At 68.2% G+C, this 53,906-nt stretch carries 56 protein-coding genes and 1 tRNA gene (2 of these 57 cut by a window edge); 31 read left to right on the top strand and 26 right to left on the bottom strand.

All coding sequences use genetic code 11. The features are described 5' to 3' along the window. Both AC0IW9_RS01660 and AC0IW9_RS01655 read left to right on the top strand, forming a co-directional pair. Positions 1 to 37, top strand: partial view of a DUF1656 domain-containing protein gene (locus AC0IW9_RS01660; RefSeq protein ID WP_471646457.1) — the 3' end only. It extends 173 nt beyond the left edge of the window; 37 of the gene's 210 nt are visible here — the last part of the coding sequence; its start codon lies off the left edge, out of view; the stop codon is at positions 35 to 37. After that, on the top strand, positions 34 to 924 hold the full coding sequence (locus AC0IW9_RS01655; protein WP_471646456.1) for an efflux RND transporter periplasmic adaptor subunit: 891 nt from the start codon (positions 34 to 36) through the stop codon (positions 922 to 924). The genes AC0IW9_RS01660 and AC0IW9_RS01655 overlap by 4 nt, the downstream gene beginning before the upstream one ends. A 6-nt stretch (positions 925 to 930) precedes the next feature. Here the strand turns inward: AC0IW9_RS01655 and AC0IW9_RS01650 are convergent. After that, positions 931 to 1,006, bottom strand: a tRNA-Ile gene (locus AC0IW9_RS01650). Between the two features lie 125 nt (positions 1,007 to 1,131). Next, positions 1,132 to 2,733, bottom strand: a complete 1,602-nt coding sequence (locus AC0IW9_RS01645; protein ID WP_471646455.1) for a glycoside hydrolase family 17 protein — start codon at positions 2,731 to 2,733, stop codon at positions 1,132 to 1,134. Positions 2,734 to 2,803: 70 nt separating this feature from the next. Here AC0IW9_RS01645 and AC0IW9_RS01640 point away from each other — a divergent pair, with 70 nt between their 5' ends. The 3 genes from AC0IW9_RS01640 (at position 2,804) to AC0IW9_RS01630 (ending at position 5,093) form a co-directional block, all read left to right on the top strand. Continuing rightward, on the top strand, positions 2,804 to 3,223 hold the full coding sequence (locus tag AC0IW9_RS01640) for a CoA-binding protein (RefSeq protein WP_471646454.1): 420 nt from the start codon (positions 2,804 to 2,806) through the stop codon (positions 3,221 to 3,223). 133 nt (positions 3,224 to 3,356) lie between these two features. Next, positions 3,357 to 4,175 carry a DUF2076 domain-containing protein gene (locus AC0IW9_RS01635; protein WP_471646453.1) on the top strand — a complete coding sequence of 273 codons (819 nt, stop codon included), beginning with the start codon at positions 3,357 to 3,359 and terminating at the stop codon, positions 4,173 to 4,175. 48 nt (positions 4,176 to 4,223) lie between these two features. Beyond that, complete coding sequence (locus AC0IW9_RS01630) at positions 4,224 to 5,093, top strand: LysR family transcriptional regulator (RefSeq protein WP_471646452.1); 870 nt, start codon at positions 4,224 to 4,226, stop codon at positions 5,091 to 5,093. Here the strand turns inward: AC0IW9_RS01630 and AC0IW9_RS01625 are convergent, their stop codons facing one another. After that, positions 5,094 to 5,834: a hypothetical protein gene (locus tag AC0IW9_RS01625; protein WP_471646451.1), complete on the bottom strand. Its 741-nt coding sequence runs from the start codon at positions 5,832 to 5,834 to the stop codon at positions 5,094 to 5,096. It abuts the gene before it with no gap. A gap of 164 nt (positions 5,835 to 5,998) precedes the next feature. Here AC0IW9_RS01625 and AC0IW9_RS01620 point away from each other — a divergent pair, with 164 nt between their 5' ends. From AC0IW9_RS01620 to rplI, 5 genes are all read left to right on the top strand, one after another. Then, positions 5,999 to 7,606: an ABC transporter substrate-binding protein gene (locus AC0IW9_RS01620; protein ID WP_471646450.1), complete on the top strand. Its 1,608-nt coding sequence runs from the start codon at positions 5,999 to 6,001 to the stop codon at positions 7,604 to 7,606. Positions 7,607 to 7,782: 176 nt separating this feature from the next. Beyond that, positions 7,783 to 8,253, top strand: a complete 471-nt coding sequence (gene rpsF / locus AC0IW9_RS01615) for a 30S ribosomal protein S6 (protein ID WP_471646449.1) — start codon at positions 7,783 to 7,785, stop codon at positions 8,251 to 8,253. 3 nt (positions 8,254 to 8,256) lie between these two features. Then, the gene (rpsR, locus tag AC0IW9_RS01610) at positions 8,257 to 8,544 is read left to right on the top strand and encodes a 30S ribosomal protein S18 (protein WP_290320310.1); all 288 of its coding nucleotides are present in this window, start codon (positions 8,257 to 8,259) and stop codon (positions 8,542 to 8,544) included. 115 nt (positions 8,545 to 8,659) lie between these two features. Next, positions 8,660 to 9,484, top strand: coding sequence for a hypothetical protein (locus tag AC0IW9_RS01605; RefSeq protein ID WP_471646448.1), 825 nt, complete (start codon positions 8,660 to 8,662; stop codon positions 9,482 to 9,484). Positions 9,485 to 9,499: 15 nt separating this feature from the next. Continuing rightward, entirely contained in the window at positions 9,500 to 10,051 is a 552-nt protein-coding gene (rplI, locus tag AC0IW9_RS01600) for a 50S ribosomal protein L9 (protein WP_471646447.1), read from the top strand. Between the two features lie 54 nt (positions 10,052 to 10,105). On the opposite strand, the gene AC0IW9_RS01595 is transcribed toward rplI, so the two are convergent. Then, positions 10,106 to 10,591: an amidohydrolase family protein gene (locus AC0IW9_RS01595; RefSeq protein WP_471646471.1), complete on the bottom strand. Its 486-nt coding sequence runs from the start codon at positions 10,589 to 10,591 to the stop codon at positions 10,106 to 10,108. An 86-nt stretch (positions 10,592 to 10,677) separates the two neighbouring features. Here AC0IW9_RS01595 and AC0IW9_RS01590 point away from each other — a divergent pair. After that, positions 10,678 to 11,855 (top strand): IS3 family transposase gene (locus AC0IW9_RS01590; RefSeq protein ID WP_471646446.1). Its coding sequence is split into 2 segments (ribosomal slippage): positions 10,678 to 10,966 and positions 10,966 to 11,855, totalling 1,179 coding nucleotides; the frame shifts between segments, so codons are not numbered across the junction. Here AC0IW9_RS01590 and AC0IW9_RS01585 read toward each other — a convergent pair. Beyond that, positions 11,758 to 12,315 (bottom strand): amidohydrolase family protein, encoded by a 558-nt coding sequence (locus AC0IW9_RS01585; protein WP_471646445.1) that lies wholly within the window; start codon positions 12,313 to 12,315, stop codon positions 11,758 to 11,760. The genes AC0IW9_RS01590 and AC0IW9_RS01585 overlap by 98 nt on opposite strands. 120 nt (positions 12,316 to 12,435) lie before the next feature. Next, on the bottom strand, positions 12,436 to 15,132 hold the full coding sequence (acnA, locus tag AC0IW9_RS01580; RefSeq protein ID WP_471646444.1) for an aconitate hydratase AcnA: 2,697 nt from the start codon (positions 15,130 to 15,132) through the stop codon (positions 12,436 to 12,438). Positions 15,133 to 15,268: 136 nt separating this feature from the next. Between acnA and ccmA the strand changes: the two genes are divergently transcribed. The 3 genes from ccmA (at position 15,269) to AC0IW9_RS01565 (ending at position 17,355) form a co-directional block, all read left to right on the top strand. Then, positions 15,269 to 15,859: a heme ABC exporter ATP-binding protein CcmA gene (gene ccmA / locus AC0IW9_RS01575; protein ID WP_471646443.1), complete on the top strand. Its 591-nt coding sequence runs from the start codon at positions 15,269 to 15,271 to the stop codon at positions 15,857 to 15,859. Continuing rightward, on the top strand, positions 15,856 to 16,515 hold the full coding sequence (gene ccmB / locus AC0IW9_RS01570) for a heme exporter protein CcmB (RefSeq protein WP_471646442.1): 660 nt from the start codon (positions 15,856 to 15,858) through the stop codon (positions 16,513 to 16,515). The genes ccmA and ccmB overlap by 4 nt, the downstream gene beginning before the upstream one ends. A 207-nt stretch (positions 16,516 to 16,722) precedes the next feature. After that, positions 16,723 to 17,355 carry an SOUL family heme-binding protein gene (locus tag AC0IW9_RS01565; protein WP_471646441.1) on the top strand — a complete coding sequence of 211 codons (633 nt, stop codon included), beginning with the start codon at positions 16,723 to 16,725 and terminating at the stop codon, positions 17,353 to 17,355. Positions 17,356 to 17,538: 183 nt separating this feature from the next. Here the strand turns inward: AC0IW9_RS01565 and AC0IW9_RS01560 are convergent, their stop codons facing one another. Both AC0IW9_RS01560 and AC0IW9_RS01555 read right to left on the bottom strand, forming a co-directional pair. Continuing rightward, complete coding sequence (locus AC0IW9_RS01560) at positions 17,539 to 17,898, bottom strand: response regulator (protein ID WP_471646440.1); 360 nt, start codon at positions 17,896 to 17,898, stop codon at positions 17,539 to 17,541. Positions 17,899 to 18,152: 254 nt separating this feature from the next. Continuing rightward, entirely contained in the window at positions 18,153 to 20,522 is a 2,370-nt protein-coding gene (locus AC0IW9_RS01555; RefSeq protein WP_471646439.1) for a xanthine dehydrogenase family protein molybdopterin-binding subunit, read from the bottom strand. Between the two features lie 138 nt (positions 20,523 to 20,660). Here AC0IW9_RS01555 and AC0IW9_RS01550 point away from each other — a divergent pair, with 138 nt between their 5' ends. Together AC0IW9_RS01550 and AC0IW9_RS01545 are read left to right on the top strand one after the other, a co-directional pair. Then, on the top strand, positions 20,661 to 21,629 hold the full coding sequence (locus AC0IW9_RS01550; protein ID WP_471646438.1) for a Bug family tripartite tricarboxylate transporter substrate binding protein: 969 nt from the start codon (positions 20,661 to 20,663) through the stop codon (positions 21,627 to 21,629). A 10-nt stretch (positions 21,630 to 21,639) separates the two neighbouring features. Continuing rightward, entirely contained in the window at positions 21,640 to 21,966 is a 327-nt protein-coding gene (locus tag AC0IW9_RS01545; RefSeq protein WP_471646437.1) for a multidrug DMT transporter permease, read from the top strand. Between the two features lie 36 nt (positions 21,967 to 22,002). On the opposite strand, the gene AC0IW9_RS01540 is transcribed toward AC0IW9_RS01545, so the two are convergent. From AC0IW9_RS01540 to AC0IW9_RS01530, 3 genes are all read right to left on the bottom strand, one after another. Continuing rightward, positions 22,003 to 22,797: an N-acyl homoserine lactonase family protein gene (locus tag AC0IW9_RS01540; RefSeq protein WP_471646436.1), complete on the bottom strand. Its 795-nt coding sequence runs from the start codon at positions 22,795 to 22,797 to the stop codon at positions 22,003 to 22,005. An 83-nt stretch (positions 22,798 to 22,880) separates the two neighbouring features. Next, on the bottom strand, positions 22,881 to 23,783 hold the full coding sequence (locus tag AC0IW9_RS01535) for an NAD(P)-dependent oxidoreductase (RefSeq protein WP_471646435.1): 903 nt from the start codon (positions 23,781 to 23,783) through the stop codon (positions 22,881 to 22,883). Beyond that, positions 23,783 to 24,181: a carboxymuconolactone decarboxylase family protein gene (locus AC0IW9_RS01530; RefSeq protein WP_290318840.1), complete on the bottom strand. Its 399-nt coding sequence runs from the start codon at positions 24,179 to 24,181 to the stop codon at positions 23,783 to 23,785. Before AC0IW9_RS01530 ends, AC0IW9_RS01535 begins: the two co-directional genes overlap by 1 nt. A 115-nt stretch (positions 24,182 to 24,296) precedes the next feature. Between AC0IW9_RS01530 and AC0IW9_RS01525 the strand changes: the two genes are divergently transcribed. After that, positions 24,297 to 25,181: an alpha/beta fold hydrolase gene (locus AC0IW9_RS01525; RefSeq protein WP_471646434.1), complete on the top strand. Its 885-nt coding sequence runs from the start codon at positions 24,297 to 24,299 to the stop codon at positions 25,179 to 25,181. 21 nt (positions 25,182 to 25,202) lie between these two features. On the opposite strand, the gene AC0IW9_RS01520 is transcribed toward AC0IW9_RS01525, so the two are convergent. Next, complete coding sequence (locus AC0IW9_RS01520) at positions 25,203 to 25,595, bottom strand: CHAP domain-containing protein (protein WP_471646433.1); 393 nt, start codon at positions 25,593 to 25,595, stop codon at positions 25,203 to 25,205. A 352-nt stretch (positions 25,596 to 25,947) separates the two neighbouring features. Here AC0IW9_RS01520 and AC0IW9_RS01515 point away from each other — a divergent pair, with 352 nt between their 5' ends. Next, on the top strand, positions 25,948 to 26,499 hold the full coding sequence (locus tag AC0IW9_RS01515; protein WP_471646432.1) for a hypothetical protein: 552 nt from the start codon (positions 25,948 to 25,950) through the stop codon (positions 26,497 to 26,499). Then, complete coding sequence (locus AC0IW9_RS01510) at positions 26,496 to 27,020, top strand: hypothetical protein (protein WP_471646431.1); 525 nt, start codon at positions 26,496 to 26,498, stop codon at positions 27,018 to 27,020. The genes AC0IW9_RS01515 and AC0IW9_RS01510 overlap by 4 nt, the downstream gene beginning before the upstream one ends. A 104-nt stretch (positions 27,021 to 27,124) precedes the next feature. Here the strand turns inward: AC0IW9_RS01510 and AC0IW9_RS01505 are convergent, their stop codons facing one another. Both AC0IW9_RS01505 and AC0IW9_RS01500 read right to left on the bottom strand, forming a co-directional pair. Beyond that, on the bottom strand, positions 27,125 to 28,021 hold the full coding sequence (locus AC0IW9_RS01505; protein WP_471646430.1) for a hydroxymethylglutaryl-CoA lyase: 897 nt from the start codon (positions 28,019 to 28,021) through the stop codon (positions 27,125 to 27,127). Continuing rightward, positions 28,018 to 29,205 (bottom strand): CaiB/BaiF CoA transferase family protein, encoded by a 1,188-nt coding sequence (locus AC0IW9_RS01500; protein WP_471646429.1) that lies wholly within the window; start codon positions 29,203 to 29,205, stop codon positions 28,018 to 28,020. The genes AC0IW9_RS01505 and AC0IW9_RS01500 overlap by 4 nt, the downstream gene beginning before the upstream one ends. A gap of 285 nt (positions 29,206 to 29,490) precedes the next feature. On the opposite strand from AC0IW9_RS01500, the gene AC0IW9_RS01495 reads away from it, so the two are divergent. The 3 genes from AC0IW9_RS01495 (at position 29,491) to AC0IW9_RS01485 (ending at position 33,015) form a co-directional block, all read left to right on the top strand. Then, complete coding sequence (locus AC0IW9_RS01495; RefSeq protein ID WP_471646428.1) at positions 29,491 to 29,667, top strand: hypothetical protein; 177 nt, start codon at positions 29,491 to 29,493, stop codon at positions 29,665 to 29,667. After that, on the top strand, positions 29,664 to 31,061 hold the full coding sequence (locus AC0IW9_RS01490; protein ID WP_471646427.1) for an amidase: 1,398 nt from the start codon (positions 29,664 to 29,666) through the stop codon (positions 31,059 to 31,061). Before AC0IW9_RS01495 ends, AC0IW9_RS01490 begins: the two co-directional genes overlap by 4 nt. A 115-nt stretch (positions 31,062 to 31,176) precedes the next feature. Beyond that, a complete protein-coding gene (locus AC0IW9_RS01485) occupies positions 31,177 to 33,015 on the top strand; it encodes a monovalent cation:proton antiporter-2 (CPA2) family protein (RefSeq protein WP_471646426.1) in 1,839 nt (612 codons plus the stop codon). Here AC0IW9_RS01485 and AC0IW9_RS01480 read toward each other — a convergent pair. After that, positions 32,999 to 33,796, bottom strand: coding sequence for an SDR family NAD(P)-dependent oxidoreductase (locus tag AC0IW9_RS01480; protein WP_471646425.1), 798 nt, complete (start codon positions 33,794 to 33,796; stop codon positions 32,999 to 33,001). The genes AC0IW9_RS01485 and AC0IW9_RS01480 overlap by 17 nt on opposite strands. A gap of 100 nt (positions 33,797 to 33,896) precedes the next feature. Between AC0IW9_RS01480 and AC0IW9_RS01475 the strand changes: the two genes are divergently transcribed. The 5 genes from AC0IW9_RS01475 (at position 33,897) to AC0IW9_RS01455 (ending at position 38,684) form a co-directional block, all read left to right on the top strand. Then, positions 33,897 to 34,289, top strand: coding sequence for a hypothetical protein (locus AC0IW9_RS01475; RefSeq protein ID WP_471646424.1), 393 nt, complete (start codon positions 33,897 to 33,899; stop codon positions 34,287 to 34,289). Then, entirely contained in the window at positions 34,286 to 35,107 is an 822-nt protein-coding gene (locus tag AC0IW9_RS01470) for an ABC transporter permease (RefSeq protein WP_471646423.1), read from the top strand. The genes AC0IW9_RS01475 and AC0IW9_RS01470 overlap by 4 nt, the downstream gene beginning before the upstream one ends. Then, entirely contained in the window at positions 35,104 to 35,751 is a 648-nt protein-coding gene (locus AC0IW9_RS01465; protein WP_471646422.1) for an ABC transporter ATP-binding protein, read from the top strand. The genes AC0IW9_RS01470 and AC0IW9_RS01465 overlap by 4 nt, the downstream gene beginning before the upstream one ends. Positions 35,752 to 35,821: 70 nt before the next feature. Next, complete coding sequence (locus tag AC0IW9_RS01460) at positions 35,822 to 36,910, top strand: KpsE/RkpR family capsule polysaccharide export protein (RefSeq protein ID WP_471646421.1); 1,089 nt, start codon at positions 35,822 to 35,824, stop codon at positions 36,908 to 36,910. Further along, positions 36,900 to 38,684: a polysaccharide biosynthesis/export family protein gene (locus AC0IW9_RS01455; protein WP_471646420.1), complete on the top strand. Its 1,785-nt coding sequence runs from the start codon at positions 36,900 to 36,902 to the stop codon at positions 38,682 to 38,684. Before AC0IW9_RS01460 ends, AC0IW9_RS01455 begins: the two co-directional genes overlap by 11 nt. A 188-nt stretch (positions 38,685 to 38,872) precedes the next feature. Here the strand turns inward: AC0IW9_RS01455 and AC0IW9_RS01450 are convergent, their stop codons facing one another. Together AC0IW9_RS01450 and AC0IW9_RS01445 are read right to left on the bottom strand one after the other, a co-directional pair. After that, positions 38,873 to 41,077 carry a glycosyltransferase family 4 protein gene (locus tag AC0IW9_RS01450; protein ID WP_471646419.1) on the bottom strand — a complete coding sequence of 735 codons (2,205 nt, stop codon included), beginning with the start codon at positions 41,075 to 41,077 and terminating at the stop codon, positions 38,873 to 38,875. 108 nt (positions 41,078 to 41,185) lie between these two features. After that, positions 41,186 to 41,308: a hypothetical protein gene (locus tag AC0IW9_RS01445; RefSeq protein WP_471646418.1), complete on the bottom strand. Its 123-nt coding sequence runs from the start codon at positions 41,306 to 41,308 to the stop codon at positions 41,186 to 41,188. A gap of 210 nt (positions 41,309 to 41,518) precedes the next feature. Between AC0IW9_RS01445 and AC0IW9_RS01440 the strand changes: the two genes are divergently transcribed. Beyond that, a complete protein-coding gene (locus AC0IW9_RS01440; RefSeq protein WP_471646417.1) occupies positions 41,519 to 42,877 on the top strand; it encodes a glycosyltransferase family 4 protein in 1,359 nt (452 codons plus the stop codon). Positions 42,878 to 43,110: 233 nt separating this feature from the next. Further along, the gene (locus tag AC0IW9_RS01435; protein WP_471646416.1) at positions 43,111 to 43,533 is read left to right on the top strand and encodes a response regulator; all 423 of its coding nucleotides are present in this window, start codon (positions 43,111 to 43,113) and stop codon (positions 43,531 to 43,533) included. Positions 43,534 to 43,547: 14 nt separating this feature from the next. Here AC0IW9_RS01435 and AC0IW9_RS01430 read toward each other — a convergent pair whose 3' ends face one another. Next, entirely contained in the window at positions 43,548 to 44,714 is a 1,167-nt protein-coding gene (locus tag AC0IW9_RS01430; protein ID WP_471646415.1) for an E22 family MetX-like putative esterase, read from the bottom strand. A 284-nt stretch (positions 44,715 to 44,998) separates the two neighbouring features. Here AC0IW9_RS01430 and AC0IW9_RS01425 point away from each other — a divergent pair, with 284 nt between their 5' ends. Continuing rightward, on the top strand, positions 44,999 to 47,101 hold the full coding sequence (locus AC0IW9_RS01425; protein ID WP_471646414.1) for a sodium-translocating pyrophosphatase: 2,103 nt from the start codon (positions 44,999 to 45,001) through the stop codon (positions 47,099 to 47,101). A 56-nt stretch (positions 47,102 to 47,157) separates the two neighbouring features. On the opposite strand, the gene AC0IW9_RS01420 is transcribed toward AC0IW9_RS01425, so the two are convergent. The 8 genes from AC0IW9_RS01420 to AC0IW9_RS01385 form a co-directional block, all read right to left on the bottom strand. Continuing rightward, positions 47,158 to 47,376, bottom strand: a complete 219-nt coding sequence (locus tag AC0IW9_RS01420) for a hypothetical protein (protein WP_471646413.1) — start codon at positions 47,374 to 47,376, stop codon at positions 47,158 to 47,160. A 10-nt stretch (positions 47,377 to 47,386) separates the two neighbouring features. Continuing rightward, entirely contained in the window at positions 47,387 to 47,581 is a 195-nt protein-coding gene (locus AC0IW9_RS01415) for a hypothetical protein (RefSeq protein ID WP_471646412.1), read from the bottom strand. A gap of 47 nt (positions 47,582 to 47,628) precedes the next feature. Continuing rightward, positions 47,629 to 47,841, bottom strand: coding sequence for a hypothetical protein (locus tag AC0IW9_RS01410; protein ID WP_471646411.1), 213 nt, complete (start codon positions 47,839 to 47,841; stop codon positions 47,629 to 47,631). 74 nt (positions 47,842 to 47,915) lie between these two features. Beyond that, positions 47,916 to 48,122, bottom strand: a complete 207-nt coding sequence (locus tag AC0IW9_RS01405; protein WP_290318897.1) for a cold-shock protein — start codon at positions 48,120 to 48,122, stop codon at positions 47,916 to 47,918. Positions 48,123 to 48,328: 206 nt separating this feature from the next. Next, positions 48,329 to 48,844, bottom strand: coding sequence for a GNAT family N-acetyltransferase (locus AC0IW9_RS01400; RefSeq protein WP_471646470.1), 516 nt, complete (start codon positions 48,842 to 48,844; stop codon positions 48,329 to 48,331). Between the two features lie 84 nt (positions 48,845 to 48,928). Beyond that, complete coding sequence (gene rpoD / locus AC0IW9_RS01395; protein WP_471646410.1) at positions 48,929 to 50,854, bottom strand: RNA polymerase sigma factor RpoD; 1,926 nt, start codon at positions 50,852 to 50,854, stop codon at positions 48,929 to 48,931. A gap of 59 nt (positions 50,855 to 50,913) precedes the next feature. Continuing rightward, on the bottom strand, positions 50,914 to 52,809 hold the full coding sequence (dnaG, locus tag AC0IW9_RS01390; protein WP_471646409.1) for a DNA primase: 1,896 nt from the start codon (positions 52,807 to 52,809) through the stop codon (positions 50,914 to 50,916). 24 nt (positions 52,810 to 52,833) lie between these two features. Next, positions 52,834 to 53,295 carry a GatB/YqeY domain-containing protein gene (locus AC0IW9_RS01385; RefSeq protein WP_471646408.1) on the bottom strand — a complete coding sequence of 154 codons (462 nt, stop codon included), beginning with the start codon at positions 53,293 to 53,295 and terminating at the stop codon, positions 52,834 to 52,836. 135 nt (positions 53,296 to 53,430) lie between these two features. On the opposite strand from AC0IW9_RS01385, the gene carA reads away from it, so the two are divergent. Beyond that, positions 53,431 to 53,906, top strand: the start of a protein-coding gene (gene carA / locus AC0IW9_RS01380) for a glutamine-hydrolyzing carbamoyl-phosphate synthase small subunit (protein WP_471646469.1). It continues 955 nt past the right edge of the window; 476 of the gene's 1,431 nt are visible here — the first part of the coding sequence; the start codon lies at positions 53,431 to 53,433; its stop codon lies beyond the right edge, outside the window.

The following is a 53,906-nucleotide window of genomic DNA, read 5'->3' as shown; positions in this document are numbered from 1 at the left end:
CGGCATCGTCGCCGTCATGGCCTGGATCAACCGATGAAACGCCTGGCTGGACGCATCGCCGTCACCCTCATCGCCGTCCTGCTTGCCAGCGTCGTGGGCTGGCAGCTCTGGGACTATTACATGCTTGCTCCTTGGACCCGGGACGGGCGGGTGCGTGCCGACGTGGTCGGCATCACGCCCGATGTCTCGGGCCTAGTCGCCAGCGTGGCGGTGCGGGACAATCAGCCGGTGCGCCGCGGCGACGTGCTCTTCGAGATCGACCGAACCCGCTTCGATCTGGCGGTGCAGCAGGCGGATGCCGCGGCGCTGGCCCGCTGGAGCGCCTATCAGCAATCCCAGCGGGACTCCCAGCGGCTGAGCCGGCTGGACCAGAGCGCCGTGTCCGTGCAGGCGCAGGAACGCGCCGTCTCGGATGCGCAGCAGGCGGCGGCATCCTACCAGCAGGCCATCGCCGACCGCGACCTAGCCCGGCTGAACCTCGAAAGGTCCCGGGTCCTGGCGCCGGTCAATGGCGCGGTCACCAACCTGGAACTGCGGCCGGGCGACTACGTCACCGCCGGCCGTGCCGTCTTCGCCCTGGTGGATACCGACACGCTTCGGGTGGAGGGGTATTTCGAGGAAACCAAGCTGCCGCGCATCGTGCAGGGCGCCGCCGCCACGGTGCGGCTGATGGGCGAAGGCCGGGTCATCGCGGGCCATGTCGAGAGCATCGCCGGCGCCATCGAGGACCGCGACCGTGCCGCCGGGCCCAACCTGCTGGCCAATGTGAATCCGACCTTCAGCTGGGTCCGGCTGGCCCAGCGGATCCCGGTGCGGATCGCCATCGATAGCCTGCCGCCGGGCCTGCGGCTGCTCCCGGGCCGTACGGCAACGGTCAGCATCAGCCCGGCCACCGGCGATGCCCAACCGCAGGCGACGCGATAGAGGCGCTGGTGGGCCCGGCAGGACTCGAACCTGCAACCAAACCGTTATGAGCGGTCCGCTCTGACCATTGAGCTACAGGCCCCCAGCCCCGGCAGGAATGCCGGGCGGCGCGGCGTCTGGCAAGCAGGCATCGATCGGCGGCGGCGCCGGTTGGGCGAAACGCGGTTGAGCCGGTGGGCGCTTGGCATGCTCCGCAAGCACGGGGCATCACGGATTGCTTGGCAGGCTTCGGCCGGCTGTTCGAGGTGTTGCGAGCCAAGGCCCTGCCAGGGCCGGGGCGGCCAGCAGCAGGGCGCAGACCGACCAGCCCCAGGCCTGAAGGTTGCCCGGCCCTTCGGCCACCACGCTGACGAGCGCGCCCAGCGCCAAGGTGCCGCCGACCCAGGACTCCGGCCGTGCCGGCCAATCACGGCTGAGCGCCCGGGTTACCACCATTACCAGCGGCACTGCGAAGGCAGCATAGGGAAAGTCGCGGTAGCGCGGGTCGAAGACCAGCAGCAGCTGCAGCACCATGGCCGTGAAGAGGAACCAGAAACCCAGATCCTCGAAGGCCCAGTGCCGCCATCCCCGCCAGTCCAGCCGCCCTCGCAGGGCCGCCCGCAGCCTTCGCGTCGCTGCCACGCCGCCCAGCGGCACCCCCGCCGCCTCCGGCTGGCCGAGGATCATCCGCCGCAGCAACAGCCCCGCCAGCAGCGCCTGTGCCGACAGGTTCACGACGGCTGCCAGCACCAGATGGGCATCGAAGGCATAGGGCACCGTCCCGCACCAGGCGAAGACCAGCGCATTGCCCAGGGCGAAGGTCAGCAGGGGCCGTGCCCGCCCCGCCACGGCCCATAGACCAAGGCCCAGCAGCGCCGCCGCCCCGGCATACCAGCCCCAACACGGATTTTCCCGCACCGCACCCTGCAGCGGGAATTTCGCCTCCCGCGCCTCGGTCCAGAGGCCCCAGGCGGCGCCGACCGTGCCTTCGGACTTATATTTCCAGCCCTGGTCGAAGGCCTCGATCAAGTTGTAGTCGAGCGTCTCCGCCTCGGCCAAGGCGATGAAGCGGCGGAGGAAGACCGCCTGCTCCACGCGGGATGGTACCGCATCGGCCCGCCAGCGGCCGCGGCTGGGCCAGCCGACCTCGCCGATGGCGATCGGCTTGCCGGGGAACAGCGCCCGCATCCGGGCCAGTACCGCCCGGGCATGCGCCATGCTGCCTTCGACATCGGTCGGCACGTCCTCCCAATAGGGCAGGATATGGATGGTGATGACATCCACATGCCGGGCGACCTCGGGGAATTGCTCCCAGAATTCCCAGACATCGGCATAGGTCACCGGCTGCGCCACGGCGGCCTTCACCCGGTCCAGCGCCGCGATCAATGCGGCGGGCGGCAGGTCGCGGCGCAGCAGCACCTCATTGCCGACCACCACCCGTTCCACCGTATCCGGGTGGCGGTTGGCGATCTCGATCAGCTTCGCCACCTCGGCCGCATTCTGCCGTGCGTCCCGCCCCAGCCAGGCCCCGGCCCACATTCGGAGACCATGCCGGGCCGCGATCGCCGCGACATCGTAGTCGCCCTCGATCGCGGCATAGGTGCGGATGGCCCGGACCCGGGATGCCACCAGCGCCATATCCGCCTCCACCTCCGCCGCACTTGGGAAGATGCCTCGCAAGGGGGACTGCCCGGGCCGGAACGGCGCGAAGGAGACGGAGTTGAACCGGCTGCTGGCCAGCGCGACATCGCCGGCCTGCTCGCGGTTCGGCACCCACCAGCCCAGCAGCGTGAGGAGCAGCAGCAGCGGCAATGTCAGCAGGCTTCGCATGGCCCCGCTTTGCCCCCGCTTTGCGGCAGCTTCGGGTCCGGATAGCGTCACGACCAAGGGGAGCCATCACATGACCGATGCCGAGATCCGCGACATCCTGCTGACCAGCCGCCGCATCGCCGTGGTCGGCGCCTCGGACCGGCCGGACCGGCCCAGCTTCGGGGTGACTGCCTTCCTGGTCGGTCGCGGATATGCGGTGACGCCCGTCAATCCCGGCATTGCCGGCCGCGCGCTGCATGGCGCGACCACCGTCGCAACCTTGGACGAGGCCGCGCCGCTCGACATGGTGGATGTCTTCCGCCGCAGCCAGGATGCCGGTGCGGTGGTGGATGAGGCGATCCGCCTCGGCGCGCGGACCGTCTGGCTGCAGCTCGGCGTCACCGACCCCGCCGCTGGCGCCCGCGCCCGCGCCGCCGGCCTGCGCTTCGTCGAGGATCGCTGCCCTGTCATCGAATGGCGCCGCCTCGGCCTGCCGCCCCGGATCGGCTGAAGTCCGGTCGGCCACCGCCCCCGCTTGAAACGGTTCGCACCGCGGGCCACTTCGCCCGCATGGCATGCAGGGCCGGACCGACCCGAGAACAGGGCGGCCGACCGCCGGGGCAGGCCAGGGAGACACGAGGACCATGAACGACGACGAACGCCGGATCATCACCCAATTCGTGGAGCGGATCGCGGGTGTATCCGCCGGACCCGCCGGAGGGGGCAATCCCTGGGGCGGCAGCGTGCCCAATACCCAGGCACGGCCCAACCTGCCGCCGGTGGACCGCGACGCCGACATGCTGATCAGCGACCTCTTCAACCGCTATCCCGAGGCACGCTATCGCATCACCCAGACCGCCTTCGTGCAGGATGCGGCATTGGTCGAGGCGCAGAACCGCATCCGCCAGCTGGAATGGGAAGTCCAGAACGCCCAGGCCCAAGCGCAGGCTTCCGCCCAGCCGCAGCGTGGTGGGCTGTTCGGCGGCATGTTCGGGGGCGGCAGCCGGCTGCAGGCAGCACCGATGCCGCCGCCGCCGCAGCCGGTCTATCCGCCGAACTACAACCCCGCGGCCCTGCAGCCGCAGCGTGGCGGCTCCGGCTTCCTCGGCACGGCCTTGACCACCGCGGCGGGCGTCGCTGGCGGCATGGTGCTCGGCAACATGCTGATGAACAGCTTCTCCGGCGGCCATGGCGCCGCGGCAGCGTCCGCTTCGGATGCCAGCGGTGCCGCCGGTGGTGGCGCCTTCGGCCAGGAAGCGGTCCCCACCGCCTCCCCCTGGACCGACCCCGGTGCGGCCGCGGCCAGCAACGGCTGGGGTTCCGATGGCGGCGAGAAGAGCGGCTGGGGCGACAGCGGCGGCGGACAGGATTACGCCAGCAGCACCGATGACGCCGCCGGCAGCTACGACAGCGGCAGCAGCATGGATGACGCGAGCGGCGGCGGCTACGACGAGGACGTCTGATAACCGCCCGTCATTGAAACGCCGCATGGGATGAGCGATGCTCATCCCATGCGCATTCCCGACCTCGATCTCGACCTGCTCCGCGGTTTCGTCACCGTCGCGGAGCGGGGCGGCTTCACCGCCGCCGCACAGGCCCTCGGCCTGACCCAATCCGCCGTCAGCCTGAAGATCAAGCGGCTGGAGGACGTGGTGCAGCGCCGCGTGCTGGACCGCACCAGCCGCACCGTCGTGCTGACCCGGGATGGCGAGACCCTGCTCGCCTATGCCCGCCGCATTCTGGCCCTGAATGACGAGGCGGTGCGCCGCATGGTGGCCCCGCCGGTGGCCGGCCGGCTGAGGCTGGGCGTCGCCGACCATTTCGTTCCGCGCAACCTGGCGCCCCTGCTGGCCCGCTTCGCCCGCACCTATCCGGAGGTGGCGCTGGAGGTGGAGGTCGGGCGCAGCCATGAACTGCGCGCTGCGCAGGAGAAGGGCGCGCTCGACCTGGTGCTTGGCAAGCGGCGGGATGGCGAGACCGAAGGCCGGCCGATCTGGACCGAGGCCGTGGTCTGGGTCGCCGCCGCCGATTGGGTGGCGCCGGAGGGCCGGCCCCTGCCGCTCGCCATGCTGCCACCTGGCTGCATGTTCCGGGATCGGGCACTGGCCGCCCTCGCCCGCGCCGGTCTCGCCTTTGAGGTGGTCTATGTCTCCGCCAGCCTGCTTGGCATTGCCGCTGCGGCCCAGGCCGGCTTCGCGCTCAGCGTACTCGGCCGGAGTGGCCTGCCGCCCGGACTGGTGGAGGTGCATGGCCTGCCCGCACTGGGGACCGCCGAGATGTGCGTCTTCGGCGATACCGCCGGGCAGAACCCATTGGCCGAGCCGCTCGTCCGCTTCATCCGCGAAAGCCTGACCGGGCCGGAACTCGCCGCCGTGGCCTGATCAGGGCATCAGGGAACGCGTCGCGTCCTGGATCGCGCCTTGCGCCGCAGCGCCCTGCGCGACCGGCGGCAGTTGCGCGGTCAGGGCCGATTGCACGGCCTGAGACATGGTGGAATCCGGCGCCGCAGCGGGTGCCTCGCTCAGCGGCGGCGGGGGCGGCGGCACGATCACGGGCGGCGGCGGTACCGGCGGCGGCGACAGGACCGGGCTGGCCGCGGCCGGCACGACAGCGGCGGGATGCACCGCAGCCCCGGCCGCCGCTGCGGCAGCCGGGGTCGCCGGTGGCTGGGTGGTATAATCGGGCACGATCCGCGCCTGGTTGCCGCTGATCACCAGGACCCGCTGGCCCACCACCAATGGCGTGGTGTCCCGCTGGGTCACCGAGATCAACTCATCCTTGGCGGTGCGGACAATGTATTCGAAGGCCCTGGTATCGCCGGCGACATGCTCTGCCGTGGTGCCGATGATGCCCCCCACCAGCGCCCCGCCGACGCCGCCGAGTGCTGCCGCGATGCCGCCGCCCGGCGTCTGCGCCCCGAGCACGCCGCCCGCCGCGGCACCCGTCGCGGCGCCCGTGCTGCCCTCCGCCGTCACTGCGACATCCCGTCGGCCGACGATCATCCCCTGCTCGACCTTGTTGGCCTGCTGGACGGCGCGCGTCGCATAGGTATCCGGCGAGTAATCGGCCCGGCAGGCTGCCAGGGCGAGGGAGAGCAGGAGGACGGGCGGCAGACGAGACAAAGGACGGGCACCGATCCGTTCGGGAAGCGCGATGCATAGGCGTTCGGGGTGGATTTGTCATCCTGGGTGGGGCCATCGCGCCATTCCATCCTGTCCGGCTTTGTCATAGCCTTCCTGCAACGGGAGCGATGCCGGGCCACGCCACCACCGGGGGCAGCCTGATCATGACAATTCATCTCCACCGCCGTGCCGTCCTGGCCAGCGCTGCTCTCGCCTTGACCGGCAGCATCGCCAGCCCCGGCCTGGTCCGCGCCCAGGGTGCCAGGGTGCTTAAATTCATCCCGCAGATCGATCTGGCCTTCCTCGATCCGCACTGGACCACGGCCTATGTCACCCGCGGTCATGGCCACATGATCTTCGACACGCTCTATGGCCAGGACGCCAATTTCAAGGCCTCGCCGCAGATGGTCGAGGGTCATGTCATCGCCGAGGATGGCAAGCGCTGGACGCTGACCTTGCGCCCTGGTCTGCTCTGGCATGACGGGGAGAAGGTGACGGCGCGGGACTGCGTTGCCAGCATCCGGCGCTGGGCGAAGCGGGATGCGCTTGGTGGCGCGTTGATGGCGGCGACGGACGAGCTTTCCGCGCCGGATGACCACACAATTCTCTTACGCCTGAACAAGCCCTTTCCGCTGCTGCCGGATGCGCTGGGCAAGGTCACCTCGCCGATGCCGGCGATGATGCCGGAGCGCCTGGCAGAGACCGACCCCTTCAAGCAGATCACCGAGATGGTCGGCAGCGGCCCCTTCCGCTGGGTGGCGGATGAACGGGTCCCCGGCTCCCGCAATGTCTATGCGAAATTCGAGAAGTACGTCCCCCGCCAGGGCGGCACGCCGGAGTGGAATGCCGGGCCGAAAATCGTCCACTTCGACCGCGTCGAATGGACCACCATCCCCGATGCCGCGACCAAGCAGGCCGCGCTGCAGCGTGGCGAACAGGATTGGTGGGAGAATCCGACCCATGACCTGCTGCCGCCGCTGAAGCGGGACCGCCGCATCAGGATCGAGGTGACGAACCCGACCGGCGCCGTGGACATGATGCGGCTGAACCACCTGCAGCCGCCCTTCGACAATCCCGCCATCCGCCGCGCCATGCTGCATGCCTTCAGCCAGGCCGATTTCATGCAGGCGATCGTCGGCACCGACCCGGCGATGTACCACACGCCGCATGGCGTCTTCTGCCCGAATACCCCGATGGCCAGCGAGGCCGGGCTGGAGCCGCTGGTCGGCCCGCGCGACCTGGAGAAGGTCAGGCGGATGCTGAAGGAAGCCGGCTATGCCGGCGAGAAGACCACCATGCTGGTCGCCACCGACTATGCCCAGTTCAAGGCGATCGGCGAGGTCGCCGCCGACGTCATGGGCCGCATCGGCATGAACGTCGATTTCGTGGCGACTGACTGGGGCACCATGCTCCAGCGCCGCAACAACCGCGGCCCGGTCGACCAGGGTGGCTGGAGTTGCTTCGCCACCGGCTGGGAAGGCGTGGATCACATGGACCCCTCCAACCACTATGCCATTCGCGGCAATGGCAACGATACCGGCGCCTGGCCCGGCTGGTGCGTCAGCCCGAAGCTGGAGGCGCTGCGCACCGCCTGGTTCGATGCGCCGGACGTGCCGGCGCAACAGGCCATCTGCCGCGAGATGCAGGTCCAGTGCATGCAGGATGTCCCCAGCATCCCGCTCGGCCAGTATATCCAGCCGACCGCCTATCGGAGCACGATCACCGGCGTCTCCAAGGGCTTCCCCACCTTCTGGAACGTCCAGCGGGCCTGAGGCGCCAGCGGCAAGGGCGCGGCGCGATGCTGCGCCCTTGCATGCCACCCCCTCTCCGTGCTTGAAGCGCCGCTCCCTGCCGCCGCGGAAGGCATCGCGCGCGGCTATGCCCATTTGTGCCCGGTGGCATCCTGCCCCAGGCCTTGGGCTGAGACAGCCAGAGGGAAGGAGTCCTCATGCCACTTTATGAATGCGTGTTCATCGCACGCAACGACGTGACCCAGCAGCAGGTCGAAACCATCGCCGAACAGGTCGCCACCGTCATCACCGAAGCCGGTGGTGAGGTGAAGAAGCGCGAATACTGGGGTCTGCGCGGTCTCGCCTATCGCATCAAGAAGAACCGCAAGGGGCATTACATGCTCCTCGGCATCGACGCGCCGCCGGCCGCGATGCAGGAAGCCGAGCGCCAGCTCGGCCTGAACGAGGACGTCCTCCGCGAGATGACGCTTCGCATCGAGGCGATCGAGGAAGCCCCCTCCGCCATTCTCTCCCGCCGTGGCGAGGAGCGCGAGCGTGACCGTGGCTTCCGTGGTCCCCGCCCGCCGGGCCGCTTCACCAGCGGCCGCCGCGAGCGTGGCGACGAGCGCGAGGAATTCCGCGCCCGCCCACGTGACGAAATGGACCCGTCGATGGGCGGGGAGGAGTAATCCATGTCCGATTATCAGCCCCCCTCCGACATGTCCCCGGCGGCGCGCCGCCCGGCCGTCGGCGCCCGCCGCCCCTTCTATCGCCGCCGCAAGTCCTGCCCCTTCTCCGGCCCGAATGCGCCGAAGATCGACTACAAGGACGTGCGCCTGCTGAGCCGCTTCCTGAGCGAGCGCGGCAAGATCGTGCCGAGCCGCATCACCGCGGTCAGCGCGAAGAAGCAGCGCGAGCTGGCGAATGCCATCAAGCGCGCCCGCTTCCTGGCGCTGCTGCCCTACGTCATCAACGACTAGGGGCTGGGGCCCAAGGTGAGGCGTGGCGGTGGTGTCGGCGACAGCTCCATCCGGTTGGGATAGCGCAAGGCTGACTGCCGCGGCGGCCGCAGGGCTTGCCGCGACGGTTGCTGCCATGTGGGCCTTCCGTGGCCTGCCGGGCGGCACCATGCTGTTCTGGATGGCCCCCTTCCCGCTCTTCGCCGCCGGCATGGCCTTCGGGCCGGCCGCGGCGGTGGTGGGGTCGCTGCTGGCGGTGCTGCTGCTTGCGGTGGTGGGCGGCGGCCTGCCGGTGCCGGTTTTCCTGGCCTTGTTCGGCGTGCCGGTGCCCCTGTTGCTGATCGCAGCGCTGCGGCATGGGCAGGTCAGGCTGGGATTGCCCCTGGCGCTCCTCGGGCTCTGGCCGCTCGCCATGCTGCTGCTGGCCGCCCTCTACCTCGCCGATGACGGCGGATTGGAGCCGGCCATGCGGCGCGCGGTCGAGATGGCGCTCACCCGCCTCGGCCTGCCGGCACCGGAGATGCTGGTGGCGGAGCTGGTACGGGTGAAGGCCGCGGCCATCGGCTTCTGGAGCAGCCTCGCATTGCTCGCCAATGCGGTGGCGGCGGAACGCTTCCTCGCGCGGCGAGGCCTGCTGGCCGTGCCGGCACCCGACTGGACGGCGGCGCGGCTGCCGAACTGGTACCCGCTGCTGCCGGCGGTGGCCGCCGGGCTGCTTCTCGCTGCCGCCGAGGGTGCCGATGCGGTCCCGCTGTCCGGCCTGCTGATCCTGCTGGTGCCGCTGTTCCTGCAGGGCTGCGGCGGCGTGCATGCCCGGTTGCAGGGCCGCAAAGCCCGGCTGCCGATGCTGGCCCTGTTCTACATGCTGCTGCTGCTGTTCCTGCAAGTGATGGGCCCCGGCCTCGTCGGCCTCGGCCTCTATGACCAATTCTGGCGGCGCCCGGCGCCGCGCAACAGCTGACGAGAGACGAAACCCATGATCGACATCATCCTGATGCAGCGCGTCGAGAAGCTTGGCCAGATGGGCGAAGTGGTGAAGGTGAAGCCGGGCTATGCCCGCAACTTCCTGCTGCCGCTCGGCAAGGGCATCCGCGCCAACAAAGCGAACCTCGAGAAGTTCGAGCAGCAGCGCGTCCAGCTTGAGGCGCAGAACCTCAAGCGCCGCGAGGAAGCCGAGCGCATCGCCGAGCGCGTCGCCGGCCTGTCCGTCATCATCATCCGCCAGGCGGGTGAGAGCGGCGGTCTCTACGGCAGCGTCTCCGCCCGCGACATCGCCGACCTCTGCAAGGACGGCGGCCTGACCGTTGCCCGCAACCAGGTCCTGCTGGAGCAGCCGATCAAGACCCTCGGCCTCACGCCGGTCCGCGTCGAGCTGCACCCGGAAGTCCATATCATGGTCACCGTGAACGTCGCCCGCAGCCAGGAAGAGGCCGAGCGCCAGGCCCGTGGCGAGGCGATCGTCCGCGAGGAGGACGTGACCCTGGAAGACGAGCTGCGCGCCGAGCTGGGCGCCGCCGCGCAGGACTGAACGGCGCTGCCGCCGGGCTGAAGGAAGGGGGCCTCACGGCCCCCTTCGCAATTCTCAGCCCCGCGGGAAATCGTAGAGCTCCGCCGGATTGTCCACCAGCACGCGGTTGCGCTTCGCCGCATCCGGTACCCAGCTGGTCAGCAGGTCGAACAGCGTCGCGTCATTCGGCTTGTTGTCCGGCTTCTCCGTCGGATGCGGCCAGTCGCTGCCCCAGACCATCCGGCCCGGCGCGATCTCGGCCAGGGCCTTGGCGACGGCGCTGCTATCGGCGTAGCCGGGGGCGCCGACCTTGGTATCGGCATAGGCGCCCGACAGCTTCATCCAGGTATTGCCCTGCTCCAGCAGCCGCTTCATCAGCGCGAAGACCGGGCTGGCGACGCCTTCCGGCTGCGGCACATGCGCCAGATGGTCGAAGACCAGCTTGCCCTTGATCTTCAGGAAGGCTTCCTGCGCCTCGAGGATCTTCAGCCCGGGCATGTTGATCTGGCAGTGCCATCCCATGGTATCGACGCGCTTGGACAGCGGCTCCAGCATCGCCAGGGTCGTCGCCCCGGCCTGGGCCAGGTTGACCCTGCCCCGTGTTGGTGGACACTTCAGATAAGCTCCTGTGGGAGCGAGGTGCCCTGATGACGAGCAAAACGCGACGGGAGTTCACGGAGGAGTTCAAGCGGGAGGCGGTGTTGCTGCTGCAAAGCAGTGGCCGCCCGCTGATGCAGGTAGCAAAGGAGTTTGGGATCCATCCCTCGATGCTGCGGAACTGGCGGGCGCGAGGCCATGGACCAGCGGGATCAGGCGCAGTGCAAGCAGCGGCTGGCAGAATACTGCTGCCCGTATCGCCGGAACAGGCAGAAATCCGGCGGCTGCAGAAGGAACTCGAGCGGGCGCAGATGGAGCGCGACATCCTAAAAAAAGCCCTCGGCATCTTCTCGGGCCCGCCGAGATGAGGTTCCGTTTTATCGAGGACCATCGCCAGATGTTCCTCGTGCGGGTGATGTGTTCGGTCCTGGAGGTCAGTGCCAGCGGGTACTATGCCTGGAGGCACCGCCCCGAAAGCATCCGCTCACAGGCCAACCAGGCCTTGCTCGGGGACATTCGCCGCATCCATGGCGAGAGCCGCCGCCGCTATGGCAGTCCCCGGGTCCATGCGGCCCTGCAGGCCGAGGGGCAGCAGGTGGGTCGCAACCGTGTGGCGCGCTTGATGCGACGGCATGGCATCGCGGTACGGACCAAACGCCGTTTCCGGGTGACCACCGACAGCAAGCACAGCTTCCCCGTTGCCTCCAACCTGCTGGATCGCAAGTTCACCGCGCCCGGACCCAATAGGGTGTGGCTGGCGGACACGACGTATATTCCGACCAGCGAGGGCTGGCTCTATCTCGCCGTCGTGCTGGACCTCTTCTCGCGCAAGGTGGTCGGCTGGGCGATGCGTGAGACCATGGCCCAGGAGCTGACGCTTGCGGCGCTGCAGATGGCCATCACCAACCGCCAACCAGGTCCGGGACTGCTGCAGCACTCGGACCGTGGGAGCCAATATGCCGCGCATGACTACCGCCGCCTGCTCGCCACGCACGGCATGCTTTGCTCGATGAGCCGGAAGGGCAATTGCTGGGATAACGCCCCCATGGAAAGCTTTTTCGGCAGTCTGAAGACCGAACTCGAGGAGGATGGGCCGTTCTTGACCCGCCAGCACGCCAGATCCACCCTCTTCAGCTTCCTCGAGGCCTTCTACAATCGGAGGCGCCTCCATTCGGCCATTGGCTACAAAACGCCAGCCGACATGGAACAACTCGCCGCGGCCGCGTAGGCCGTAACCCGTGTCCACTCATACGGGGGAAGGTCAGGTTGAAGCGGATGCCACGCACGCCGGCCGCGTGCAGCCGCTGCAATTCAGCATCCGTCACCTGGTCGTTCACCACCGCCACCGCACGGAAATTGCTGCCGAGTTCGGCCAGCCCTTCCAGCGTCGGCCGGTTATCGGTGCCATAGAGCGAGGGCTGTACGATGACGCCACGCGTCGTGCCGATCCGCGCCTGGAGCTTGCGGTAATCCGCCGGCGAGGCATTCGGCGCCGGCAGCCCGCCCGGGGCCGGTGGATACTTGTCGTTGTAGATGTGGAAGTGGCAGTCGGCCGCATTGGCCGGGGCGCGCAGGCTTGGCTTGTCCGTACCGGTCGAGAATGGCACCTGCTGAGCCAGGGCGGGGGCGGCAAGCAAGGCGCCGGTACCGGCCAGCACGGCGCGGCGGCCAAGGGTGAAGTCTGTCATGGCGATCCTCCGGCGGATCTCTGCGGATCCGCCCGGGCAGGCTAGGCCAGCACCTGCGGAAGGAAAAGGGCGCGGCCCTTGCGGACCGCGCCCATCCGTAACCTCGGCCGGAAGGGTGGCTTACGCCGCCTTGGCCATCCCGCGCAGCACGTAGTGCAGGATGCCGCCGTTCTTGTAGTACTCGACCTCGTCGGCGGTATCGATGCGGCTCAGCACCTTGGTCCGCACCTCGGTGCCGTCGGCGCGGTGGATCACCACCTCCAGCGTCTGCCGCGGGGTGATCGATTCCAGCCCGAGAATGTCGATCACCTCGTCCCCGGTGATGCCGAGCGACTTGCGGTCCTCGCCATTCATGAAGACCAGCGGCAGCACGCCCATGCCGACCAGGTTCGAGCGGTGGATGCGCTCGAAGCTTTCGGCGATCACCGCCTTGATGCCCAGCAGGAACGTGCCCTTCGCCGCCCAGTCACGGGAGGAGCCGGTGCCGTATTCCTTGCCGCCGAAGACCACCAGCGGCACGCCCTCGGCCTTGTACTTCATCGCCACGTCGTAGATCGGCGCGACCTCGCCCGAGGGGTAGTGCTTGGAAACGCCGCCCTCGGTCCCCGGCACCATCTCGTTCTTGATGCGGATATTGGCGAAGGTGCCGCGCATCATGACCTGGTGGTTGCCGCGGCGGGCGCCGTAGCTGTTGAAGTCGTCCTGCCGGACCTGATGTTCCAGCAGGTATTCGCCGGCCGGGCTCGACTTGCGGATATTGCCGGCCGGGGAGATGTGGTCGGTGGTGATGCTGTCGGCGAGCTCGGCCAGGACGCGGGCGCCATGGATCGGCGAGACCGGCTTCACCTCGGCCGTCATGCCCTCGAAGTAGGGCGGGTTCTGCACATAGGTGGAGCCGCTGTTCCAGCGATAGGTGTCGCTATCGGCATCGACCTTGATCGCCTGCCACTGCTCCGGCCCCTTGAAGACGTCGCCGTAGCGGTCGAGGAACATCGCGCGCGTCACGCAGGCATGGACGGTGTCGTTCACCTCCTGCTGGGTCGGCCAGATGTCCTTCAGGTAGACCGGCTGGCCGTCCGAACCGGTGCCGATCGGGTCCTTGGTGATGTCCTTGGTGATGCTGCCGAGCAGCGCATAGGCGACCACCAGCGGCGGGCTGGCGAGGTAGTTCGCCCGCACATTGGCATGCACGCGCCCCTCGAAGTTGCGGTTGCCCGAGAGCACCGAGGCGGCGACCAGCTTGTTGTTCTCGATCGCGTCGACGATCGGGTCCGCCAGCGGACCGGAGTTGCCGATGCAGGTGGTGCAGCCATAGCCAACCGTCTGGAAGCCGAGCGCATCGAGATCCTTCGACAGGCCGGACTTGTCCAGGTACTCGGTCACCACCTGCGAGCCCGGTGCCAGCGAGGTCTTCACCCAGGGCTTCACGGTAAGGCCCTTGGCGACGGCCTTCTGCGCGACCAGGCCGGCGGCCAGCATCACGTAGGGGTTCGAGGTATTGGTGCAGGAGGTGATCGCGGCGATCACCACGTCGCCATGGCCGAGGTCGTAGTTGGCCCCTTCCACCGGCACCCGCAGGTTCGCCTTGTCGCCCGGCACGCCCATGGTCCCGGCGGCGAGGTCCTTGGCGAAGGCCGGGGCGGCATTGGACAGCGCCACCCGGTCCTGCGGCCGCTTCGGCCCGGCGAGCGAGGGCTCGACCGTCGCCATGTCCAGCTCCAGCGTATCGGTGAAGACCGGATCCGGGGTGTTGGCGTCGCGCCACATGCCCTGGGCGCGGCAGTATTCCTCGACCAGCTTGATCCGGTGCTCGTCGCGGCCGGAGAGCTTCAGATAGCCGATGGTCATGGCATCGACCGGGAAGAAGCCGCAGGTCGCGCCGTATTCCGGAGCCATGTTGCCGATGGTCGCGCGATCCGCCAGCGCGAGGTCGTCGAGGCCCGAGCCGAAGAACTCGACGAACTTGCCGACGACGCCCTTCTTGCGGAGCATCTGGGTCACCGTCAGCACCAGGTCGGTGGCGGTCACGCCTTCCCGCAGCTTGCCGGTCAGCTTGAAGCCGATGACGTCGGGGATGAGCATGGCGATCGGCTGGCCGAGCATGGCCGCCTCCGCCTCGATCCCGCCGACGCCCCAGCCGAGCACGCCGAGGCCGTTCACCATGGTGGTGTGGCTGTCCGTGCCGTAGCAGCTATCGGGGTAGACGAAGGTGTCGCCGATGTCCTGGGCGGTCCAGACCACCTGCGCCAGGTATTCGAGGTTCACCTGGTGGCAGATGCCGGTGCCCGGCGGCACGACGCGGAAATTGTCGAAGGCGGACTGGCCCCAGCGCAGGAACTCGTAGCGCTCGCCGTTGCGCTGGAACTCGACGTCGACATTCTTCTGCAGGGATGCGGCGGTACCGGAATAATCCACCATCACCGAGTGGTCGATGACGAGATCGACCGGCAGCAGCGGGTTCACCTTCCGCGGGTCGCCGCCAAGCGCGATGATGCCGTCGCGCATCGCCGCCAGATCGACCACGGCGGGGACGCCGGTGAAATCCTGCAGCAGGATGCGGGAGGGGCGGAAGGGCACTTCCTTCTCGGAATGGCCCGAGGGCAGCCAGCCGGCGATCGACTTCGCATCGTTCACGGTATAGCTGCGGCCGTCCTCGAAGCGCAGCACGTTCTCCAGCAGCACCTTGAGGCTATAGGGCAGGCGCGTCACGTCGCCGATGCTCTTGGCCGCCTCGGGCAGGCTGAAGTAATGGTAGGTCTTGCCGTCGACCGAGAGGGTGCGGCGGGTCTTCAGGCTGTCCTGCCCGATCATGCGCATGGTCCGGGGGCCCTTTTTCCGGTGTCGGCATCGGCTATGGTGCGATGCGGAGAGGCCGGTTTTAACCACGCTGCCGCGGACCGGTCCATGGCCTGCGGCTTTGTCAAGGCCAGATGAGAGAGGTTCGCAACTGGCCGTGCTCGAAGCCGATAATCTGGCCTGCCTTCGGGGCGAGCGCGCCATCTTTGCCGGCCTGTCCTTCCGCCTGGAAGCCGGCGGCGCCCTGCTGCTGGTCGGTGCCAATGGCGCCGGCAAGTCCACCCTGCTGCGGCTGCTGGCCGGGCTGCTTGCCCCCGCCGAGGGCCGCCTGCTTTGGAATGGCGAGGATGTCCTGGCCGATCGCGCGGGCCATGCCGCCCGGCTCCGCTACCTCTCGCACCAGGATGCGCTGAAGCCGGCCCTGACGGCGCGGGAGAACCTGGGTTTCTTCGCCCAGCTCTGGGGCGGCGAAGCGGATGCGGCGCTGGAGACGCTGGGGCTGGCGCCGCTGGCCGATCTCCCGGCCCGGGTGCTCTCCTCCGGCCAGAAGCGCCGGTTGGCCTTGGCTCGGCTGGCCCTCGCCCCGGCTGCTCTCTGGCTGCTGGATGAGCCGACGGTCGGGCTGGATGCCGCCTCGGTCGCGCGCCTGGGCGGCCTGCTGGCACGGCACCGGGCATCCGGTGGCATGGTCCTCGCCGCCACCCACCTGCCCCTGCCCCTGCCCGACGCGCGGGAGTTGCGGCTGTGAGCTCCTGGCTGGCCCTGCTGGGCCGGGAGCTGCGACTCGCGCTCCGCCATCCCGCCGATACCCTGGCGGCGGTGATGTTCTTCGTCCTGGTCGCGGCGCTGTTTCCCTTCGGCATCGGCCCGGCGCCCGAGGCCCTCGCCCGCCTCGCGCCCGGTGCCCTGCTGGCCGCCGCCCTGCTGGCAGCGCTGCTGCCGCTGGACCGGCTGTTCGGCGCCGATGCCGAGGATGGCACGCTGGACCAGTTGTTGCTCTCCGGCATCGGCCCCGCCGCCGTGGCGCTGGCCAAGGCCGCGGCCCATTGGCTGACGACAGGCCTGCCGCTGCTCCTGGCGACCCCCGTTGCCGCGGCCATGCTGAACCTGCCGACCGGCGCCTGGGCAGCGGCCATGGCCGCGCTCGGCCTCGCCACGGGTTTCCTCTCGCTGCTCGGCACCACGGGGGCGGCGCTGACACTCGGGGCCCGGCGTGGCGGCGTGCTGCTGCCGCTGCTGGTGCTGCCGCTGGCCATCCCGGCAGTGATCTTCGGCGCCGCGGGGATCGAAGCCGCCGCGGCCGGGCTTTCCGCCCGGCCCTACCTGCTGCTGCTGGGGGCGCTGCTGGCCGCCGCCCTGCCGCTGGCGCCACTGGCAGCGGGTGCGGCGCTCAGGGTCGAGTAACCTGTTCAGGCATCATGTGGCGCACCTGCGCTCCCAGCGCCTGCTCCAGGCTCCGCTCCGGCGGGTGATGGCATGGACGCCAGTGCAACAGGCGGGCTGCGCGGCATCCCGGTTTGCCGGATGGGCGTTTCTGCAGCGTCGAGCGGATACCTCTCGACCTCCTCCCATCTTCCCCCATCTGCAGGGCCGGATGAAGGATCTCCTGCCATGTTCGCTCGTCTGCTCTCCGCCGCCGGAGCTTTACTGCTTGGTGCCTGCTCGGTTTTCGGCGTGAGGTCAGGCACCGAGGAACCGCGCTTCGAGGTGCTCGGCCAGCAGGGCCCGCTGGAGATCCGTCGCTACGGCCCGCGCCTCGCGGCCGAGACTTTGGTCGCGGCCGAGAGCGAGGAAGCCGCCCGCCGCGAGGGCTTCCGCCGTTTGGCCGGCTTCATCTTCGGCGCCAATCGTGGCCAGGCCCGCATTGCCATGACCGCCCCCGTCGCCCAAGCGCCCGGCCCTGAGCGAATCCCCATGACCGCTCCGGTCAGCGCCGCCGCGCAGTCCGAAGGCTGGGCCATCCGCTTCTTCATGCCGGCCAGCGCCGCGCGGGAAACCCTGCCCGTCCCCGACGACCCGCGCATCACGATCGTCGAAGCCCCGGCCGAAACCCTCGCGGTGCTGCGCTATTCCGGTATTCCCAATGCGGCCGCGGCAATGGCCCAGCGTGCCGCCCTGCTCGAGGCACTGGCCACCGGTCCCTGGCGAGCGGTCGGCGAGCCTTTCGACTGGTTCTACGACCCACCCTGGACCCTGCCGCCGGCCCGCCGCAACGAAGCCGTGGTGCGCATCAGCCCACGCTGAGCAGCAGGCTGCGGCAAACAGTGTAAGGCACGACAACCCAAGCTTCCGAAAGGGGCGCCACAGTACCTGCGAAGGGCCAGCGGTTATGGGACTCTGGCCGAAGGTGGCCTGGACCCATTCGGCGCCAAGGCTGACCGCGCGCCTAGCCTCGGTTCCGGAGCATGCGTCCTGTCGCTCCGACCGCTATTTGCAAAGGCGGCCGAGAGCAGTGGTCAGATCATCCGGATCGTAGGGCTTGGCCAGAACCGGCACGGCCACATGGCCGGGCGGCAGGCCATCCGCGCCATAGCCGGTGGCAACCACGAAGGGCACGCCCAAGGTCACCAGCGCATCGGCCACCGGGGTGGATGTCTCACCCGCCAGGTTGAGGTCAAGCACGGCGACATCGGGCTTCTCCCGCTGCAGCAAAGCGAGCGCCTCCGCCACAGTGGCGACCGGGCCAAGGACAATGGCGCCGGCATCCAGCAACGCATCCTCCACCAGCATCGCCACCAGCGCCTCATCCTCCACCACCAGAATGCGCCGCCCGGTGAGCTTGGTCATGCCGCAGATCCTCCTACGCGAAGGTCAGGAATCAACCCTGCCCCGCAACTTTCCACCGCTCCCCCGGAGGCAGAACGGACGATGGTGGGCCAGCATCCGGAATGCCCGACCCCACCGGTCGCGACCATCCTAACCCCTTTTGTTCGCCAGCGGGATAGCCGGAGACAGTGGCATGGAATGGCCATGAAAGGTCTATGGCGACCCTTCATGGCCAATTCGTGGATGGACCAAGGCAGATGCAGACCGCGGCCGCTTCAGCCCCTCGCCGTGTGGATCGCGCGCCAGATGACTTCCGGCGTGGCGGGCATGTCGATGTGGCTGATGCCGAATTCGGACAGGGCATCCACCAGCGCATTCATGACCGCAGGCAGGGAGCCGGCACAGCCTGCCTCTCCGCAGCCCTTGGCCCCCAGGGGATTGGTCTTGCAGACCGAAGGATGGCTCTCGAAGCCGAAATCCGGCAGGTCCGCGGCCCGCGGCAGGCAGTAATCCTGATAGCTGCCGGACAGGAGCTGGCCTTCCTCGGAATAGGAAACCCTCTCGTAGAGAGCCTGGCCGATGCCCTGGACGATGCCGCCATGCGCTTGGCCGGCGACCAGCAGCGGGTTGACCATCACGCCGAAGTCATTGACCGACATGTAGCGGACCACCTCGGCATGGCCGGTCTCCGGCTCGATCTCGACCTCGGCGATGTGGCAGCCGTTCGGGTAGGCCTGCGGCGCCTCGCCGAAGACGTGGCGGACGTTGAGGTCGGTGGGCAGGTCCGGCGGCGGGTTGTTGGCGGTGCGGATGCGCTGGGCCAGTTCCATGATGCCGATGGAGCGATCGGTTCCGGCGATGGTGAAGCGGCCCAGGCCTTCGGGGTCGCGGGTGAACTCGATGTCGCCGGCCGCGGCCTCGAGCATATGCGCGGAGGCGAGCTTGCCCTTCTCGATGACCAGCTGCGCCGCCTCGACGATGGCCGCGCCCGAAGCCATGAGCGACTTGGAGCCGCCAGTGCCGCCGCCGGCGATCAACAGGTCGCTGTCGCCCTGCATCAGCCGGATCTTGTCGAAGGGCACGCCGAGATAGCTGTGCAGCACCTGGGCGAAGGCCGACCAATGGCCCTGGCCGTAGTCCAGCGTGCCGGTGATGATGGTGACGGTGCCGTCTTCCTCGAAGCGGATCTCGCCCTGCTCCTTCATCGGTGGGGCGGTGCACTCGAGGAAATTGCCGATTCCCCGGCCGCGCAGCAGGCCCTTCCGGGCGCTTTCCGCCTTGCGGGCCTCGAAGCCATCCCAGTCGGCCTTTTCCAGCGCGTCCTCCAGCAAGGCGGAAAAGTCGCCGCTGTCGTAGACGCTGCCGTTGGAGGCGGTGAAGGGAAGCTGGGCGTCGGTGATGTGGTTCAGCTTGCGGAGCTCGATGGCGCTGCGGCCGGTCTCCTTCGCGGCCTGCTCCAGCAGGCGCTCGAAGAAGTAGTTCCCCTCCGGCCGGCCGGCACCGCGATAGGCGGAAACCGGGGTGGTATTGGTGACGACGCAGATCGTGTTCACCTCGATCAGCGGCGTCGCATAGTTGGACTGGACGTTCTTGACGAAGTTGCCGGTGCCCATCAGCGGCGCCACGGTGGCGAGGTAGCCGCCCATATTGGCATAGCTGGTCAGCCGGACGGCCAGCGCCTTGCCGGCCGCATCGAGGGCGAGCTCGGCCTCAACCTCGTGGTCGCGGCCATGCTGGTCCGAGAGGAAGGAGCCGGTGCGCTCGTCGGTCCATTTCACCGGCTTGCCCAGGACCTTGGACGCATGCAGCAGGCAGAGGTATTCCGGATAGGCGCTGGCCTTCATGCCGAAGGACCCGCCGACATTGCCGGTGAGGATGCGAACCTTGTCGGTGGGCACCTTCAGGACGTCGTTCGCCATCTGGGCGCGCAGGCCGAAGACGCCCTGGCTGCCGACATGCAGGGTATAGCGGCCGGTCTCGGCATCGTAGTCACCGATGGCGCTGCGCGGTTCCATCGCGCAGACGACGACGCGGTTGTTGCGGATGGACAGCTTCGTGACATGGGCGGCCTGTCCGAAAGCCTCGGCGACCTTGGCGCTGTCGCCGAAATGGAAGTCCAGCACGGTATTGTTGGGGATATGGTCGTAGAGCTGCGGCGCACCGGGCGCGGCGCCGGCCGAGGCTTCGGTGACCGCGGGCAATACGTCGATATCGACGAAGACCGCTTCCGCGCCGTCACGTGCCGCGGCCTTGGTCTCCGCCACGACGAAGGCAACCGGGTCACCGACGAAGCGGACCTTGTCCATCGCCAGGGCCGGGCGCTCGATGTTCCGCAGCGGCGAACCGTCGCGGTTCTTCAACGGCAGGGCGCATTTCATCGGGCCATAGCCGCCCTCGGCCAGATCGGCGCCGGTGAAGACACCGAGCACGCCGGGGACTTCCTTCGCTGCCGCGGTCTCGATTGCGGTGATGGTGCCATGGGCATAGGGGCTGCGGACCATGACGGCCCAGAGCTGCCCAGGCAGGCTGATGTCATCGGTATAGCGGCCGCGGCCCTGCAGCAGGATGGGATCTTCCTGGCGTGGTACGGATTGGCCGACGCCGAACTTGAGACGGGTCATATCCGGCATGGCGGTATCGGGCATGGGTCTCGCTTTCTTCACTAGGATCGCTGTCTAGATCGAGCCTAGGGCAGCTTTGTCCAGGGCGCGACCCTGGCCGGGCGTGTTGACAGGTGCGCCGGCCACGGCAAGGGTCAGCGAAAAGGCAGACTGGGGGGACAAATGCCGCAATTCGGGCGCCGCAGCGCGCTGGGTCTGTCGCTGGGCCTGATCGCCGGTGCCGCAGGCGCGGAGGACTGGCCAGGGCGGCCCTTGCGGCTGGTGGTGCCCTTCGCGCCCGGCGGGGCATCGGATTTGCTGGCGCGGCTGCTGGCGGAACGGCTGGCGGCCCCACTCGGCCAGCCCGTCATCGTCGAGAATCGGCCGGGCGCAGGGGCGACCATCGGGGCCAATGCTGTGGCGAAGGCCACGCCGGACGGTCTGACCCTGCTCTATGGCACGCCAGGGCCGCAGATCATCAATCCCAGTCTCATGCCCGGCCTGCCCTATGACCCGGAGCGGGATTTCGCACCCATCGTCAGCCTGGTCACGGCCCCAAACCTCCTGGTCGTCCACCCGTCCCTGCCGGTACGGACGGTGCCGGAGCTGATCGCCCTGGCCAAGGCACGGCCGGGGCAGCTCACCTTCGGCAGTTCGGGAATCGGGGCGTCCTCCCATCTCGCGGGGGAGATGCTGAAGCAGATGGCCGGGGTGGAGATCATCTATGTGCCCTTCCGCGGCAGCGGCCCGGCGATCCAGGAGCTGCTTGCCGGCCGCATCTCCTTCCTGATCGATACGCTGTTGTTGTTCAGCGAACATCGGGCGACCGGGGCGCTACGGGCCATCGCGGTCAGCACGCCGGGCAAGTCCAGCCTGATGCCGGATCTGCCGACCATCGCCGAGACGTTGCCCGGCTTCGATGCGGCGGCCTTCAACTACCTGACGGCCCCGGCGGGCACGCCGGCGGCGGTGATCGCGCGGCTGAACCGGGAGGTGAATGCGATCCTCGCCGATCCGGTCTTCCGCCGCCGGCTGGGCGAGTTGGGGCTGGAGCCGATCGGCGGCACGGCGGAGGCCACCGCGGCGACCATCCGGGCCGAAGCGGCGCGCTGGCGCAGGGTGATCGTGGCCGCCGGGGTCAAGGTCGAGTAAAGCGGCCTTCATGCAAGTCTACTTCATCGCGCTGATCCTGCTTTCGCTCGCCGGCGTCATCGAGGCGCGATGCAGCACGCCAGGGCTCCGGCCTGCCGCCGCGGCGGCTGACAGCGCCTTCAAGATCTTCGGGCGATCCGCCTTCTTCTTCTGGCTGGTGCTGCTGGCCTGGGGCTTCTGGACGCTGCACTGGACCCAGCCGGTCTCAGGGCTGGTGGCATCGCTGGCGGCCAATGCCCTGCTGGTGCAAAGCGGAGCGCGGCCCTATTGGCCGGGCCTTGCCATGGCGCTGTCGTTGATCGGGCTTTACCTGACGGCGGTGGTGCTGGCGCGCTGAAGCGCGACGGCTCAGGCCGGGCCGCCACGCGACAGGTCAGGCGATGGCGGGAAGATGCAGGGCCACGACCTCGCCGTTCTGGCCCTCGACCGGCTGGAAGCGGGCACGGACCTCCGGATCATGGCCCGCGATCACCCGGCTTTCGTCGCCTTCGGCCAGCCGCTTCGAAATGCGCCAGCCCTGGGTCATGGCGCCGAGGTCGAAGATGATCGGGAAGGGATTGCTGGTCCGGTCGTTGGCGTAGAAATGCAGCGCATCCGAGGCGATGACCACCGGCCCCCGCGCGGTCTGCACCCGCACCACCTGCAGCCCATCCGAATGACCGCCGACGCGATGGACGCTCACACCGGGCGCGACCTCGCCCTCGCCGTCGTGGAAGACGACCTTGTCGGCATAGAGCGCCTTGACCATCGAGATGACGTGGTCGGCCTCGAAGGGTACCCGGATGCAGGCGGTGCACATGTGCCGGCCGGTGGCGAAGGCCATCTCGCGGTCCTGGATATGGACCTTGGCGCCGGTGAAGATCTCGATGCTGCCGGCATGGTCGTAGTGCAGATGCGTCACCACCACGTCCCGCACCTTGGCCGGGTCGCAATCCATGGCCAGCAGGCTATCGGCGACGGAGCGATGCAGGGTACGGCCGCGCTTCGCGGCGCAGGCGGCATCGAAGCCGGTATCGACGACGATCTCGTGCCCATTCGGCGCGCGCAGCAGCCAGACGAAGTAGTCGAGCGGCATGGCGTCATGCGGGTCGGCGACGGGCAGCAGGAAGTTGGATTGCGCCGGGCGTTCATGGCGCCCGTAGCGGATGGCATAGGCTTCCCAGATCATGTCGTTCTTCCCCCGCTTCTTGGTGCTTGCTTTGCTGGCACGGATGGCGGGCAGGGCAGCGCCGCCCTGCCCGCCTGCCGGTCCTACTTGTTCCCGCCCAGCGTCTCGCCCGCCAGCTTTTCCGAAAGCTGGGTGACCGCCGTATGGTTCAGCCCGGGGCCGAGCGCGGTCAGCGCCGAGGCCCACATCTCCCGGCACAGCGCCGAGAAGGGCGTTGGCGTATTGGTATCGCGCCCGACCTCGAGCGCGATGCCGAGGTCCTTCACCATCAGCTCCAGGCCGAAACCGTCGTCGAATTGGCGGTTCAGGACGTATTGCTTGAACTTCTTCTGGCTCGAATTGGTCATGCCGGAAGAAGCGTTCAGCACGTCCACCATCTTGCCGGCATCAAGGCCGAAGCGCTGGCCGATCAGCAGGGCCTCGATCCCCATCAGGAAGCCGCCGGCCGAGACGAGGTTGTTCAGCGCCTTCATCGCCTGACCGGCGCCGATGCCGCCGCAGCGGTGGATGCTGGTGCCCATCGCCTTCAGCACCGGCTCGGCGCGGTCGAGATCCGCATCGGCGCCGCCGACCATGATGGCGAGCTCGCCGGTCTTGGCCCGCGGCACGCCGCCCGAAACCGGCGCATCGATCATCGCCACGCCGCGGGCGGTGAGCTCGGCCGCGATCTCCCGGGTCTTGCCGGGCTGGCCGCTGGTCATGTCGATGACCAGGGCGCCGGCGGCGAGTACCGGGGCGATCTGCGCGGCGACCTCCCCCACCTGCTTGCTGGTCGGCACGATGGTGACGACGCAATCCATGCCCTTCGCCGCGGCGACCGGGTCGGTGGCGGCGGTGCCACCGGCCTCGGCGGCGAATTTCGCCGCATGGCCGGGCCGGGCATCACAGACGGTGACGGCGAAGCCGGCCTTCACCAGGTTTGCCGCCATCGGCCAGCCCATGTTGCCGATGCCGATGAAGCCGATGGTCTTGATCGGGCCCGCCATCACTTCGTCCCCGGCAGGGCGCCTTCCTTCACCAGCACCTCATGCGCCGCCTTGAAGGCGTCGAGCCCGGCGGGGATGCCGCAATAGGCGGTTGCGTGCAGCAGGGTCGCCTTGATCTCCTCGACCGTCACGCCGTTGGTCAGGGCGCCCTTGACGTGCAGCTTGATCTCGGGCGCGCGGTTCAGGGCGGTCAGCATCGCCAGGTTCAGCAGGCTGCGGGTCTTGCGGTCCAGCGTCGGGTCGCCCCAGGCCCAGCCCCAGGCGATGGTGGTGGTGGCGCGCTGGAAGGCCATCATGAAGTCGTCGGCCTTGGACATGCTGGCATCGACGTATTCGGCGCCGAGGACTTCGCGGCGGATCGGCATGCCCTTGTTGAACAGGGCTTCGTCTTCGGACATCGGGTCTCTCCCTCAGGCGGATGATGGCGCAGGCTGGCCCCGGGCGCGGCGCCGGTCAACCGGTGCCAAGCGGCCCGGCAGCCGCTAGGATCACGGCAAACCGGGAGGGATTCCGATGTTCTTCGAGGGCTTCACGCTGGAGGAGCGCGTGGTGGATGGCCAGGCCATCCGGTTGCGCCGGGGTGGGGAAGGCCCGCCCCTGCTGCTGCTGCACGGCAATCCGCAGACCCATGCCATGTGGCACAAGCTGGCGCCGACCCTGGCGCGGCGCTTCAGCATCATTGCCCCGGATATCCGCGGCTATGGCTTCTCGGCCAAGCCGCCGGCCAGTCCGGACAGCGCCGGGATGTCGAAGCGCGCCCTGGCCGCGGACCTCGTCGGGCTAATGCGCGACCTGGGACATGAGCGCTTCGCCGTGGTGAGCCACGACCGCGGCGCCCGGGTGGCGCATCGGCTGGCGCTCGACCATCCGGAGCGGGTCGAGAAGCTCTGCACCATGGATATCATCCCGACGCTGGCGCATTTCGAGCGGGCCGACATGGCCTTCGCCATGGGCTACTACCACTGGTTCTTCCTGGCCCAGCCACATGACAAGCCGGAACGGATGATCCTGCGCGACGTGGAGGACTGGTTCGACCTGCATACCTCCCGCGAGCCCAAGGACCGCGGCTTCTTCCACCCCGAGGCACGGGCCGACTACCTGGCGGCGCTCCGGCTGGAAGGTACGGTGCGCTCGATCTGCGAGGACTACCGGGCTGCGACAGGGATCGACCTCGAGCACGACCGGGCCAGCCGAGCGGCAGGAGAGAAGATCCGGTGCCCGCTGCTGGCGCTCTGGGGGGCCAAGGGCTCGATCCCGAAGTGGTACGACGCGCTGGCCATCTGGCGGGACTATGCCGCCGGCCCGGTCAGCGGCGGCGGCGTCGCCAGCGGGCATTATCTCGCGGAGGAAGCGCCGGAGGAGGTGCTGGTGCATCTCGGCGCCTTCCTCGGCGGCTGAGCGGCCCAGCGGTTGAGCGGCTCAGCGGCCGGCAGTGACCACCCTCGGGTGCACGAAGCCATAGGCCGGGAAAGGCGTGGCGCCGAGGGCGCCGCTGGGCGGGTACCAGACCTTGACGATAGACCAGTCGTTGCCGGGCGAGACATCCGCCACCGCCTGGTCGCGGGCAACCCGGCCGCGGTTGCCGGTACCGCCAGGCGCCCAATTGGCATGGTCCACGCGAATCTCCCGATCCGAGACAAGGCGGGAGACGACCGCGACATGGCCCATCGGCAGGCGGGAAGTCCGCATGAGGACGAGGACGCTGCCGGGCTGTGGCACCCGGCTGCGCTCATAGCGAGGGGCAGCGGCTTCCCACCATTGCCAGGCGTCGCCACGCAGGGCGAGGCCTGAGCGGGCCCTGGCATAAGGCACGCAGGAGAGCGCGCCACCGGTTTCAAGTGTCGTCCCTGTGGGTTGGAGTCGCGTGCTGCCGCACCCCGCCAAACCCAGCAGCAAGACGAGCAGCAAACGGCCCAACACCCCGAATCCGCCCCCAGGATCCCCCGATCCGGCCATGAGACTAGCGCCAGCGGCCCCAACCGTCAGGTGAAAAGCACAGTCTTCCAGCAGCTTGCGGCGCATTACTGTTATGCCACACGCAGACCCTCGCCCTCGCCCGCCGAGTGTGCTGAAAGATGCGCCTTGCGGGGGCGCCAAATGCCGACCTGACGCCTTCCAGGCGGCGGGAGCAGGGGTCCCTGTTTCTGCCAGGAAGGGCCAGCTGATGACCGAACAGACTTCGCGGCCACGCCGCCGCCACGGTGCAGCGCCGCTTGCGCTGCTGCTCACCGGCGCCATGCTGGCCGCCCAGCCGGCCAGCGCCTTGCCGCGTTGCGCCGCCGACGCCGACCAGACCGTCTTCGAACTCGAGGCGCTCAAGACCGAACTGATGGTCGTCGCTACGACCTGCAAGTTCGAGGACCGCTACAATGCCTTCGTGCAGAAGTATCAGCCGACGCTGGCAACCAATGGCCGCGCCTTTGGCCAGTACTTCATCCGCACGCATGGCGGCGTTCGCCCCGGTCAGCGGCAGAACGACATCTACATCACCGAACTCGCCAATGTCCGCTCGAACGTCGCCCGCCAGCTCGGCAGTGATTACTGCTCGCGCAATGGCGGGTTGTTCGAGGAAGTGATGGCGCTGCCCTCCGCCACCGACCTGCCGGCCTATGCCGCCGGGAAGGACCTTCTCTCCGCTGGCGCCCCGGCCTGCGATGGCGCTCCCGCGCCCCGCGCCACGCCCGCCCGCCGCACCGCTGGAACCCATTCCCGATGAACGCGCGCCTTTCCGCCTGTCTTCCCCTGGCCATGCCGCTGACCCTGGCGGCGCTGCTGGCGGGCTGCGCCGAGCCGATGGCCACCCGCACCGTGGCGCCGACCGCACGGGTTTATGCCAATGACCTGGCTGGTGGATCGCGGCTCTGCACCGTGCCGCGGCCGGTCAACCTGACCCCTGGGCAGCCGACCGAGGCGACCATGGTCCTCGACAACGACGGCGGCTGGTGCGGCATCCTCGTCGCGCAATCCGGGCCGAAGCCCTTCGACATGGGGCTGGTCGAGACGCGGCCGACGAATGGCCGGCTGCATATCCACAAGGTCGGGGACAATACCCGGGTGGATTACATCCCGAACGCCGCCTATGGCGGGCCGGATGCCTTCGCGGTGCGGCTGGTGCCGGGTGGCGCGACGCTTCGCGTGGCTGTGACGGTCAACTACACGGCGCCGCCGGCTCCGCCGCCGCCGCCGGCCCATGTGGCACCGCAGCGCCGGACGCCGGCCCCTGCGCGACGCCGGTAAATAGGCTGGGGGAGGATACCCTCCCCCAAGCCCGCTTCGTTTCTTAGCCAGCGGAAACAGACGGTGGTCCGGGAGAATATCTTCTCCCGGACTTTTTTTCGTCTTCAGGCCGCCTTTCGCGCCGCCGGCACCCGCCGCATCGCCCCGCCCGGCGTCGCACCGGGAATGGCCGCCGCCATATCCGCCGCGACCAGCAGCTTGTCCCAGGTCACGCCGGTCTCGACGCCGCGCCGGCGGAACATCCAGACGACATCCTCCATGGCGACATTGCCGGTCGCGCCCGGGGCGAAGGGGCAGCCGCCGATGCCGCCCGAGGCCGCGTCGAAGACCTGGCAGCCGGCTTCCCAGGCGGCGACCACGTTGGCCACGCCCATGCCGTAGGTGTCATGGCCATGGAAGGCGAAGCGGGTGCCCCAGGACTGCACCGCCTGGGAGAAGATGCGGCTGACCTGATCGGGGGAGGCATTGCCGGTGGTGTCGCAGATGGCGATCTCCATCTCCGGATCCAGCGCCATCACCTGCTCCACCAGGTCCAGGGTGTCCTGCTCCGGCACCACGCCCTCGAAGGGGCAATGGAAGGCGCAGGACAGGTTGAAGCGGATCTTCGTCCCCTTCGGCGCGTCGCGGACGATGGCGCCGAGATCGGCCAGGCTATCGGCCCGTGAGCGGTTGAGGTTGGCTTGGTTGTGGCCCTCGGTCACCGACATGAACAGGCCGAGCCGGTCGGCGCCGGCCTTCATCGCCAGGTCGAAGCCCTTGCGGTTCGGCACCAGCACCGTGCACTCGAGGCCTTCGAGCTGCTTGGCGTATTGCAGCACCGCCCCGGTATCGGCCATCTGCGGGATGGCCTTGGGCGAGACGAAACTGCCGATCTCCATCCGGCGCAGCCCGGCTTCGTAGCTGGCTTTCACCAGGGCGATCTTGGTCTCGGTCGGGACGAAGGCGGCGATGGATTGCAGCCCGTCGCGCGGGGCGACCTCGGAGAGTATGGCCTCATTCATGGGGTGGCCTCCTGCAAAAGCGTGGTGAAGACATGGTCGTTGTGCGCCCCGGCGGCGGGGCCCGTCCAGCGCACCATGTCGCGGGGGGAGACGCCGTCGAAGCGGAAGGGCGCGGCGGGGTGCAGAACGCGGCCGAGCAGCGGGTCGGCGACCTCCATCACCAGGTTGCGGGCCTGGAAATGCGGGTCCTCCACGCAATCCTTCATGTCGAACAGGCGGGAGCACGGCACCTCGGCGGCTTCCAGCACGGCCTCGGCCTCGGCGGCGGTCTGCGTCACGGTCCAGGCGGTGATGGCGGCATCCAGCTCGGCCACGTTCTCGCAGCGGGCGGCGTTGTTGACGAAGCGCGGTTCGGCGGCGAGTTCGGGACGGCCGATGGCGGCCATCAGCCGGCGGAAGATCAGGTCGGAATTGCCGGCGATGCAAAGCCATTTGCCGTCGGCGCATAGATAGGTATTCGTCGGCGCCGCGGTCTTGATGGCGGCCCCTTGCGGCTGCCTGACCCAGCCGAACAGCCCGTATTCCGGCAGCATGCCCTCCATCAGCGAGAAGACGCTGCCGACGAGGTCGACGTCGATGACCCGGCCACGGGCCTCCGGGTTGCCCTTGATGCCCCAGCAGGCGGAGACCAGCCCCATCGCCGCATACATGCCGGCAAGGTCGTCCGAGATCGAGACGCCGCAGCGCGGCGGCGGCAGCTCGGTCTGGCCCGGGTTGGCGGTGAGGTGGCGCAGGCCGCCCATCGCCTCGCCGATCGCGCCGAAGGCGGGCTTGTCGCGGTAGGGCCCGTCCTGGCCATAGCCGCTGATCCGGGCGATGACGAGCCGCGGGTTCACCTGATGCAGCGCCTCCGGGCCGAGGCCATAGCGCTCGAGCTGACCGGGGCGGAAATTCTCGACCAGCGCATCGGCGCGACCGACCAGCTGGCGCAGCTTCGCCTTGTCGTCCGGGTTCTTCAAATCGAGCGTGACCGAGAGCTTGTTGCGGCCATGGACGCTGAACCAGACGGCATGGCCCTCGACCTGGCTGCCCCAGCCGCGCACCGGGTCGCCCTCGGGCGGTTCCACCTTGATCACTTCCGCCCCGAGATCGGCCAGCAGCCGGGTGGCGAAGGGCGCGGCGATATAGTGGCCGAGCTCGATGATCCTCAGCCCGTCCAGCGGCAGGCCTGATGCTTGGGACATGCTCTCTCCGGCGTTTCTTCGTGGCCCTGCATAGCCCCGTGCGGAGCCCGAAAAAAGCCGCGCTTTAGAAACGATACTTCAACGAATGGGGGTCATGCTTCGTCTCGGGCCAGCGTGCTGGCCTTCTCTCCCCATCGCGCCGTGGCGCCTGCCCCCTCCCCCCTTACAGGCAGGCAGCCTCCCTCCCAGCGGCGTGCAACTCTCGGGGGCGGCACCCACACGGGTTCCGCCCCCGTTTTTTTTGCGCCACCATCGCCGCATCGCAGCATGATGGGACCGCATGCCATGTCCGATACCGCCATCCTGGCCAAAGCCGCCGGGATCGACCGCGCCCTGCGGGACCACCCGGCCGATGTCGAGGAAGCCGTGGCCCTGGCCGCCCGCTTCCGCGGTGCCTTCACCCGCCCGACGGACCCGGCTGCCGAACCGACCCCGCCCTATCGTGCACCGGTGTCCCGATGAGCGCGCCGCATAGCCTGCCGCTGGCCGAGGCCGCGGCGCTGATCGCGGCGAAACGCCTTTCCCCGGTTGAGCTGCTGCAATCCTGCCTCGACCGCGTCGCCGCCGTGGAGCCGAAGCTGAACGCCATCATCCGGCTGGTCGCGGATGAGGCCATGGGCGATGCCCGGGCGGCTGAAGCGGAGATCGCCAGGGGCGGATCGCGTGGGCCGCTGCACGGCATCCCGGTCGGGCTGAAGGATATCATCGACCTCGCCGGGCATCCGACCACCTGCCATTCGAAGCTGCAGATCGACCGGGTGGCGACGGAGGATGCGGTTGCCACCGCCCGGTTGCGGGCGGCCGGCGCGGTCTTCCCGGCCAAGCTCTCGACCCATGAATTCGCCATCGGCGGACCGGCCTTCGACCTGCCCTTCCCGCCCGCCCGCAATCCCTGGAACCCGAAGCACCACCCTGGCGGCTCCTCCTCCGGCTCGGGTGCCGCGGTCGCCGCACGGATGTTTCCGGCGGCGCTGGGGACGGATACCGGCGGTTCGGTCCGCCACCCCGCCAGCCATTGCGGCCTGGTCGGGCTGAAGCCGACCTATGGGCTGGTCTCCCGTCGCGGCGTCTTCCCGCTGGCCTTCACCCTGGATCACGTCGGGCCGATGACCCGCACGGTGCGGGACAATGCGCTGCTGCTGAATGTCATCGCCGGACATGACGCGGGCGACCCCGGCAGTGCCGCGCATGCCGCGGAGGACTACACCAGGGATCTGCACAAGGGGCTGAAGGGCCTGCGGATCGGCTTCGTCCGCCACTTCCATGAAAGGGATCAGCCGGCGACACCGGAGATGGCCGCCGCGCTGGATGCCGCCGCGGCGCTGATGGCGGCCGAGGGCGCCACCATCAGCACCGTCACCCTGCCGCCGCTCGGCGAATTCGCCGGCGTCAACCGGACCATCCTGCTGCCCGAGGCGACTGCCATCCATGAGACCTGGCTGAAGGAGCGTCCGGGCGACTACGCCCATATCACGCGGCGCCGGCTGCTCCCGGGCCTCTTCGTCTCCGGCACCGACTACGTCCAGGCGCAGCGCCGCCGACGCCAGTTGATCGCCGCCGTGGAGGAGGCCTTCGCCGAGGTGGATCTGCTGCTCTGCGCCAGCTCGATGGACCCCGCCTGCCTGATCGACGACCCGGCCGAGGTCGAGCGCACCTATCCGCGCCAGGCCCGCACGCCCTTCAACGTCACCGGCCACCCGGCCGTCAGCATCATGTGCGGGATCAGCCAGGCGGAGGGCCTCCCGCTCGGGCTGCAGCTGGTGGCGCCGAGCTTCGGGGAAGCGCTGATCTACCGCGCCGCCGCCGGCTACGAGCGGGCGGCACCCTGGGCCGCGCTGGCGCCCGCCATCTCCTGACCTGCCCGCTACCGCCCATCACCGGCGAACGCTCGCTTTTTGGTGACCAGGGCGGTAGCGCCAGGACCGGCGTCCCGGGCTAATCACGCCGGGCGTGATTCGGGAAAGGGTATTCATGGCCGGCGAAACCCATGGCATCGATCTGGTCGAGGTGGTTGCCCTCTTGGGCGCCGGCGTGGTCGCCGTGCCTGTCTTCCGCAAGCTGGGGCTCGGCTCGGTGCTTGGCTACTTCGCCGCCGGCCTCGCCATCGGGCCCTTCGGCCTGCGCCTGGTCGCCGACCCCGCGACCATCCTGCATACCGCCGAGCTCGGCGTCATCATGCTGCTCTTCATCATAGGATTGGAGATGCAGCCGTCCCGGCTGTGGAACCTGCGGCGGGAAATCTTCGGCCTGGGTGCCGCGCAGGTGGTGGTCTGCGGCCTGCTGCTGACCGGCGCCGGGATCCTGGCCGGCCTCGCCCCGGCCGTCGCCTTCGTCGCCGGGATGGGCTTCGTGCTGTCCTCGACCGCCGTCGTCATGCAGATGCTGGACGAGGCCGGTGAGACCTCGACGCCGCAGGGGCAGAAGGCGGTTTCCATCCTGCTTCTCGAGGACCTTGCCATCGTCCCGCTGCTGGCGGCGGTCGCCTTCCTTGCGCCGGGGGAGGCCGGACCGGAGGCCGCACCCCGCTGGGTCTCGGTCGGCATCGCGCTTGCGGCCGTCGTCGTCCTGGTCGCGATCGGCCGCTGGCTGCTGAACCCGATGTTCCGCATCCTCGCCGCCGCCCATGCGCGGGAGGTGATGACCGCCGCCGCCCTGCTGATCGTGCTGGGCGCCGCGCTGCTGATGGAACTCGGCGGGCTGTCCATGGCGATGGGGGCCTTCCTGGCGGGGGTGCTGCTGTCCGAGAGCAGCTTCCGGCATCAGCTCGAGGCCGATATCGAACCCTTCCGCGGCATCCTGCTCGGGCTGTTCTTCATCGCCGTGGGCATGTCACTGGACCTGCCGGCGCTGGCGCGGGACTGGCAGGTGATCCTGGCCGCGGTGGTCGGCTATACGCTGGTCAAGGCCTTGGGCATCTTCGCCGTCGCCCGCGCCTTCGGGTCCGGAACACGGGCTGCCGTCACCCGGACGACGTTGTTCGCCCAGGGCGGCGAATTCGCCTTCGTGCTCTACGCGGCCGCGGGCGCGGCCGGCATCCTGGATGCCCGGACCAATACGATCTTCACCGCGACGGTCATCCTTTCCATGGCGATCACCCCGGTGGTCGCCACCTTGGTGCGACGCTGGATGCCGCCGCCGCCGGCCTCGACCGCGGAGGTGGATACGGCGGAGGACCTGCAGGGCGACGTTTTGGTCGTCGGCTTCGGCCGCTTCGGTCAGGTGGCCAGCCAGGCGCTGCTGGCACGCGGCCTGCACGTCTCGATCATCGAGAATGATGTGGAGATGATCGTCGCCGCCAGCGGCTTCGGCTTCAAGGTCTACTACGGCGATGGGACCCGGCTCGATATCCTGCATGCCTCGGGGGCCGGGCGGGCCCAGGCCATCCTGGTCTGCATCAACGATGCCACGGCGGCGACCCGGATGGCGCATCTCATCCGGGCCGAATTCCCGCTGGTCCCGGTCTTCGTCCGCGCCTTCGACCGGGGCCATGCGCTGGACCTGATCGCCGCCGGGGTGGACTACCAGATCCGCGAGACCTTCGAATCTGCCATGCAGTTCAGCGGCGCGGTGCTCCGCCGCCTGGGCGTGCCGGAGGAGGAGGTAGCCAGCCTGACGGAAGACGTGCGCCGCCGGGATACGGAGCGGCTGGAGTTGCAGACCACGGGTGGCATCTATGCCGGCTCCGACCTCATGCGCAGCAACCGGCCGGTGCCGGAGCCGCTGACGACGCCGAAGCGGCCAGGCCAGGTGATCGGGGCGCTGCCGGAGCAGGTCGCGGGCCTCGTTGAGGGTGCTAGGCGTCCGGCCTGATACGGAACCGGAAGCGCCGCACCAACAGGTCCGACAGCGGGGCGGGCAGCAGGGCCAGGGCCCGCAGCCCCGCCCCCATCGGCCAGGGCAATACCGCCCTGCCCTCACCACGCAGCATGGCCCGGTGCAGCCGCGCGGCGACGGTCCCGACCGGCAACTCGAAGGGATGCGCGCTGAGGAAGCGGGCGCTCATCGCGCTGGTGAAGAAGCCGGGGGCCAGCACGGTCACCCGTAGCCCGGCCGGGCCATGCGCCGCGCGCAGCGCTTCGCCATAGGCCCAGAGCCCGGCCTTGCTGGCGCTATAGGCCGGGCTGTCCGGCAGGCCGCGGAAGCCGGCGACGGACCCCACCAGGGCGATGGCGCCATGACGGCGGCGCAGCAGGGCCGGCAGCAGCGGCTCGATCAGGTTCACCGCGCCAAGCAGGTTCACCGCGATCTGGGCGCTGGCGGCGGCATGACCCTCGGGCTCACCGTCCGGACCGGTGCCGCCATTGATGCCGGCATTGGCGACCAGCCCATCGATCGGCGACAGCGCATCCCAGGCCAGGCCCTGCGCCGCCAGGGCCTGGGCATCGCGCACATCCAGCGTGGCGGTGGCAACCGCGGCCCCGCGGGCCGTACAGGCGGCTGCCGTGGCTGCCAGGGCCTCGCCGCCCCGTGCCACCAGGCCCAGCCGCACCCCGGGCGCCGCAAGGCGCAGGGCCAGTGCGGCGCCAAGGCCACGGGATGCGCCGGTGATGACCACATGGCGCAGTTGGGCACTGGTTAACGCTTCGTTCATGGCGGCGATGCTATAGGGTTCACCCGGCACGCCTGTCATGCGAAACACGCTTGCTGTTGCCTCGCGTTTTGCTAGAGGGAACCGGGGGCATTTAATCGTGATGAACATCGCTTCTGGCACCATCGCATTGCATGCATTGACCGGCCGCGCCTGTGTCGTCGCGGCGCTGCTGCTCGGCGGTTGCACCCAGTTGACCGGCACTCCGGCGCCCATGGCGGCAGCCCCCATGCCGGTGGCTGCTGCACCGATGGATGCCGTGGTGGCCTTCGCTGCCAGCGCCCGACCGGGATCCGAGGCCACCGTCACCCTGGACTCCGGCCGCAGCGCCCGGGTCCGGTTGCTGCGCGCCTATAACGCCGCGAGCGGGCGCGAATGCCGCGAGGTCTTGGTCGGTGGCGGCATCGAGGAAAGGTCGCGCCTGGTCTGCCAAGCCGGTGACCAATGGGCGGATGCCCGGCCCTTGCTGCGGGGCGGCGGCATGCAGCGCCCGTGAGCGGGACCTTTCGCCAGGACGCCCAGCACCGCGGCCGGGCCCCGGATGGGCTGGCCACCGCCTTCCGGCGGCAGTGCCGGGTCATCGGCGCGCTGCTGCTGCGCGAGCTCGGGACCCGCTTCGGCCGTGACAACCTTGGCTATCTTTGGCTCTTCCTCGAACCGGCGATACTGGGCGGGGCGATCGGGCTGCTGCATCTGTTCACCCAGCAGGGCCTGCCTGGCGGGTTGAACCCGATGACCTTCTGGGTCATCGGCTATATCCCCTTCTACCTGCTGCGCGGCGTCATCAACCGGGCGCCGGTCGCCATCGTCTCCAACCAGTCCCTGTTGTACCACCGGCACATCACCGTGCTGGACATCATGATCTCGCGGAACCTGCTGGAAGGCGCGGCGGTCTTCGGGGCCCTGGTGGTCTTCCTGACGCTCTTCGGCATCGTCTACCAGGAGTGGCCGGCGAGCCCCTTCAAGATGATGGCCGGCATGGCGCTGATGCTGCTCTTCGCGCATGGGGTCGCGCTGCTGGTCGCCTTCGGCGCGGTCTATACCGAGTTGTTCGAGCGCATGGTGCACCTGATCACCTATCTCACCCTGCCGATCACCGGCGCCTTCTTCATGCTGTTCTGGCTACCGACCGAGGCGCGCAACGCGGCGCTGTGGATTCCCACGGTGCATATCTTCGAGCTGATCCGGGATGGCCAGTTCGGCAGCAGCGTCCCGACCGAGTATCATCTGGACTACGTGATCGGCTGGGTCGCGGCGCTGAACCTGCTCGGCATGGCCGGGCTGCGCCGGGCCAGGCGTGACCTGGTGCTATGATAAGCCTCAAGGGTATCCATAAGTCCTACCGGACGCATCTCGGCACGCATGAGGTGCTGCGCGGGATCGATGCGACCTTCATGCCGGGCGAGAAGGTCGGCATCCTCGGCCGCAATGGCGCCGGCAAGACCACCCTGCTCCGCCTCATCTCCGGCGTCGAGCAGCCCAATCGTGGCTCGATCCAGCGCGGCATGAGCGTGTCCTGGCCGCTGGGCTTCGCCGGCGCCATGCACTACAGCATCACCGGCGCCGACAATGCCCGTTTCATCGCCCGGATCTATGAGAAGCCGATCCAGGAAACGGTGGATTTCGTCGAGGATTTCGCCGAACTTGGGGAATACTACCGTCTGCCGGTGCGGACCTATTCCTCCGGCATGATCATGCGGCTCGGCTTCGCCTTGTCGCTCGCCGTGGATTTCGAATGCTACCTGGTGGATGAGGTCATCGCCGTCGGCGACACCCGCTTCGGAGAACGCTGCCGCGTGGCACTCGCCGAACGCCATCGCAGGAGCACGCTGCTCCTGGTTTCCCATATCCCGGCCACGGTGCAGGCCTTCTGCACCTCGGCCGCAGTCCTCAACGATGGTAGGCTGACCCGATATGACGATCTGGACGAAGCGATCGCCGTCTACCAAGCTGCCTGAGGTAGCGGGTGTCCTGGACACGGCCGGTTGGTCGGGACCCGTCCCTGCCCCCGGTGGCTTCGGCGCGCGGTTGCGCCGGGCGGCGAAGCGCAATTCCTTCAAGCTGACGGTCCTCCTGCCGACGCTGATCGCCGCGGCCTATCTGGTCTTCATCGCCACCCCGCAATTCGATTCGGAAGCCCGCTTCCTGATCCGCGGCCGGTCGCCGGCACCGCCCTCCGGCATCACCGAGATGATGGCCGGCGCCGGCTTCCGGCCCTCGCATGAGGATGCGATGGGTATCCGCGACTACCTGCAATCGCATGATGCGGTGGGCGCGCTGCGCAGCAAGGTGCCGCTGGTCGACATCTTCCGCCGGCCGGAAGCCGACCTGCTCGCCCGCCTCTGGTGGGAGGAGCCGAGCGCCGAGCGGCTGCTCGACTATTACCGCCGCATGGTCACGGTCGAATACGACACCACCAGCGGCATCACCGCCCTGCGGGTGCATAGCTTCCGCGCCGAGGATTCCCAGGGCATCGCCCGGGAGTTGCTCGGCCTCTCGGAAGCCATGGTCAACCGGCTGAACGAGCGGCTGCAGCAGGATGGCCTGCGCGTCGCGCGGGAGGAACTGGCCCGGGCCGAGGCGCGGCTTTCCGCAGCGCAGCTCGCCATGACCGATTTCCGCGAGCGCGAGCGCGCGGTGGACCCGACCCGCTCCGGCGCCGTCGCGGTGGAGAACATCGGTCGGATGGAGGGCGCGCTGGCACAGGCGCGGGCGGAAATGGGCGAGGCCACGCGCTTCGCCCGTGGCGACAACCCGCGTGTCATGCAGCTGCGCAACCGGATCGAGGCGCTGACCGCGCAGGTGGCCGAGGAGCGCAAGCGGACCAGCGCCAATGAAAGCGGCCTGTCGCAGCAGATCGGCGAATTCGAACGGCTGAGCCTGGACCGCGAATTGGCCCGCGCGCAGCTCAGCTCCGCCACCGCTTCCCTCGAGAAGGCGCGGGTCGATGCCCAGCGCCAGCAGCTCTTTCTGCTGCGGATCGTCGAGCCTAACCTTGCCGAATATGCCCGCTATCCGAAGGCAACGCTCACCGTGCTCTACCTGTTCCTGACCCTCTCCGTTGCCTATGGCCTGGCTTGGCTGATGATCGCCGGGATGCGCGAACATGCGGCATGACGGAATGGCGCGGCCAGCCCTGCTGGCCGCCGCCCTGTTGTTCGGCCTTCCGGCCGCGGCGCAGACTCCGCTGCAGAACCTTCAGGCCCTGCAACAGCAGCAGCTGCTGAACCAATCGGCCGCGAGCCTTGCGGCCAATCGCCCGGTGCAGGCGGCGCCGAGCGGTGCCACCGTGCAGACCCTGCCGAGCCTGCTGCGCTCGGATCGCATCACGTCCCGCCCCGGCGAGGTCACGGAATCCGAGGGCGGCCCGGTCGCCATGGGTCCGCTGGGGGATGGCCAGCGGGCCGGCGGTGCGACCGCCGTCTTCGGCGCCAGCCTCTTCACCCGCGAAGCGACCGCCGTCTCCGATGCGCCGAACCCGAACTACGTCATCACCCCGGGCGATCGCGTCTCGCTGCGGGTCTGGGGCGCGGTGGAGGCGGAGGCGCTGGGCGTCGTCGATCCTTCCGGCAATCTCTTCCTGCCGAATATCGGCCCGATCCGCATCGCCGGTACCCGCGCCGGCGACCTGCAGCGCGTCGTCGAGACCGAAGTGCAGAAGATCTACACGAGCCAAGTGCAGGTCTATGCCGTGCTGCTTTCCACCCAGCGCATCGGCGTCTTCGTCACCGGCTTCGTCCGTACCCCGGGACGCTTCGGCGGTTCGGCCGCGGATAGCGTGATCGACTTCCTCGTGCGCGCCGGCGGCGTCGATGCCGGCCGCGGCTCCTACCGCGAGGTCGCCATCCAGCGTGGTGGCCGCACCGTCGGCAACGTCGACCTCTACCGCTTCCTGCTCGAGGGCCGGCTGCCCGCGGTGCGGCTGCAGGAAGGCGATACGCTGGTGGTCGGCCGGCAGCGCGCCGTGGTCGGCGCCGATGGTGCCGTTCGCAACAACTACCTCTTCGAAGTCCCTGGCCTGCGGATGACGGGCCGGGAGCTGATCGAATATGCCCGGCCGCTACCCTCCGCCACCAATGCCATCGTCAAGGGCACCCGCGGCGGCCAGCCTTTCTCGCGCTACGCATCCTTGCCCGAACTGGCCAACCTGACGCTGGGGGACCAGGACACCGTCACCTTCATCACCGACAGCCCGGCTCGCACGGTGCGGGTCATGGTCGAGGGCAGCCGCATCGGCCCCTCCGTGCTGGTCGCCGATCGCGATGCGCAGCTCTGCCAGGTGCTCGACCACATCGCGGTGGACCCGGTGCTGGCGGATACCCGGTCGGTCTTCCTGCTGCGGCCTTCCGTCGCGCAGCAGCAGCGCCGCGCCATCGACGAGGCCCTGGACCGGCTGGAGCGGCAGCTTTTCCTCGCGGTCTCGCCGACCACCGGCGTCGCGGCGATCCGCGCATCGGAGGCCAATCTCGTCTCCTCCTATATCCAGCGGGCGCGACGGACCCAACCCGAAGGCCGCGTGGTCGTCTCCAGCGCCGAGGGCATCTGCGCTCCGATCCGGGTCGAGGATGGCGATGTCATCGTCATCCCCGAGCGGTCGCAGACCGTGCTGGTCGCCGGCGAAGTCACCGCGCCGCATGCGGTGGTCTGGCGGCCGGAGATGCGGCTGGCGGATTATGTCCGCCAGGCAGGCGGCTTCACCGGTCGCGGCAACGAAGGCTCGATCATGATCCGCCGAGCGAGCGGCGAGCTGGTGCTGGATCCGCAGCAGCCGCCCCGGCCGGGGGATGAGCTGATCGTCCTGCCGCGGTTGGATCCCAAGGCCTTCCAGATCGGCAGCGATTTGCTGGGGCTGATCTACCAGATCGCGGTATCGACCCGGATCTTCCTTTAGCGTGTTAGTACGGGGCGAGGCTGCGACCTCGCCCCTTCGGGCTTCGGCAAAGGCGCTAAACTGGATTGTCGGCGCGACCGCAGTCGTCAGCCTAGTGCTGGCGCAATCGCAGGACGGCTCGAATTTGGTGGCAAGCGACTTCGGGGTATTTGACTAGGGCCAGTACCTGGGACCCGGCCCCTCCCCTCTCAGGAAGCCAGTCGAGGCAGGGCCGCGCGCTCGAGATAGTCCAGCCGGCTGGCCAGGTCGTCCCGGCGGCAGACCATCAGGCTGCGTAGGCCGATACCAACCAGGCGTGGGTCGCCGGGGGCCGGTGTGATGCCGGGTCCGTTTTCGAATTCGATCTCGAGTTCCGCGTCGCCGGCAGCCTCGATCTCCAGCATGCAGAACAGCGCTTCGCCGGCCGCAGCCTGCAGCGTGCGGAAGGTGCCGGTGGGGCCGCCGGCGACCTGAGCGCGGACGCGGAAGGCAATCGCCTGCGGCGGCGCCAGCAATTCGAGATAGACCCGTAGGCGCGCCCGCGGCAGTCCACGCTGCAGCGGCAGGTACAACAGGCTCTGACCCGGCAGGGTCCAAACGCCCCAATCCTCCAGCCGGGACCAACCGGGCCCATCGCGCAGAACATCGGCGATCGCCATGGCAAGGCTTGGCTCGGGTCCCGGCAGCAGGCGCAGCGCATGCACCTCGCCCAGTTGGAATTCGAGATGGTCGCGTGGCGTGGAGACCGGGGTCTCGCCGGACTGACGCACCACGCTGAGGACCTGCCCGGCGACCTCCGACCAGGACCGCAGAGCCGGCGCGGTGGCAATGGTAGCTTCCTGCGCAATGCGGAAGCCCGGCTCGAAAAGCAGCCGTTCCAGCTTCCCGATCAGGTCGGGTTCGCTCTGCGGAGCGAAGTAGACTGTGCCGATGCCGCCGGCTTCCCGCAGGGAGGAATGGTCGGGCACCAGGGGAACCTTGCCATGCGCCAGACTCTCGGTGACGGGCAGGCCCCAGCCTTCATAATAGCTGTTGTAGAGGGTGAAGAGGCAGCCGCCGTAGAGCGCGTTAAGCTCGGTATCGGGCACGCCATGCAGCAGATGGACCTTGGCCCGCAAGGCAGCGGAGTTTTGGTGCAGCCGCAACGCCGCCTCCGCCAACCAACCGCGCTTGCCGACGCAGACGAGGTCCGGCACCGCTTCGGGACCATGCTTGCGCAGCAGGGCCAACCAGGCTCCGAAGGCCAGCATGTGATTCTTGCGTGATTCCAGGGTGCCGACAAAAAGCACGTAAGGCTTCCGCGTCACGCCGGCTGATACAGCCGGGGAGAGCGATTCCGTCGCATTCAGCGGGACCGGGAAACAGGGAATCGAACGGCCCGGCAGAAGCTTGCGCTGAAGCCGCAGGAAATCCGCCTGGGTACAAATCGAATTGGTCAGGACAGCATCGGCATGCAGGCAGAGTGCGGCGAACCAGCGGGCGAAGTCATCGACCAGCGCTGCCGAGCAATGCTCCGGCACCAACAGCGGGATGCAATCGTGGATGAAAGGAATGTAGCGCAACCCATGCTGCGCCTTGGCCTCCCGCACCACCCGCAGGTAGTCGGGGATCCACCAGGAGGTGCCGAGGTTCACGAGGCTGCATCCGGCGGCGAGGCCGAGCGGCAGGCCGTCCCGCAGCGTCTCCTGCACTGCCGCCAGTGCGGCCCGCCAGGCAGGGTCTGCGTGGGAGGTGCCTTCCCGTGAGAGAGCCGCCAGCCTCTCGAACAGCGGCTGCGGCACGGCCTTCCAAACGCCGGCTACCGGATCGAAACCGGCAACGACCAGCCCCGGGCCCATGCCGAGGGCTGCACGGATGATATTGAGCTGGACTCGCTGAATGCCGGTCGGCGCCCGGTTATGCTGGAAATAATCGAGCAGGTCCGAAGCATCGAAAACGATTTCGGCCGCGCCGGCGGGCTGCCCGGCAGCGATATGCGGGGTGAGGCTCGGACCAGGCGTCGGAAGCACGCCCGGTTCGGACATGATGGGATCGAGGGCCATGACCTCGGCCCGGGCGCCGGCATTCCCGGGGTCCAGCACCAGGGCGCGGGCATATTCCTCCAGCGCCTCCTCCTGCCGGTCCAGCCGCTTCAGCACGTGGCCGATCTGCAGATGGATATCGGCGTCCTCGGGCTGGAGCAGTTCAGCTTCCCGATAGGCGCGGAGGGCGGCTTCCGGGTCGCCAGCCTCCTTCACGCAGTGGCCGTATTGGACAAGAAGGGGCCAAGCCTCAGGCCGCAGGCGCAGGACCTCGGCATAGGCGGCGGCGGCTTCGGTCCAATGGCGAACATCCCGGAGCGCATCGGCCCGAGCCAGGATTTCATCCGCATCGGCGACTGCGCCTGGCGCATCCGCCCAAGAGATCATGTCCATCCGCTGGCTCCTGCCTCTGGTGGGCCGTGCTCGCGGCCTGACGCTGTTCGGCAGGAGATGGCTACCGCAAGCAGGACTCTCCCCGTAGATTTACCGGCAGGGGCTCATTCAAGCAAATGCGAGAATGGCGAGTAATACAATCGGCGACAGAAGCAGGAGCACGGCACTGGCACGCACCAGCAGGACCGCAAGGTCGACCATGCCCAGAGCCGCCACGCTGCGCAGCGGCATTGCCGTGTCAGCAACTTCTATGCCGCCAATCCTACCTGACGACCGTGCCACGTTTGGCTCCCGAACTGAATGGGCGATCTGGCACAGTGCCGCTTCGCCTCAGAGGCGATATCATCTTAGCATGAACAACCTGGAAATGATAAACGTCATCGTGGCTGCTCAAGATACCGTGTGCATGGAACCTGATCGTCCGTTTCCGGAAACGGCAGCATGACGCCGCTGCCCGCGCCCGGTCAGCCGCGCGTCTTCCTAGATGGATATAATCTGGCGCTTGACCAGGGCACCGGTGTGGCAACCTATGCGCGCAACCTGAGCTTCGCCCTGGGTCGGTTGGGTCTGCACACGGGTGTGCTCTATGGCACCCGCGCCGCACCGGCGCTGGATCCGCTGATCCGCGAAATCGCCTTTTTCGATGAAAGGGTCGGCACACCACCCCGCTGGCTGGTCGCCCTGCGCCGACTGCGGCGGATGCTGACCACCCCCTTCGGGGAGCTGGCAGTGCGGGTACCCATCACCGGCCAGGTCATCTCGACCACCTTCCGCGACCGGCTGCCGCATTTCGACGAGATCTGGAACGTGCAGGAGCTGTTCCAGCAGGCCCATGCACAGTACGGCATCTTCAAGCGGGAGTTGCGGGTGACCATCCCACAGCCGCCGCAGCTGATGCACTGGACCTATCCGCTGCCGCTGCGCGTGGTCGGCGCCCGCAACATCTACACCATGCATGACCTGGTGCCGCTGCGGCTGCCCTATACGACGCTCGACAACAAGCGCCGCTACTTCCGCATGAACCGCCGGCTCGGCCGCCGGGCCGATCATATCGTCACCGTCTCCGAGGCCTCCCGCAGGGATATCATCAACCTGCTGGGGGTGCCGGAGGAACGGGTGACCAATACCTACCAGGCCGTCGATATCCCTCGGAAATTCACCGAGGTATCCCCCGAGGCAGTCGCGGCGGAAATCCGCGGCAGCTTCGGACTGGAGCCGGGCGGCTATTGGCTGTTCTTCGGCGCGATCGAGCCGAAGAAGAATGTCGGCCGGATGATCCAGGCCTTCCTTGCCAGCGGGGTGGACGGGCCGCTGGTGATCGTCGGCAAGAAAGCCTGGAAGTCGGAGGACGAGCTGCGGCTCATCTTCGACGATCATATCCGCAGCATGGTGATGGAAGGCGGCATACTGCGGACGCGGCGCAAGATCATCCTGCTGGATTATGCTCCCTTCCGCCTGCTGGTGAACCTGATCCGCGGCGCGCGGGCAGTGCTCTTTCCCTCGTTGTACGAAGGCTTCGGCCTGCCGGCCTTGGAGGCGATGCTGCTGGGAACCCCGGTCATCACGTCCAATACCGCCTCCATGCCCGAGGTCGTGGGCGAGGCAGCGCTGACAATCGATCCCTATGACATCTCGGCCCTGGTCGAGGCGATCCAGGCGGTGGACCGGGACCCCGCGTTGCGGGACCGGCTGGCGGCTGCAGGCCCGGAGCGGGCCGCATTGTTCAGCCCGGAACGCTACGCCGCACGGCTTTCGGCACTCTACGGCCAGCTTGGGGTCAAGATGAGCCAGAGGTCCTAGGTGCATGAATGTGCAGCAGAACAACCTTGGGTTATGTTACTGCGTTTTTCGGTAAGATTTTGGTGGCAGATCGCAGCGGCTCTGACGTGGGTCCATCACGACGCGCAGTTGTTTCGCTTATCAAGAGAACTTGAAGCCACTTCGTCCGCCGCTGCGCTACATCACGAATGGCCGAAGCGTGTCAGACCCACCCATCCGGTTGGTGGCACCGGCACGGGTCGAATGGAGCAGCGATGGACCAGGCTCTGATGCTGAACAGGCTTCGCATCTTGGTAGCGGAAGACGAACCGCTGGCGGCCATGGTCATCGAGGACGCTCTTACCGAATATGGCCATACCGTCCTGCTCGCCGCCGATGGTGAGGAGGCCATGCGGCTGGCCGAGACCGGCAGCTTCGACGTGCTGGTCACCGATCTGGCCATGCCGCGAATGACAGGCTGGGAGCTGATCCCCCGCCTGCGGGCCGAGAGACCTGATCTCCCGGTGGTGGTGATGACCGGCTTCCTGCCGCCCAATGGCCAGAACTTGCTGCAGTCGGCGGCTGGCCGGCCCCTGGCGCTGCTTCTGAAGCCTTTCGAGATTGACGACCTGACCAGCGCCATCCGCCAGGTGGCTGCGGACTCCAAGCCGCAGGCCAATCTCCTCGAGCTGCACTGAAGCGGCGCCCTGGCCTAATGCGCCAGGAAGTTGCGAATCCGTTCCCCGACCGGCGCCATGCCGACCACGCCGTTCAGATGGCCAAGTGGTCCGGCGAGTTCTGCAGTGTCCACCTGCTTGCCCGCGTTGCGTAGCGCACCGATGAACTCCCCAACCCCTTCCGACAGGAAGACCCGATCGGTCAGGGCCGAGATGACCAGCCAGCGGGCCGGGCCACCGGCCAGCGCTGCGCCGAAGCCCGGGTATTCGTTCAGGAAAAGCTGGTTCGCCCGGACCATGTAGAGGAAGGCATTGGCGTCCGAGGTTCGGGCCCGTGCCGCCGCCGCCTCATCCAGCCAACGTTCGATGGCGAATCGATCGCCTATGCGCCGGGCGGGATCCTGGCCCTCAGCCACGCGTCGGTCGAATTGACGGGCCCAGACGCGGTCGCGCGCATGCAGGGTGACAATCTTCCAGGCCTCCGCGAGTCCGCGCAGGGGCAGTTCGCGTCCCTGGCCATAATAGTCGCCCTCGCGCCAATTCGGATCGAGCCGGATCGGGCTCTCCCAAAGATCGAGCCAGCCCTGCATCCAGGCGTCGATATCGGCGGCGATCACCGGCATCACCCGATCGATGAAGGCGGGATAGGCCGCGGCCCATTCGATGCTCTGCAGCCCGCCGTTGGAAGGGCCGGCGACCAGTGCCAGCCGCTTCACGCCGAGGCTGTCCAGCAGCCGCTTCTGCGTCTCCACGAAGTCCCGCATGGAAACGACCGGGAAGCTCATGCCATAAGGCCGGCCGGTATCCGGATTGATGCTGGCCGGGCCGGTGGTGACAGTATTCACATCCGGCACGTTCACATTGACCAACGTATCAACCGAGACGACGAAATACCGGTCCGTATCGATCGGCTTGCCAGGACCGATGATCGCGTCCCAGTAGCCGGCTGGTCCATTGGCCGCAAGACGGCCGAAGGCGTGGCTATTGCCGCTGAAAAAATGGCAGATGAGGATGGCATTGGTGCCTTCCGCATTGAGCTGGCCCATCGTCTGATAGCCGAGGCGGAGATTGCCGATCCGACCACCGCCGCGGGTCTCGTAGGCACCGCCTTCGAAGACACGTTTCTCCACAACATCCTGTGCCAGACCTGGCCCGGCCCATAGCCCCAGCACCAGCGCAAGCGCCGCCCATCCCCGCCGCATGCATCATCTCCCTTCGACCTTGAGCCGCATGGTGACGAGGCGGCCCCGTCGCGGCAAGCGGCGAGGTTCTCGGTTGGGATCGCGGCGCGGTTGTGTCCGGCTTGCGGCAGTATCGCGAAATGCAAGCGGATGCCGTTGCGCCCCTACCGCCAGCCGCATAGCCTTCCCTGGTTAGCGCCCCATGTCTGAGCGCGTCGTCCGGCAAGGCCTGGGCCCCCGGTAACGCCCCAGCGAAGAAGGCGCGGCTAAACTTGGGGGGCTACTGTCTTATGATAGCGACTTTGTTGCTCGTGATCGTTTTGGGCGGTTTGTCTATCGCCTATGGCGTGGTCACCGCCAAACAGGTGATGGCCCTGGATGCCGGCACGGCCCGGATGCAGGAAATCGCCCAGGCGATCCAGGAAGGTGCGCAGGCCTATCTGAAGCGTCAGTACATGACCATCGGCGCCGTCGGCGTGGTGCTCTTCGTGCTGCTCTTCATCTGGCTCGGCATCGGGGTGGCCATCGGCTTCCTCATCGGCGCGGTACTGTCCGGCCTTGCCGGCTTCATCGGCATGAATGTCTCGGTGCGGGCCAATGTCCGGACGGCGCAGGCCTCCAGCCAGTCGCTGGCGGCGGGCCTCGACGTCGCCTTCAAGTCCGGCGCCATCACCGGCATGCTGGTCGCCGGCCTCGCCCTCCTCGGGGTCGCCATCTACTTCTTCATCCTCGTCGTGATCGGCGGCCATGCGCCGAACAGCCGGCCGGTGATCGACGCGCTGGTGGCGCTCGGCTTCGGCGCCTCGCTCATCTCCATCTTCGCCCGGCTCGGCGGGGGCATCTTCACCAAGGGTGCCGATGTCGGTGGCGACATGGTCGGCAAGGTCGAAGCCGGGATTCCGGAGGACGACCCCCGCAACCCGGCGACCATCGCCGACAACGTGGGCGACAATGTCGGCGACTGCGCCGGCATGGCGGCCGATCTATTCGAGACCTATGCGGTCACCATGGTTGCCACCATGGTCCTGGCGGCCATCGCCTTCCCGGCCGATATGCTGGCGCTCGGCATGCTCTATCCGCTGGCCATCGGTGCGGTCTGCGTCGTCACCTCGATCATCGGCACCTATTTCGTCAAGCTGCCGGCCAGCCAGTCCATCATGGGCGCCATGTATCGCGGCTTCATCGTCGCCGGGGTGCTGTCCCTGATCGTGCTGCTGCCGCTGACCTACCTGGTCTTCGGCAGCGGCAGCATCACGGCCGCCGGGGCGACCTTCACGGCCTGGTCGCTGTTCCTGTGCGGTACGGTCGGGCTGGTGGTGACCGGCCTGATCATCGTGGTGACGGAATACTATACCGGGACCAATTTCCGCCCGGTGCAGGCCATCGCCGAGAGCTCGGTCACCGGGCACGGTACCAATGTCATCCGCGGCATCGCGGTGAGCATGGAAAGCACCGCCATCCCGGCGCTGATCATCATCTTCGGCGTGCTGTTCAGCTACAACCTGGCGGGGCTCTATGGCATCGCCATCGCCGTGACCACCATGCTGGCCCTCGCGGGTGTCGTGGTCGCGCTGGATGCCTTCGGACCGGTGACGGACAATGCCGGCGGTATCGCCGAAATGGCCGGGCTGCCGAAGGAAACCCGCGTCACGACGGATGCACTGGATGCCGTCGGCAATACCACCAAGGCCGTGACCAAGGGCTATGCCATCGGATCGGCGGGGCTCGGCGCACTGGTTCTCTTCGCGGCCTATACCCAGGATCTCACCTACTTCGCCAACAACGCCACGACCTATCCCTATTTCGCCGGGATGGGCGCGCTGACCTTCAGCCTGACCAGCCCATACGTGGTGGTCGGACTGCTGTTCGGCGGCGCGCTGCCCTTCCTGTTCGGCGGCATGGCGATGACGGCGGTCGGCCGCGCGGCGATGTCGGTGGTCGAGGAAGTGCGGCGCCAGTTCCGGGAGAAGCCGGGCATCATGGCCGGCACCGAGAAGCCGGACTATGCCCGGGCGGTCGACATCCTGACCAAGGCCGCCATCAAGGAGATGATCATCCCCTCGATGCTGCCGGTGCTGTCGCCGCTGGTCTGCTACTTCGGCATCCAGGCCATCGCCGGCAAGGCCGCCGGCTTCGAGGCGCTGGGCGCCATGCTGCTCGGCGTCATCGTCACCGGCTTCTTCGTCGCGGTCAGCATGACCACCGGCGGCGGCGCCTGGGACAATGCCAAGAAGTACATCGAGGAAGGCCATCACGGCGGCAAGGGTTCGGAGGCGCACAAGGCCGCCGTCACCGGCGATACCGTGGGCGACCCCTACAAGGACACCGCCGGGCCGGCGGTGAACCCGATGATCAAGATCACCAATATCGTCGCGCTGCTGCTGCTGGCCGTGCTGGCGCATAGCTGACGCAAAAAGGGCCGGCGGATCACTCCGCCGGCCCCCTTCAGGCGTTCAGGCCAGGCTCAGCGCCCGGCCCGGACCAAGGCCAGGATGCCGCGCTGCGGCTTGCCCGAAGCATCGGCGATCCGCTTGTCCTGTGCCTCGATCTCTGTCCGCGCCGGATCGTCGCCGTCCAGGCCACCGAGCAACTCGGTCGGAACCTTGCGGTTGGAGGCGCGGGTGCCATCGGCATAAGACACGTCGAAAAGTACGTATTTTCCATCGTCGCGGCGCTTGGCCATCGTCTTTGTCCTATTTGTCCTGCGGCACCGGCTCGTCGTCCGGCGGCAGGGTGCCCTCGGGCTCAGGCGGCAGGCCCAGGCCCTCGCGCTCAGCCTTGCGGCGGGCGACAGCTTCCTCGCGCTCGCGCTGCTTGGCTTCCTGCTTGGCCTGCTTGCCGCGATTGATCTCGGCCCGCTGCTGGCCGTAATTCGGTCTGCGTGCCATCGGCGCCTCTTGTATCGCCCGGCCTATGGCCTGGACTGGTCACGGCGTCAGCCGAAGAGTGCGGGCGGGCCTACGCGCAATTGGCTTTCCAGCACGATTCGCTCATGCCCGTCCTTCTGGTGCTTCACACGATATTCCCGGTCATTCGCCGGGCCGGGAAGCTGCCGCACTACCGTGTAGAGACCGCGCGGCACATTGCCATCGAAGCGCCCGGCGATGAACTCGACGTGCTGCCCAATGGTATAAAGATGCGTCGCCATGAGTCCCTCCCGACAATGCGGAGATGGGCCGGGTCCCGGCCGCCCGAAGGCAGGCCAAGCCCGGCCCAGGCAACTCAGTCGAGCTTCAGGTTGCAAGCGGAGAGCTTGCCCTGCTGGCCGCGCTGAACGTCGAAGCTGAGACGCTGGCCGTCATTCAGGCCCTGGAGGCCCGAGCGCTGCACGTCGGAAATGTGAACGAAAACGTCAGCGGTGCCGTCCTCGGGCTGGATGAAGCCGTAGCCCTTGGTTGCGTTGAACCACTTAACAGTGCCGGTAGACATGCGGGGAATCCCATCATGCAAGGGTGCCGCCCCACGCCATCGCGGGACGGGCCAATCTGCCTTTGAGGGACGGAAACCAGGCTCGGGCCCCGGGGGGCAATCGAAACAGGCCGAACCAGACGGGTTGACGGCGCTCATATGGGCCTTTGCAAGCCGCCGCACAATGCTTTCCTGCGGCTTGTCGCGCAGCCGCAAGATTAGGGCCGTCAACCCAGCCGCAGGCGGGGCGGAATCGGCAGGCCGAGGTGCAGCGGGACGTGCCAGACTTCGCGCACGGTGCGTAATTTACCGAATCCAGCCGCCAGATAGTTCGGCAGGGCACGGGGATGGTCCGCGGTGCAGGTATTCACGGTGAAGGCGCGGGTACCCTCGGCCCACCCATCCTCGATTGCCTGGCGCAGGAAGGCACAGCCGAGTCCCGATCCCACCGCATGCGGCATCAGCCCGAAATACGACAGGTTCACCAGCGGCTTGTTCCGCCGGTCGATCTCGTAGAAACCGGCCGGCTCGCCGTCCCGGTAAAGCACGTGGATGCTGACCGCCGGGTCGCGCAGGATGCGCGCGAGTTCGTTGTCGCTCAGCGTCCGGCGCAACCACCAGACATGCTCATGGCCAACCGTGTCATAGAGATAACGATAGAAACCGACCGAGCAATGGGTGGCGACCGCCATCCGCAACCCGGGCGGCAGACCCGGCCAGCTTTCCGCTGGCCGCCGGTCCATCCGCAGAAAGGTGACATCGACGGCAACCGCCGTGGTGCGGTCGGCCGCCAGGCTCACGGCGCGCGCTCCGCGACAGGGCTCATCTCAGTTATCCAGGAAGCTGCGCAGCTTCCGGCTCCGGCTGGGGTGCTTCAACTTGCGCAGCGCCTTGGCCTCGATCTGCCGGATACGCTCGCGGGTGACGTTGAACTGCTGGCCGACCTCTTCCAGCGTGTGGTCGGTGTTCATGCCGATGCCGAAGCGCATGCGCAGCACCCGCTCCTCGCGGGGGGTGAGGCTGGACAGGACCCGCGTTGTCGCCTCGCGCAGATTGGACTGGATGGCGGCATCGAGCGGAATGATCGCCGCCTTGTCCTCGATGAAGTCGCCCAGATGGCTGTCCTCCTCGTCGCCGATCGGCGTCTCAAGGCTGATCGGCTCCTTGGCGATCTTCAGGACCTTGCGGACCTTCTCCAGCGGCATGCCGAGCTTCTCGGCCAGCTCCTCCGGGGTCGGCTCGCGGCCGATCTCGTGCAGCATCTGCCGGCTGGTGCGGACCAGCTTGTTGATCGTCTCGATCATATGGACCGGGATGCGGATGGTCCGCGCCTGGTCGGCGATGCTGCGGGTGATCGCCTGACGGATCCACCAGGTCGCGTAGGTGCTGAACTTGTAGCCGCGGCGATACTCGAACTTATCCACCGCCTTCATCAGGCCGATATTGCCTTCCTGGATCAGATCCAGGAACTGCAGGCCGCGGTTGGTGTATTTCTTGGCGATGGAGATGACCAACCGCAGATTGGCCTCGATCATTTCCTTCTTGGCCTGAGTCATGTCCCGCTCGCCGCGCGAGACGGTGGCATAGACCCGACGGAATTCAGGCACCGGCAGGTTGGTATCCTGCACGATGGCGGAAAGCTGGCCGCGCACCGCCTCCACATCCTCCCGCGAACGGGTGATGAACATCTTCCAGGACTTGCCAGGCAGCTTGGCCAGCCGGTCGAACCAGGCCGGATCCAGCTCCGAGCCGCGCCAATGCTGGAGGAATTCCTCCCGCTTGACCTTCGACTGCTCGGCGATCCGCAGCACCTGGCCTTCGAGCGCGGTCTGCTTGCGGTTCAGCAGCTTCAGCTGCTCGACCAGCTCCTCGATCCGGTTGTTGTGCAGGTGCACCTTCTGGACCAGGGCGACGATCTCGGCACGGGTCTTCTCGTAGGTCTTCTCGGAGCGGCTCTGCAGCTCCTCGCCCGCGGTATAGGCCTCCATGCGCTTGAGCTGGAGCTTCTGCAGCTTGGCATAGCCCTGCTCGATCGCCTCGAAGGCGGCCAGCGCCTCCGGCTTCAGCTTCTCCTCGAGGGCCGAAAGGGACAGGCCGAGCCCCTCGCCTTCCTCGCCTTCCTCGAATTCCTCGTCCGGGTCGGGCGGGGCGGCGCCTTCCGGGCTATCGGCGGCGGCGGTCGCCTCCAGGTCGATCACGTCGCGCAGCAGCATGCGGCCACCGCGGACGGCGTCGTGCCAGCCGATGATCGCCTTGAAGGTCTGCGGGCTTTCGCAGAGCCCGCCGATCATCATGTCGCGGCCGGCCTCGATCCGCTTGGCGATGGCGATCTCGCCCTCACGCGAGAGCAGCTCGACGCTGCCCATCTCGCGCAGGTACATCCGGACGGGGTCATCGGTACGGCCGAGGGTCTCCTCGTCGACGTTGCCGCCCGATTCCTCCTCGTCCTTCTCTTCCTTGTCCTCGGACGCCGGCTTGGCGACGGCCACCGCCTCACCGTCCTCGGTCTCCTCGGATTCGACCACGTTGATGCCGATCTCGCTCAGCATCGCCATGGTGTCCTCGATCATCTCGGAGGAGACCTGTTCGGAGGGCAGGGCCGAGTTCAGCTCGTCGTAGGTGACGTAGCCACGCTCCTTCCCGCGGGCGATGAGCTTCTTGACCGCGGCAGTCATGGTATCGAGCAACACGCCCTCCACCACTTCGTCGCGCGTCTCGACCGTATCCGTACCACCCGCGGTCTTGCTCGCCATGCCTCAGCTCCATGAATCAGACAGGCGACCCGGCCAGCGGGACGCCTGTTCAAATGCCTCTATACTAAGGCGTCACCTGCACCCGCATCGCTCGACTGGTCGACTTCACCGCCCCGGACCGCCGAGAGAACCATGACCAGCCGGGTGATCCGAACGGATGCGGCGCGCATGACGGCCTCATCGCCTTGGCGATAAGCCTCCTCGCACTGATGCTTGGCTTTGGCTATGTCAGCCACCAAATCTGCCTCGCCTCGCAACAACCCGAAGAAATGCCACCAGCCATCAAGTGCGTCCTTCGGTTGGGCCTCGGGATGCGCCGCCTGGCAAAGGCCTGCGCCCCGTATCACCCAGGTCAAGCCAGAATCGAGTTCAGCCTGCCGCAGGTGGTCCATCAAACCGTCAGAGTCAAGGACGTCACTTCTCGACAACCAGCCGAGCAGCCCCTGGCGCAACGCCTCGCAGTCCCCCTGCGGCATGTCGACCACGCCCAGCGCCTCCTCCACCTCCGGCAGGAGGGCGGGATGGCGGATCAGGATGGCGAGCAGGTTGCGTGCCCGCTCCAGCCGGATGGCAGGCTGATCGATCGGCACCCGGCGCAGGCCGGCGATACTGGCCAGCTCCCCGGGGCGCCCGCGCGGGGTCCAGGCCGGCCGCGACTTGCCGGCCTGGCCGAAGGCAGGCCGCTGGCTGCGGCCGGAGGCGAAGAGCCGGTCCAGCAGGCTGCGCCGGTACTCGGCGGCCAGCGCCTTGTCGGGAATGGTCCGCGCGGCCTCCTCCAGCCGGTTGCGCAAGCCGGCACGCTGTTCCGGCGTCACCGGAGGCGTGGGCCCCGCCAGCAGGTCGAACAGCGCGACCGACAGTGGCTTGGCCGCATCCAGCACGGCCTGGAAGGCGGACGGGCCACCCTTGGCGACCAGGGTATCCGGGTCGTCGCCCCCGGCTATCGTGGCGAGGCGCAGGCTGCGGTCCGGCGCCAGCAGCGGCAGCGCCAACTCGGCCGAGCGGGCCGCCGCCTTGGCACCGGCCGCATCGCCATCGAAGCAGAGCACCGGCTCGGGCGAGAGCTGCCAGAGCGCGTCCAGCTGCTCCGCCGTCAACGCGGTGCCGAGGGGCGCGACCGCGGCACCGAAGCCTGCCTGATGCAGGGCGATGACATCCATATAGCCCTCGACCACCACCACGGTGCCGCCCCGGAAGGCCCCTTCCCGCGCGAGATCGAGGCCATAGAGGCTCCGGCGCTTGGAGAACAACTCGGTCTCCGGTCCGTTGACGTATTTCGGCTGGCCATCGCCGAGGATGCGGCCACCGAAGCTGATGGTACGGCCGCGCCGGTCACGGATCGGGAAGATCACCCGGTTGAAGTACATATCGACCCAGCCTGCCTCCGGCCGGTCCGGATCCCGCGGCTTCATCAACCCGGCGGCTGCCAGCTGTTCCGGCGTGATCCCCTCGGCCTTGAGGTCGGCGGCAAGCGCCCCCCTGCCCTCCCCGGACCAGCCCAGTCCGAAACGCGCGATGGTCGCGTCGCTCAACCCGCGCCGCTTCAGATAGGCAAGCGCCTCACGCCCCTCGGGCAGAGCCAGGCGGCGGCGGAAGGCAGCCTCCGCCGCCGCGCAGACGCCATAGAGGTCCTTCGCCCGACGTTCCCGCTCGGCCGCCTGGGGCGTCGCCTTCGGCACCTCGAGGCCGGCCTCGCCGGCGAGCCGCTCCACGGCCTCGGGAAAGGCCGCGCCCTCGGTCTGCATGACGAAGCTGATGGCATCGCCATGAGCGCCGCAGCCGAAGCAGTGGAAGTGGTCGTCGTAGACGTAGAAGCTCGGCGTCTTCTCGTTGTGGAAGGGGCAGCAGCCCTTCCATTGGCGGCCATTGCGGATGAGGCGGGTCTTGCGGCCGATCAGCCCGTGCAGGGGCGTCCGGGCGCGCAATTCCTCGAGGAAGGCGGGCGGCAGGGCCATGTCCTGAGCCTAGACGCCCCCGCCTCAGCCGCCCAGCGCCGCTTTCACCAGCGGTCCGGCCTTCGCCATGTCCAGGCTGGCGGCATGCTTGGCCCGCAGCACGGCCATGACCTTGCCCATGTCCTTGATGCTGCCGGCACCGGCTTCCGCCACCGCGGCGGCAACCGCGGCCTGCGTCGCGGCCTCATCCATCTGTTGCGGCAGGAAGCCCTCGATGACGGCGATCTCCGCCGCCTCCTTGGCCGCCAGCTCGGGCCGGTTGCCCTGGGTATACATCTCGGCGCTTTCCCGCCGGCTCTTCACCATGCCCCGCAGCATGGCGACGATCTGCTCGTCCGGCACCTTCTCCGTGGCGGGACGGGCGGCGATGTCCACATCCTTCAGCTTGGCCATGATCATGCGGATGGCCGAGGTACGGGGCGCATCCTTGGCGAGCATCGAGGCCTTCATCGCTTCGGTGAAGCGGCTGCGCAGGTCGTCGGCCATGGGACAGTCTCCGATACGGGACAAAAAAGGGTGGGCGCTGTAGCATGAGGAGGGAAGGCCTGGGAAAATTTTTCCCATTTCCTGCCAACACTGTCATCGCGCTTGAATTGGGAAACGCCTTCCCACATACCTGCCATCATGCGGACGGTCGAAGACATCATTGCCTTGCTCGGTGGCCCTGAGGCCGCTGCGGCGCGTTGCAGCATCGGGACCGAGGCTGTGCGCAAGTGGCGCCAGGCCCGGGCCATTCCGCCTCGCCACTGGCCGGCCATCCTCGCCGCCACCGGCCTGCCGTTGAACGAACTGCCAGGCGCGCCCCCTGAAACCCGCCATGAACCGAGAGCGGAGACGCCCATGTCCCAGGACCCCACCATGGCCGCAACCCCGGTGGGCGATGCGCCGGGCGGCGCACCCGAGGGTGCAACGGCCTGCCTCGTGCTCGGCGACGGCAGCGTCTTCTGGGGCCGCGGCTTCGGCGCCTTCACCCCTCCGGGCGCCGCGCCGGTGGCCGAGGTCTGCTTCAATACCGGCATGACCGGCTATCAGGAGACCCTGACGGATCCCTCCTATGCCGGGCAGATCATCACCTTCACCTTCCCGCAGATCGGCAT

This window comes from Belnapia sp. AC561, assembly GCF_979252845.1.
This window is presented reverse-complemented; position numbering and strand designations above follow the sequence as displayed.

Bases quoted from the DNA above. Each gene is read 5' to 3' on its own strand.
- AC0IW9_RS01510 (WP_471646431.1), top strand. From the start codon at position 26,496: ATGAACGCGCGCCTTTCCGCCTGTCTTCCCCTGGCCATGCCGCTGACC.
- AC0IW9_RS01530 (WP_290318840.1), bottom strand. From the start codon at position 24,181: ATGTCCGAAGACGAAGCCCTGTTCAACAAGGGCATGCCGATCCGCCGC.
- AC0IW9_RS01420 (WP_471646413.1), bottom strand. From the start codon at position 47,376: ATGGCCAAGCGCCGCGACGATGGAAAATACGTACTTTTCGACGTGTCT.
- rpsF (WP_471646449.1), top strand. From the start codon at position 7,783: ATGCCACTTTATGAATGCGTGTTCATCGCACGCAACGACGTGACCCAG.
- AC0IW9_RS01515 (WP_471646432.1), top strand. From the start codon at position 25,948: ATGACCGAACAGACTTCGCGGCCACGCCGCCGCCACGGTGCAGCGCCG.
- AC0IW9_RS01405 (WP_290318897.1), bottom strand. From the start codon at position 48,122: ATGTCTACCGGCACTGTTAAGTGGTTCAACGCAACCAAGGGCTACGGC.
- AC0IW9_RS01490 (WP_471646427.1), top strand. From the start codon at position 29,664: ATGAGCGCGCCGCATAGCCTGCCGCTGGCCGAGGCCGCGGCGCTGATC.
- AC0IW9_RS01540 (WP_471646436.1), bottom strand. From the start codon at position 22,797: ATGATCTGGGAAGCCTATGCCATCCGCTACGGGCGCCATGAACGCCCG.
- AC0IW9_RS01450 (WP_471646419.1), bottom strand. From the start codon at position 41,077: ATGGACATGATCTCTTGGGCGGATGCGCCAGGCGCAGTCGCCGATGCG.
- AC0IW9_RS01435 (WP_471646416.1), top strand. From the start codon at position 43,111: ATGGACCAGGCTCTGATGCTGAACAGGCTTCGCATCTTGGTAGCGGAA.
- rpoD (WP_471646410.1), bottom strand. From the start codon at position 50,854: ATGGCGAGCAAGACCGCGGGTGGTACGGATACGGTCGAGACGCGCGAC.
- AC0IW9_RS01620 (WP_471646450.1), top strand. From the start codon at position 5,999: ATGACAATTCATCTCCACCGCCGTGCCGTCCTGGCCAGCGCTGCTCTC.
- AC0IW9_RS01465 (WP_471646422.1), top strand. From the start codon at position 35,104: ATGATAAGCCTCAAGGGTATCCATAAGTCCTACCGGACGCATCTCGGC.
- AC0IW9_RS01545 (WP_471646437.1), top strand. From the start codon at position 21,640: ATGCAAGTCTACTTCATCGCGCTGATCCTGCTTTCGCTCGCCGGCGTC.
- AC0IW9_RS01440 (WP_471646417.1), top strand. From the start codon at position 41,519: ATGACGCCGCTGCCCGCGCCCGGTCAGCCGCGCGTCTTCCTAGATGGA.
- AC0IW9_RS01500 (WP_471646429.1), bottom strand. From the start codon at position 29,205: ATGTCCCAAGCATCAGGCCTGCCGCTGGACGGGCTGAGGATCATCGAG.
- AC0IW9_RS01505 (WP_471646430.1), bottom strand. From the start codon at position 28,021: ATGAATGAGGCCATACTCTCCGAGGTCGCCCCGCGCGACGGGCTGCAA.
- AC0IW9_RS01535 (WP_471646435.1), bottom strand. From the start codon at position 23,783: ATGGCGGGCCCGATCAAGACCATCGGCTTCATCGGCATCGGCAACATG.
- AC0IW9_RS01445 (WP_471646418.1), bottom strand. From the start codon at position 41,308: ATGCCGCTGCGCAGCGTGGCGGCTCTGGGCATGGTCGACCTTGCGGTC.
- AC0IW9_RS01475 (WP_471646424.1), top strand. From the start codon at position 33,897: ATGAACATCGCTTCTGGCACCATCGCATTGCATGCATTGACCGGCCGC.
- AC0IW9_RS01415 (WP_471646412.1), bottom strand. From the start codon at position 47,581: ATGGCACGCAGACCGAATTACGGCCAGCAGCGGGCCGAGATCAATCGC.
- AC0IW9_RS01400 (WP_471646470.1), bottom strand. From the start codon at position 48,844: ATGGACCGGCGGCCAGCGGAAAGCTGGCCGGGTCTGCCGCCCGGGTTG.
- AC0IW9_RS01565 (WP_471646441.1), top strand. From the start codon at position 16,723: ATGTTCGCTCGTCTGCTCTCCGCCGCCGGAGCTTTACTGCTTGGTGCC.
- rpsR (WP_290320310.1), top strand. From the start codon at position 8,257: ATGTCCGATTATCAGCCCCCCTCCGACATGTCCCCGGCGGCGCGCCGC.
- AC0IW9_RS01635 (WP_471646453.1), top strand. From the start codon at position 3,357: ATGAACGACGACGAACGCCGGATCATCACCCAATTCGTGGAGCGGATC.
- AC0IW9_RS01385 (WP_471646408.1), bottom strand. From the start codon at position 53,295: ATGGCCGACGACCTGCGCAGCCGCTTCACCGAAGCGATGAAGGCCTCG.
- AC0IW9_RS01630 (WP_471646452.1), top strand. From the start codon at position 4,224: ATGCGCATTCCCGACCTCGATCTCGACCTGCTCCGCGGTTTCGTCACC.
- AC0IW9_RS01480 (WP_471646425.1), bottom strand. From the start codon at position 33,796: ATGAACGAAGCGTTAACCAGTGCCCAACTGCGCCATGTGGTCATCACC.
- AC0IW9_RS01560 (WP_471646440.1), bottom strand. From the start codon at position 17,898: ATGACCAAGCTCACCGGGCGGCGCATTCTGGTGGTGGAGGATGAGGCG.
- AC0IW9_RS01495 (WP_471646428.1), top strand. From the start codon at position 29,491: ATGTCCGATACCGCCATCCTGGCCAAAGCCGCCGGGATCGACCGCGCC.
- AC0IW9_RS01455 (WP_471646420.1), top strand. From the start codon at position 36,900: ATGCGGCATGACGGAATGGCGCGGCCAGCCCTGCTGGCCGCCGCCCTG.
- AC0IW9_RS01555 (WP_471646439.1), bottom strand. From the start codon at position 20,522: ATGCCCGATACCGCCATGCCGGATATGACCCGTCTCAAGTTCGGCGTC.
- AC0IW9_RS01550 (WP_471646438.1), top strand. From the start codon at position 20,661: ATGCCGCAATTCGGGCGCCGCAGCGCGCTGGGTCTGTCGCTGGGCCTG.
- AC0IW9_RS01640 (WP_471646454.1), top strand. From the start codon at position 2,804: ATGACCGATGCCGAGATCCGCGACATCCTGCTGACCAGCCGCCGCATC.
- AC0IW9_RS01645 (WP_471646455.1), bottom strand. From the start codon at position 2,733: ATGCGAAGCCTGCTGACATTGCCGCTGCTGCTGCTCCTCACGCTGCTG.
- AC0IW9_RS01410 (WP_471646411.1), bottom strand. From the start codon at position 47,841: ATGGCGACGCATCTTTATACCATTGGGCAGCACGTCGAGTTCATCGCC.
- AC0IW9_RS01585 (WP_471646445.1), bottom strand. From the start codon at position 12,315: ATGACAGACTTCACCCTTGGCCGCCGCGCCGTGCTGGCCGGTACCGGC.
- AC0IW9_RS01605 (WP_471646448.1), top strand. From the start codon at position 8,660: ATGTGGGCCTTCCGTGGCCTGCCGGGCGGCACCATGCTGTTCTGGATG.
- AC0IW9_RS01525 (WP_471646434.1), top strand. From the start codon at position 24,297: ATGTTCTTCGAGGGCTTCACGCTGGAGGAGCGCGTGGTGGATGGCCAG.
- AC0IW9_RS01485 (WP_471646426.1), top strand. From the start codon at position 31,177: ATGGCCGGCGAAACCCATGGCATCGATCTGGTCGAGGTGGTTGCCCTC.
- AC0IW9_RS01430 (WP_471646415.1), bottom strand. From the start codon at position 44,714: ATGCGGCGGGGATGGGCGGCGCTTGCGCTGGTGCTGGGGCTATGGGCC.
- dnaG (WP_471646409.1), bottom strand. From the start codon at position 52,809: ATGGCCCTGCCGCCCGCCTTCCTCGAGGAATTGCGCGCCCGGACGCCC.
- acnA (WP_471646444.1), bottom strand. From the start codon at position 15,132: ATGCGCATGATCGGGCAGGACAGCCTGAAGACCCGCCGCACCCTCTCG.
- rplI (WP_471646447.1), top strand. From the start codon at position 9,500: ATGATCGACATCATCCTGATGCAGCGCGTCGAGAAGCTTGGCCAGATG.
- AC0IW9_RS01655 (WP_471646456.1), top strand. From the start codon at position 34: ATGAAACGCCTGGCTGGACGCATCGCCGTCACCCTCATCGCCGTCCTG.